The organism is Phenylobacterium sp. (genome assembly GCF_035569475.1).
Taxonomy (GTDB): Bacteria; Pseudomonadota; Alphaproteobacteria; order Caulobacterales; family Caulobacteraceae; genus Phenylobacterium.
On the sequence record NZ_DATMNA010000086.1, the window covers coordinates 1 to 55,226 of the forward strand.

Sequence of the window (55,226 nt, forward strand, 5' to 3'; positions counted from 1 at the left end):
ACTCGCCCCGCTCGAACGCCTCGCGGGCCTTGGCCAGCAACGCGTCCGCGCCACCCGCCAACTCGACGTAGCGCCGGCCCGCCTCCGCCGGCGGCAGCTTGTGCAGGTTCGCCGGATTGCCGTCGAACCAGCCCAGGTAGCGCTGGTAGACCGCCTTCGCATTGTGGCTGAGCGTCCCGTAGTAGCCCCGCGTGTGCCACTCGGCCGCCAGGCTGGGCGGCAGCGCCAGGTCCTCGGCGATCTCGCTAGGCGTCAGCCCGTGGTTGGCCATCCGCAGCACCTGGTCGTGGATATATTTGTAGAGGTCGCGCTGCTGGCGCAGGAACCGCGCCGCCTCGCCCGAACCCCAGCGCGGCCAGTGGTGGCTGGCGAACAGCACTTGCGTCTCGCCGGCGAACATCTCCACCGCCTCGTTGATGTAGTGGCTCCAGGCCCGTGCGTCGCGCACCTGGGCCCCGCGCGGCGTGTAGATGTTGTGCAGGTGGCAGGTGCAGTTCTCCGCCATGCACAGCGCCCCGAAGCCGGGGAAGAAGAAGTTCATCTCCGCCGGCGCCTCGGTGTCGGGCGTCACCTGGAAGACGATCTCCACCCCGTCGATGGTCAGCCGCTCGCCGGTCTCGCGGATGCTGACGGTCGGCGGGACCAGGCTCACCTGCCCCATCGACACCGCCTTGCCGAGCCCGGAATCCACGTGGCCCTTCGGGTCCTTCGGCAGGGTCGCGCCATACATGTAGGTCGCGCGGCGGCCCATGGCGTTGCCGGCCATGACGTTTTCGCTGACCGCGGCCTTGAGGAACCCCTCCGGCGCCACGATCTGCATCCCACCGGCGATATCGTCGTCGCTCAGCACGCCGCGAACGCCGCCGTAGTGGTCGACGTGGCTGTGGGTGTAGATCACCCCCGTCACCGGCTTGTCCCCGCGGTGTTCGCGCATCAGCTTCAGGGCCGCCGCCGCCGGCTGGGCCGAGGTCAGCGGATCGATGACCAGATAGCCGCGCTCGCCCTCGATGAAGGTGATGTTGGAGATGTCGAAGCCGCGCACCTGATAGACGCCGCGGCCCACCTCGAAGAGCCCGTGCAGGGCATTGAGCTTCGCCTGCCGCCAGAGGCTCGGATTGACCGTGTCTGGCCGCTCCCCGTCCAGGAAGGCGTAGGGCGCCATGGTCCAGGCGCCGGGGATCTCCGCGTTGGGGATCGTGCCGATGAAGCCGCGCTCGGCATTTGCGAAGTCCGCGCCGTCGTCCGCCGGCAGGCTCGCCGCCAGGGCTGCGTGCGCCGCGATCGTGGCCGCCGTCGCGTCCTTGCGCTGGTCCATCTCAAGTGGCCCTCCCCGGCCAGCCTTAGCATGCAAAGCCGGTTGCAAAAGCGCCTAGGCGAACCGTCCCGCCCTCCCTAAGGTCGGCGCAAATTTTCGCCCTCGCCGAGCCCGCGCCCCATGAAATTCATCCCCGTCCTCGCCGCCCTGCTCCTCGCGTCCGGCGCCCCGGCCTGGGCCGCGCCGAACCATTCCACGCCTGCGACAGCCGCCAAGGCCAAGGCCGTCCCGCCGCACGTCTCGCTGCCGACCGATGTCGTCCCGGACCGCTTCGAGATCACCATCACGCCGAACGCCGAGAAGCTGACCTTCACCGGTCAGGAGCGCATCGCGCTGACCGTGAAATCGGCCACCGACCGCATCGTGCTGAACGCCGCCGACATCGTCTTCCAGAAGGCTGCCCTGTCCGGCGAGACGGCGGCGCCCGGGATCACCCTCGACAAGGACCGGCAGACCGCGACCTTCGCCTTCGGCCACCCGCTGAAACCCGGCCGCTACACCCTCAGCCTCGATTACACCGGCGTGATCTATGAGCAGGCCTCGGGCCTCTTCGCCCTCGACTACGCCGGCGACGGCGGCAAGAAGCAGCGCGCCCTCTTCACCCAGTTCGAGAACTCCGACGCTCGCCGCTTCATCCCCTCCTGGGACGAGCCCGGCGTGAAGGCGGTCTATGCGCTGACCGTGGAGGCGCCGGCCGGGCAGATGCCGGTGTCGAACATGCCCGTGGCGGAAACCAGGACCAGCTCCGGAGGCCTCCAGGCGACCCGCTTCGCCGACACCCCGAAGATGAGCTCCTACCTGCTGTTCTTCGCGCTCGGCGACTTCGAGCGCATCCACAAGCAGGTAGGCAAGACCGACGTCGGCGTCGTCGTGCGCAAGGGCAAGGCCGACCAGGCCCAGTTCGCTCTCGACGCCGCCGCCGAGATCCTGCCCTGGTACAACGACTACTTCGGCACGCCCTACCCGCTGCCGAAGCTCGATTTCATCGCCGGCCCCGGCCAGAGCCAGTTCTTCGCCGCCATGGAGAACTGGGGCGCCATCTACTACTTCGACTACGCGCTCCTGATCGATCCGAAGCTCTCCACCGAGCAGGACAAGCAGAACGTCTACGTCGATATCGCCCACGAGATGGCCCACCAGTGGTTCGGCGACCTGGTGACCATGGCCTGGTGGGACGACCTGTGGCTCAACGAGGGCTTCGCCTCCTGGATGGAGAACAAGACCACCGACCACTTCCATCCGGAGTGGAAGATCTGGCTGCAGACCAAGGCCGGCGAACAGGCCGCCATGCGCACCGATTCGCGCACCGGCGCCCATCCGGTGATCACGCCGATCCACGACGTCTTCGCCGCCGCCAACGCCTTCGACGGCATCACCTACCAGAAGGGCCACGCCGTCATTCACATGCTGGAGGACTATGTCGGCCCCGACGTGTTCCGCGCGGGCGTCCGCAACTACATCGCCCGCCACGCCTACGGGAACACGGTCACCGACGACCTCTGGACCGAGATCGACAAGGTCTCGCCCAAGAAGATCACCGGCATCGCCCACGACTTCACCCTGCAGGCCGGCGTGCCGCTGATCTCTATCGAGGGCGGCAAGGACGGAGTGCAACTGACCCAGAGCCGCTTCGGAGCCGACGAGGCCTCCAAGGCGCCGCGCAGTTGGCGCACGCCGGTGACGGTCGGCGGCCTGGGCCAGCCCTGGCGCACGATGGTCAGCGCCGGCGCCTCGGCGATCAAGGCCGCCCCGGCCTCGGCCACGCCGCTGGTGAACCTGGGCCAGACCGGCTATTTCCGCAGCCGCTATTCGTCGGAGCTGGAGACCCGCGTCGTCGCGGCCTTCCCGAAGCTCGCGCCCGAGGACCAGCTCGGGCTGGTCTATGACAGCCGCGCGCTGGGCGAGACCGGCTATGCGCCCATGGGCGATTTCCTGGCCATCGCCAGACAGGCCGACAGCGCCAGGGACACCACCGTCCTGCGCGCCACGGCCCAGCAGCTCGCCGCCCTGGACGACACCTATGACGGCCAGCGGGGTCAGGCCGCCTACCGCGCCTTCGCCCGTGCACGCCTGGCGCCGATGCTGGCCCGCGTCGGATGGGACGCCAGGCCCGGCGAACCGGACAACGACGCCCTGTTGCGCCGCTCGGTGCTGGTGAACCTGTCGCAGATGGACGATCCCGCCGTCGTCGCCGAGGCCAACCGCCGCTTCACCGCCTGGCTGGCCAACCCCGACAGCCTGAAGGGCATCGGCCGCCAGACCGTCCTGCAGATCGTCGCCCGTCATGCGACCGCCGCCCAGTGGGACCAGTTGCACGACCTGGCGCAGAAGGCGACGTCGCCCACCGACAAGGGCCGCTTCTATGGCTACCTCGGCCAGGCCCACGACCCGGCGCTCGCTGACAAGGCCCTGGCGCTGTCCCTGACCAAGGAGCCGCCGGCCACCGACGCGCCGGGGATCATCTCCGCCGTCGCCGGCGCCTATCCGGAAAAGGCCTTCGATTTCGCCCTGTCCAACCGGGCCGCGGTCGAGGCCCTGCTGGAGCCCACCAGCCGCACGACCTTCTTCACAGGCCTGGCCTCCGGCGCCCGCACCGCCGCCACCCTGCCGAAGCTCACGGCCTTCGCTGAGACGACCCCTGCCTCGTCGCGCAATGAGATCGCCAAGGCCAAGGCGGTGATCCAGTACCGGCTGGACGTGGTCGCAAGGCGCCTGCCCGACGTGGACCGCTGGCTGGCGGCCCATCCGGGCTGATCAGGAGGCTGCTTCGGCCGTCGCCGGGTAGATCTTCGGTCGCAGCGGCTTGATCCGCAGCGACAGGCCGGGCGAAACGCCGCTCGGGACGCCGGGCCCGCGCGCTTCCAGTTCGAAGAGCCGGCCCTCGATCAGGCATTCGATCCGCGCATCCGGGCCGCGCTGGACGACCGACTTCACCTCTGCGGCCAGGCCCGCGCCGTCGAGCGGCGCGAACATCACCTCGTCGGGGCGGAAGAACATCTCGACGCGGCCCTGCGGCGCGTCGGCCGGCGCCTTGGTCTCCCAGTCGGCCACGGTCAGCCGCCCGCTCGCGACCACGCCCGGCAGGCGGCAGGCCGCGCCCAGGAAATCGTAGACGAAGGGATCGGCGGGCTTCTCATAGACCTCGTTGGGCGTTCCGAGCTGGATCAGCCGGCCGTCCTTCAGGATCGCCACCCGGTCGGCCAGGTCCAGCGCCTCCTCCTGGTCGTGGGTGACGAAGACGGTGGTAACGCCGGCCCTGTCGTGCAGGTCGCGCAGCCAGCGGCGAAGCTCGCGCCGCACCTGGGCGTCCAGGGCCCCGAAGGGCTCGTCGAGCAGCAGCATCTTGGGCTCGATCGCCAGCGCCCGGGCCAGCGCCACCCGCTGCCGCTGGCCGCCGGAAAGCTGCGCCGGAAAGCGCCCGCCCAGACCTTCGAGCTGCACCAGCGACAGGAGGTCGGCCACCCGCTCGGCGGTCTCCGACTTCGACGGCCGCTCGCGGCGCGGCCGCACCGTCAGGCCGAAGGCGATGTTCTGGGCCACGGTCATGTGGCGGAACAGCGCGTAGTGCTGGAAGACCATGCCCACCTGCCGGCGGCGCACGGGGATCGACAGGAAGTCCTCGCCGTCGAAGCGCACCTCGCCGGCGTCCGGCCGCTCCAGCCCGGCCAGCACCCGCAGCAGCGTCGTCTTGCCCGAGCCCGAGGGGCCCAGCAGGGCGAGGAACTCCTTGTCCTTGGCCTGCAGGGACACGTCGTTCAGGGCCGGGAAGCGGCCAAAGGACTTCGAAACGCCGCTGATCTCCAGCGACCGCGTGGATTTGGCGTGTCGTCGGGCGTCAGTGTCGGCGGTTGGCAGCGAGTTCTCCGGCATGTCGCCATTCGAGTCCGGTCTTGAGGACCAGGGTGATGAGCCCGAGGGAGGCCAGGAGCGAGGCCGCCGCGAAGGCGCCGACGAAGTCATAGTCATTGTAGAGCACCTCGACGTGAAGCGGGAGCGTGGTGGTGAGGCCGCGAATGTGGCCGGAGACGACGGAGACGGCGCCGAACTCGCCCATCGCCCGCGCATTGCACAACAGAACGCCATAGAGCAGCGCCCAGCGGATGTTCGGCAGGGTGATCCGCCAGAAGGTGGTGAAGCCCCCGGCGCCCAGGGTGAGCGCCGCGGCCTCCTCGTCGGAGCCCTGGTCCTGCATCAGCGGGATCAGCTCGCGGGCGACGAAGGGGAAGGTCACCAGGATCGTCGCCAGCACCAGGCCGGTGGTGGCGAAGATGATCTTGATGTCGTGGTCGATCAGCCAGGTCCCGAACCAGCCCTGGGCGCCGAACAGCAGCACCCAGACGAGGCCCGAGACCACCGGCGACATGGAGAACGGCAGGTCGATCAGGGTCAGCAGCGCGCCCTTTCCCCGGAACTCGAACTTGGCGATGCACCAGGCCGCGGCGATCCCGAAGGCCGCGTTCAGCGGCACGGCGATGGCCGCCACCAGCAGGGTCAGCTTCATGGCCGAGACCGCGTCTGGGTCGCGGATCGCGTCCAGGTACTTGCCGATCCCCTTGGCGAAGGCGTCGTGGAACACCACCAGCAGCGGCAGCAGCACGAGGGCCGCCATGACGATGGCGGAGGCCAGCACCAGCAGGACCGCCAGGCCCGGCAGGCGAACGCTGGAGATGGGGCGCGCGCCCACAACTGGGTTCGGGACGGTCATGCCTTGCCCCTGCGCGCCAGAAGGAGCTGCAGCCAGTTGATCGCGGCCAGCGAGCCGAACGAGATCACCACCATCGCCAGGCCCACGGCCGCCGCCCCGGCGTAGTCGTACTGCTCCAGCTTGATGACGATCAGCAGGGGCGCGATTTCCGTCTTGCCGGGCAGGTTACCCGCGATGAACACCACCGAGCCGTACTCCCCGACCGCCCGGGCGAAGGCCAGGCTGATCCCCGAGATCAGGGCCGGCGCCAGGGCCGGCAGGATCACCCGCACTGCCCGCTGCAGTGCGTTGGCGCCCAGCGTTGTCGCCGCCTCCTCCACCTCCCGGTCCAGCTCCTGCAGCACCGGCTGCAGGGAACGCACCACGAAGGGCAGGCCGATGAAGACCAGGGCGATGAAGATGCCCAGCGGCGAATAGGCGGTCTTGAGCCCCAGCTTCGCGGCCAGCGAGCCCAGCGGCCCGTTCGGCGCATAGATGGCGGTCAGCGCAATGCCGGCCACCGCGGTCGGAAGCGCGAACGGCAGGTCGACCAGGGCGTCCAGGATGCGCCGGCCAGGAAACTCGTAGCGCGTGAGCGTCCAGGCCAGCAGCATGCCCAGCGGCGCGTTCAGCAGGGCCGCCAGCGCCGAAAGCCCGAAGCTGAGGCGCAGGGCCGCCGCCACCCGCGGCGCGGTCAGCGCGCGCCAGACGCCGTCCAGCCCCAGCTCCCAGGGCCGGATCGCCAGCGCCACCAGCGGCAGGACGACGATCGCGCCCAGGTAGGCGAGCGTGATCCCCAGCGACAGGCCGAACCCGGGCAGGATGGAATGGACCACCCAGGGCCGTCGCGCGTGGATCGGCGCGGCAGGGATCGCGGGCGCCGTCACGTGGGCTTGTAGATCTGGTCGAACAGACCGCCGTCGGCGAAGTGGACGGCGCTCGCCTTCTTCCAGCCCCCGAAGGCCTGGTCGACGGTGACCATGGAGACCTGCTTGAAGCCGGCGGCGTATTTGGCGGCCGCCTTGGCCTCGCGCGGCCGGAAGTGATGCTTGCCGATGATGTCCTGGGCGAGCGGGCTGTAGAGGAAATTCAGGTAGCCGGTGGCGGCCGCGCGGGTGTTGTGGCGGTCGACGTTCTTGTCCAGCAAGGCCACCGGCGGTTCGGCCAGGATCGAGCTCGACGGATAGACGATGTCGAAGTTCGGCCCGAACTCGTCGATCGTCAGGAAGGCCTCGTTCTCCCAGGACAGCAGCACGTCGCCGATGTTGCGCTGGGCGAAGGTGGTCGTGGCGTCCCGCGCGCCGGCGCCCAGCACCGGCACGTTCTTGAACAGCCTGGCGATGTAGTCCTTGGCCGGCCCCGGCCCGCCCAGCTTCAGCCCGTAGGCATAGGCCGCCAGATAGGCCCAGCGCGCCCCGCCCGAGGTCTTCGGGTTCGGAGTGATCACGCCCACGCCCGGCTTCACCAGGTCGGCCCAGTCGCGCACGCCCTTCGGATTGCCCTTGCGCACCAGGAACACGATCGTCGACGTGTAGGGCGTCGAATTGTTCGGCAGGCGCGACTGCCAGTTAGGCGGCAGGAGTTTCGCCCGCTCGGCGATCTCATCGATGTCGCCCGCCAGCGCCAGGGTCACCACGTCGGCCTGCAGGCCGTCGATCACCGCGCGGGCCTGTTTGCCGGAGCCGCCATGGCTCTGCTTGATGTCCAGCGCCTGGCCGGTCTTGCTCTTCCAGTAGGAGGCGAAGGCGGCGTTGATGTCCTTGTAGAGCTCGCGCGTCGGATCGTAGCTGACGTTCAGCAGGGTGACGGTCTTGGCCTCCGCCAACGCCCGCCCCGTCAGAAGCGGCAGGGCCGCCGCGGCAGCCATCACGGATCTGCGGGAGAGGTGCGGCGTCGTCATGGTCTCAAGTCCTCAGACGTTGGGGGCTCAGGGACGCTTGTCGGAACGCTGGCGGCCGCGGTTTCACCTCGCCTACCAACCCACGAAGTGAACCCGCGTTTCATAGCGCTCCGCGCAAACCGCGGTTTGCGCACTTCACAATGCCGTGGCGCAGGCGCGCGCATGCTCCGTCCCTCGCTCCAGCCAGGGCAAGCTAGGCTGCTTATTCCTACTTAACGAGTGGGTTTAAGCTGGCGAGGACCGCAGAAAATCTGAAAGCCACCGGACGAGGCCGCTCCGGGAGGAGCGCGCCCTACTCCGCCGCCATCAGCACGCGCCCGCCGGTGAAGGCGGTCTTCTCCGCCAGCGCCGCCTTGGCCTCCTCGTATTCCGCCGCGAGACGGGCCACCAGCTCGGCGGCCGAGGGCGCTCCCTTGACCGAGCCTATGCCCTGGCCGCAGCCCCAGATGTCGCGCCAGGCCTTGGCCTTGGAGTTGCCGCCGGAGCCGAAATTCATCGCCGAGGCGTCGGAGACCGGCAGGTTGGCCGGATCCAGCCCCGCCGCCACGATCGACGGCGTCAGGTAGTTGCCGTGCACCCCGGTGAAGAGGTTCGTATAGGTGATGTCCTCGCCGGAGGACGCCACGATCATCGCCTTGTAGGCCGGGTCGGCGTTGGCCTCCTGCGTGGCGATGAAGGCGGAGCCCACATAGGCCAGGTCCGCGCCCATCGCCTGGGCGCCCAGGATCGAGCGGCCGTGGGCGATGGCGCCGGAGAGCGCGATCGGCCCGTCGAACCATTCGCGCAGGCCCTGGATCAGCGCGAAGGGCGACAACTGCCCCGCGTGGCCGCCCGCGCCGGCCGCCACCGGGATCAGGCCGTCGGCGCCCTTCTCGATAGCTTTTCTAGCGAAGCGGTCGTTGATCACGTCGTGCAGCACCGTGCCGCCGTAGGAGTGCACGGCCTGGTTCACCGGCTCCTGGGCGCCCAGCGAGGTGATGACGATCGGGACCTTCCACCTGGTGGTCGCCTCGACATCGTGCTGCAGGCGGTCGTTGGACTTGTGCACGATGTGGTTCACCGCGAACGGCGCGGCGGGCGTCTCCGGATGGTCGCGGTCCCACACCGCCAGCTCCTCGGTGATCCGGTGCAGCCACTCGTCCAGCATCGAGGCGGGACGCGCGTTGAGCGCCGGGAAGGCCCCCACGATGCCGGCCTTGCACTGGGCGATCACCAGGTCGGGGTTGGAGATGATGAACAGCGGGCTGCCGATCACCGGAAGCCGAAGGCGGTCGCGCAGCACAGGAGGCAGGGCCATGGAGGTCTCTCGTCAGCTCAGGTTTGATTTACAATGTACATCATTGGAAATGGGCGAGGCAACGGCTAGGCGCCCTTCGCCTGTACGGCGGCCTCCAGCCCAGGCAGGCGGGCGTAGAGGGCGCGGTTCAGGGCGTCGCGTCGCGCCCAGAGATCACGGTACCAGGCCTTCCGTACGGGAACCTGCTGGGCGAACATCCGCTCGGCCCGAACGTAGTCCCAGGCCGCGCGCGCCATGCCCTCGCGCCAGGCGGGATCGGCCAGCGCGCGGGCGAGGAGCCCGGGCCAATCGTCCAGCTCCCGCGCGATCAAGCCGTTGACGCCGTCCACGATGGTCGCCGCATAGACGGGCGGCGAGGCGATGGTCAGGGCGCCGACGCTGGCGGCGTCGAGGAACTTGGCGTCGCTCTTGGTCTCGATCAACGGCCGGTCCTCCAGCGGCGAAAGCGAAATGGCGCATCGCCGCATCAAGGCCAGATAGCCTTCGTACGGCAGGTAATCGTGGAACTCCTTGTGGCCCGTGGGCAAGGCCTCAAAGAAGGCCCGGTCGCCGACCACCGTGAATTCCGTGCGCGGGTGCGCGGCGATCGCGGGACCGAGCGAGCGCGCCACCTCCGCCACGAACGGGCCGCGCAGGGCCCCGCCGAAGAACACGCGCGGACGATCCCGGCCCCGCGGAAACGGCTGCAGATCGAACACCGCATTCGGGAACACGGCGACCTGCGGGTTGTAGGCCTGAAAGAAGGTCTTCAGCGCCGGGGTCGAAACCTGGATCGCATGCTGATAGGCGAACCGCCCCCAATCCGGCGGCGCCCCCGGATCGCCGGTCAACTCGGCGATCAGCCTCGGATGGTCGTCGAACTCCAGCACCACCACCCATCCCGAAGCGACGGCCTCGGCCATGGCCGCGCGCCAGGACTGCGGCTCCGCAAGCGCGGGGCGTTGCAGGATCAGGATCTTCGGCTCTTCCCGGTCCGCCGTGGGCAGGTTGAAGGGCGCCCTGGCAAGCTCCACCCGCAGGTCCGTCTCGCTGGCCAGGGCCTGGGCCGGCAACCGGGTGCGGATGTCCATCAGCTTCGGGGCGAAGACCACCATCTCCAGCCGAAGCGGAACCGCCGGCGCGCCGCCCGGCTTTTGCGCCCGCATCACGCCGCCGGGTCCGGGCGTCCAGGCCTCGAGGCCCACGGGCGGCGGCCCCGCCGTGTCGCCCGCGATCAGCCAGCCGCCCTCCGCCAGCACGGCCGCCTCGTCCCCAGCCGGCGCCCGGACGGCGACGACGTCGAAGAGCTCCCCGGCGACCTTCGCCGCCTCCGCCGCCTTCGCCGCACCGCGAACGCGCGCGTCCGGATGCCGTGCGGCCAGGGCCGCCGCAAAGGTCGCGCCACCCGGACCCAGGAAAAGCACCCGGGCCGCCGTCAGGGGGATCGCGGCCGCCAGCCGCCCCTCGGCCTGCCTCTCCTCGCTCAAGGTCTTGTTGAGGGCGGCGTGGACGACGTCGCGCAGGAAGCGGGCGGCGAAGACATGGATATTGTGCCCCGCATCCGGCGCCACATGCAGGGTCACGCCCGGCTGCGCCCTCAGCCAGGCGCGCTCGGGCTCGTCGACAAAGCTCGGGTAGCGTTCCGTGATCCGCCTGGGCTCCAAGGGCTGGTCGCCGACCACCACCTCGACCGGCGCGGGCAGATCGCGGAAAAGATCGAAATAGGTCAGGTCGCTCAGGCCGGCGTCGGTCACGCCGAAGATGTTCTCGATCAGGGCCCGATCCTGCGGGTGATCGCGCCGGCGCTCGCGCACCGCGTCGATCATCGGCCAGAGCTTGCGCATCACCAGGGGCGGCTCCAGCGCCAGGACCCGGCGCACCCGGGCGCTGCGCACGCCCAGGGCGACCAGAGCGCCGATCGAGACCCCCAGGAGCACGACGCTCCGGCCTGCGAAGCTTCGATCGACCGTCTCGCTGACCGCGCGCGCCCAGGCCGCAATCGAGGTCTGGGCCAGGTCCGGCGCGCCGTTGCCCGGCAGGCGCATGACGCAGGCGTCCCAGGCCGGACCGACCACGCCCTGCAGCGCGATCATGTCGTCGGGTCCGGCCCAGGCGCCGGTGATCGCCAGAATGACCGGCTTCGACGAGGCGAACGCACCCGGATGGCTCCAGATGGGGATCGGCCCCAGGGCCGTCTGCGTCGTCGTCGGCTCCATCGATGTATCGGTCATCCGTGCTGGCCGCCGTCAGAGGCTTTCCGACTAGCGCCTTGCCGGCCGGGCGCAAGGCCCCGCCGGTTCCGACGCCGCGGGGTCAGGCCGCCACCGAAGGGAAGATGGGAAAGCGCCCCATGACGACGACGACGTCGCAGCCGAAGTCCTGTGGGCGCATGGAGGCGTCCACGACCTCGCCGACCTGGCAGTAGGCGCGCCGCGCGTCGTCAGGGCTGACGGCGTCGGCGCGGATGAACCTCACGCCGTCGATCGGAGTCATAAGCTCCATGATGTGCTCGGGGATATTCTCGCCCACGACGATCTGGGTGGCCCCGAGCTGGCTGCACTCCAGGAACGCGGTCTCGATGGCCGCGAGCCGGGCCACGTCGTCGTGGTCCACGTCGATCAGCGGCCGGAATTGATAGGCGTGCAGCCGCCGCAGCAGTTCGTAGGTGTTCGCCCATCGCCTGGAGTGGGCCTGCAGCCTCGCCGCCACGGCCATGCGCTCGCAGACGAAAAGCAGGATGGCGTTGCCGACCTGGGATGCGTCCGGCAAGTCGCCGGGATTGAACTGCTGGGCATAGGAGGCCATCACCTCCAGCCCGCCCCGATAGATGTCCCAGGATTCCATCGCCTCGTGATTGCCGACGTGGCCGCCTTCGGAAATGGCCGTCGCGGCGATGTGCGGCTCCGGGCTGAACAGGACGTCGCCCGCGCCGAGCGCGTGGGCCAGCATGTCGAAGAAGCCGTAGGTGAACCGCGGCATGGGCCCGGCGATCGCCTGCAGCGCGGCCCGGCGGATCAGCCAGCACTCGGGAAAGACGTGGTTCTGGATCACGAAAGCCAGGCAGTTGCCGTACTGCCCGCTGGTGAAGCGCATCTCGCCCTCGAAATCGTAGAACTTGCCGACGATCGCGCCGCCCTTGGTCTCGTCCGTCAGAAGCCAGGGCGACTGGATCATCACCAGCGCCGGGTCGTCGATCATCCTGCGGACGTAGGCGATAAGCTGATCGGGGATCGCCATGTCGTCGTCGGCGATGCTGACGACCACCTCGCCACGCGCCTGGTGCAGGGTCGTCAGGATGTTCGGATAGGGGCCGAGGTTGCGCGGCCGGCGGCTGACCCGCATTCGCGAATGCTGCGCGGCGTACCGCGCCAGGATTTGCGGCGTCTCGTCGGTGGAGCAGTTGTCCGAGACCACCAGCTCGTAGTCGAGCCCCGACGCGTCCAGGAGGCCCAGGTGATGCGTCAGATAGCGGTCAAGGTAGCGGGCGCGGTTGTAGGTCGCCAGGCAAAGGCTCAGCACTGGCGCGTCCGGCATCTGCTCGGCCCCTCTGCTCAGCCACGGTGCGCGCCCATCGCGCTGAGCGATGAGGCTGCCGGAGAGTCCGGCAGGGGCGCCGAGTCGTCAACGCGATCGGCGACGCGAGATCACCTCGCGTAAACTTGACGGGGCGGCCCTCGCGGGACCATGACCCGGCCATGGCCGACGCCCCCGTCCTCGCTCCCAGCCTTTCCGCCGGCTTCCCGCCCGCCACGGACGCCGACTGGCGCGCCCTGGTCGACAAGACCCTGGGCGAAGCGCCCTTCAGCTCCCTCGAGAAGACCACGGTCGAGGGCCTGGCGATCGAGCCGCTATACGCGCCCGCGGCCGCGCCCGCGGCGCCGACCCGCGAGGTCCCCGCCGACCGCGCCTGGGAGGTGGCCACCCTCACCGCCCATCCGGACCCCGCCCGCGCCAACGCCGAGCTCCTCGCCGACCTGCGCGGCGGCGCGGCGGCGGCGGTCGTGCGAATCGACCCCACCGGCGAGACCGGGACCGCCATCGGCTCGGACGCCGCCCTGGCCCGCGCCCTGGACGGCGTGATCCTTGAACTGGCGCCGGTCGCGCTGGACGCGGGCTTCCTGGGCCCCCAGGCCGCCGACTGGCTGAGCGCCGCCGCCAAGGCCTCTCCCGCCGCGCTCCTGCGCCTCCACCTCGACCCCTTGAGCGCCTTCGCGGAAACCGGCGCCAGCCCGGGGCCGATCGAAGCCCACCTGATCGCCGCGGCCAACGTCGCCGCGCGCCTGGCCGAGACCTATCCGGCGGCTCAGCTCTTCCTGGCCTGCGGCCGTACGGTCCACGAGGCGGGCGGCGGCGAGGCGGGGGAAGTCGCCTTCGCGGCGGCGGCGGCCGTGGCCTACGCCAGAGCCCTGGTGCGCGCCGGCCTGCCCATGGCCGCCGCCTTCGGCCGCATCACCCTGGGCCTCAGCGCCGACGCGGACTACTTCGTGACCATCGCCAAGCTGCGCGCCGCCCGCGCGGTCTGGGCGCGGATCGCCCGGGCCTGCGGGGCCGATCCGGTCGCCCGCATCGAGGCGCGCACCTCGCGCCGGATGCTCACCGCCAAGGACGCCTGGAGCAACATGATCCGCCTCACCGCGGCCGGGTTCGGGGCGGCGGTGGGCGGCGCCGACACGGTCGTGCTCGGCCACTTCACCGACGCCCTGGGCCTGCCCACCGAGTTCGCCCGCCGCCAGAGCCGCAACACCCAGCTCGTCCTGATGGAAGAAGCCCACATCGGACGCGTCGCCGACCCCGCCGCCGGCTCAGGCTACGTCGAGGCCCTCACCGACGAGATCGCCCGCGCCGCCTGGGCCGATTTCCAGGCCATCGAGGCCGCCGGCGGCATCGTCGCCGCCCTGACCGCCGGCCAGGTCGCCCGCGCCGTCGACGCCGCCAAGGCCGCGCGGCCCGAGCCCAGGATCGTCGGCGTCACGGCCTTCCCGCCGGCCAAGGACACGCCCGTAGAGGTCGAGATCGCCGCGGCCAGGCCCGCCGGCGCGCCCTCGGCCCGCCTGCCCGGCCCGGACAGCGCCTGCCCGCCGCTCACGCCGATGCGTCTTTCGGAGGCGTTCGAATGAGCCGCTTCCCCGATTTCACATCGCTGCCCTTCGACGCCCTGCCGCCCCAGCCGCCGCAAACCGGCGAGCCCTGGCAGACGCCGGAAGGCATCGCGGTCCGTCCCGCCTATGGCCCACAGGACACCGCGGGCCTCGACACCTTGACCGGCTACCCGGGCCTCGCGCCGTTCCTGCGCGGCCCCTATCCGACCATGTACCTGACCAATCCGTGGACCATCCGCCAGTACGCAGGCTTCTCCACGGCCGAGGACTCCAACGCCTTCTACCGGCGCAACCTGGCGGCCGGTCAGATGGGCCTCTCCATCGCCTTCGACCTGGCCACCCACCGCGGCTACGATAGCGACCATCCCCGCGTGAAGGGCGACGTCGGCATGGCAGGCGTCGCCATCGACTCGATCCTCGACATGCGGACCCTGTTCGACGGCATCCCGCTCGACAAGATGAGCGTCTCGATGACCATGAACGGGGCGGTGCTGCCGATCCTGGCGCTCTATATCGTCGCCGGCGAGGAGCAGGGCGTGCCGCACAAGGCGCTCTCCGGCACCATCCAGAACGACATCCTCAAGGAGTTCCTGACCCGGAACACCTACATCTATCCTCCGATCCCCTCGATGCGGATCGTCTCGGACATCTTCGCCTACACCTCCAAGGAGATGCCGCGCTTCAACTCGATCTCGATCAGCGGCTACCACATGCAGGAAGCCGGCGCGACGCTCGACCTGGAGCTCGCCTACACCCTGGCCGACGGCATCGAATACGTCCGCGCCGGGGTCGCCGCCGGCCTGCCGGTGGATTCATTCGCGCCGCGCCTGTCGTTCTTCTGGAACGCCGGCATGAACGCCTTCATGGAGATCGCCAAGCAGCGCGCGGCGCGCCTGCTCTGGGCCAAGCTGATGAAGTCCGAGTTCGATCCCAAGGACGCCCGCAGCCTATCCTTGCGCGCCCACACCCAGACCTCCGGCTGGTCCCTGGCCGCCCACGACGTCTTCAACAACGTGGCGCGGACCACGGTCGAGGCCATGGCCGCGGTCGGCGGCCAGACCCAGAGCCTGCACACCAACTCCCTGGACGAAGCCCTGGCCCTGCCGACGGATTTCTCCGCCCGGATCAGCCGCAACACCCAGCTCTTCCTGCAGGCCGAAAGCGGCCAGACCCGGGTCATCGACCCCTGGGGCGGCAGCTACTACATCGAGCGCCTGACCGCCGACCTGGCGGCCCGCGCGCTCACCCACATCGCCGAGGTCGAGGCGCTGGGCGGCATGGCCAAGGCCATCGAGAACGGCCTGCCCAAGCGCCGCATCGAGGAGGCCTCGGCCCGCACCCAGGCGCGCATCGACGCCGGCCTCCAGAGCGTGGTCGGCGTCAACCGCTATCGCCCGGACGTCGCCGACGAGATCCCGGTGCTGAAGGTGGACAACACCGCGGTGCGCGAGCAGCAGCTCGCCAAGCTCAAGCGCCTGAAGGCCGAGCGCGACCCGGCGGCCGTCGCGAGCGCCCTTGCGGCCCTCACCAACGGCGCGGCCGGCGGCGGCAATCTCCTGGAGCTGTCGGTCGACGCCGCGCGCGCCCGCGCCACCCTGGGCGAGATTTCCGACGCCCTGGAGACGGTTTTCAACCGCCACAAGGCCCACGCCGATGCCGTGAAAGACGTCTACCTTCGGGAGAGCGGCGTCACGGCCTCCGCCCGCCGCGCCCAGGAGATGGCCACGGCCTTCGCCCAGGCCGACGGCAGGAAACCCCGCATCCTGGTCGCCAAGATGGGCCAGGACGGCCACGACCGCGGCCAGAAGGTGATCGCCTCGGGCTTCGCCGACCTCGGCTTCGACGTGGAGATCGGCGACCTCTTCCAGACGCCCTCTGAAACCGCCGCCCAGGCCGTGGCCGACGGCGTCCATGCCGTGGGCGCCAGCTCACTCGCCGCCGGCCACCTCACCCTGGTCCCGGAGCTGAAGAGCGAGCTCGCCAAGCTTGGCCGCGAGGACATCATGGTGGTCGTGGGCGGCGTCATTCCGCCCGAGGACTTCGCGGCCCTCCGCGACATGGGCGTCGCCGCCATCTTCACGCCGGGAACCACCGTCCCCGAGGCGGCGATTTCGGTGATCGAGCGCCTCAACGAACAGCTCGGCTACGCCCAGGAACAGGCCGCGGAATAGGCTACCGCTTGACCGCGATACCCATGACCTCGAACTTGGCGCCACCGAGCAGGTGATCGACGCCCAGGTAGGCGCGCGCCGGCATCGGGCCTTTGAAATAGGTGCGGTAGACTTCGTTGAAGGCCGCATAGTCCGCGAGGTCCGACGAGAAGATCTGCACCCAGACGAGGTCGTCCATGGTCAGGCCGCCCGACTCCACCTCCCGTTTGACGTTGTCGAGCACCCGCTTGGCCGCGGCCGCGCCGGTGTCCCCCGCCACCGGCCCGCGGTCGGTCGTGCCGGCGACGTAGAGGGTCTTGCCGGCCAGGACGGCGCCGCTGTACGGCGGGTTCGCCCCGCCCGCCCCGCCTGGGGTGGCGGGGAAATGCTGCCGCTCGGCCTCGGCGGCGTGGGCGGCCAGCGGCAGGAGCGCCACGGCCACGGCGAACGATAGGCGTCGGATCATCAGGTCTCCCCCCACGGTTGAGCTCCAGAGCCTAGCAGGCCGGCCAGGCCGGCTCCAGCGAGCGGGCGCGGCCTGGACAACGCCTGTAAACCTCGGTCGAAGCTGGTCTGTGGACTCGACCGCGGCCGCAGCCCGTGAACTATTCCGTGAGCAGTTGGGGCGGGCGCATGTCGGACGAAACGCTGGAACGCAGCACCCTGCGCAAGGTCGCCTGGCGCCTGCTGCCGCTGATCGGGCTGGGCTACCTGATCTCCTACATGGACCGGGTGAACATCAGCTTCGCCGCGCCGCAGATGAACGCGCAGCTCGGCTTCACCGCCTCGGTCTACGGCTTCGGCGGCGGCCTGTTCTTCATCAGCTACGCCCTCTTGGAGGTCCCCTCGAACCTCGCCCTGGCGAAGGTCGGCGCGCGCCGCTGGCTCGCCCGGATCATGGTCACCTGGGGCCTGGTGGCCATGAGCATGGCATTGGTCCGCACGCCGCTGCAGTTCTACGCCGTGCGCTTCCTGCTGGGCGCGGCGGAGGCGGGCTTCTTCCCCGGCGTGATCTACTATCTGGGCCTCTGGTTCCCCCACGCCTATCGCGGCCGGGCGATCTCGCGGTTCTATGTCGCCGCGCCCCTGGCCTCGGTGGTCATGGGCGCCGTCGCCGGAAGCCTGCTCGGCCTGGACGGCCATTTCGGCCTGCGCGGCTGGCAGTGGCTGCTGATCGCCGAGGGCGCGCCGGCGGTCATCCTCAGCATCGTCTTCCTGAAGCTCCTGCCCGACCGGCCCGCCGACGCCGCCTGGCTCTCGCCCGAGCAAAGGGCCTGGCTGGAGGCCCGCCTCGCCGCCGACGACGCCGCCGTCGCCGCCCCTGAGCACAGCCAACTCCGCGCGCTCCTGCGGCCCGAGGTCCTCGCGCTCGTCGCGATCAACTTCCTCTACCTGGGCCCCTACTATGCCTTCACCCTGTCGGCGCCGACCATCCTCAAGGGCTCGACGGGGCTCGACGCGGCCCATGTGGGCTATCTGGTGGCGGCGGGCGGCCTGACCGGGGCGGCCGGCATGGCGGCCATAGGCTGGAGCTCGGACCGCCTGCGCGAGCGGTACCTGCACCTTGCCGCGCCCCTGGTCGCTGTCGCCGCGGCCTTCGCGGTCTTGGCCTGGTCGCCGGCGCCGCCGGTGGTGATGGTCGCCTATCTTGCCATGATGGCCGGCTATTTCGCGGTGAGCGGCGCCTTCTGGCTGGCGCCGTCGGAGATCGTCCATCCGCGCGCCGCGGCGGTGACGGTGGCCGCAATCAACGGCCTGGGCCAGGTCGGCTCGTTCGTCTTCCCCTGGCTCTGGGGCTTGGCGAAGGATTCCACCGGCGGTTACCACGCCGGCATGAGCCTGCTGCCCGTCGCCTTCCTGGCGGGGGCGGCGATCATGCTGGGATTGCGCCAGGCGCGGCATACGCCGGCCCGCTAGAGCCAAACGAAAAACGCCGGGGCGCGAACCCCGGCGTTTCCCGATCTTTTGAACCCGAAAGCCCTTAGCGGCTGGTCGGGGTCTCGTTGAAGGCCTCGGCGTTGCGCGCGGCTTCCGACTTCGGCGCCGCCGAGGGCGGGGCCGCGGCCGAGCGGCGGCTGCCCATCATGGATTGCGCGGCGGCCAGTTCGTCGCCGTCCAGATAGCCGTCGTGGTTCTTGTCGAGTATGTCGAAGTACTTGAGCAACATCGCGCCGGTGCGACCCTTCAGCTCGGCCTTCTCGATCTTGCCGTCCAGATTCGAGTCCAGCATGCCGAGCAGCCGGGTCTTGCCCATCTCGTCGTCATAGCTGACCCGGTGCGACGAGGTTTCCCCCACCCAGCGGTAGCTGAGCGAGGTGAACAGCATCTCCTGGAACGACTGCTCGCCCCACGAGACGTTGATCTTCGGGTCCGGGTTCGACGGATTGCGCGCCGAGTTGTCATAGACGTAGTGCGCCACCAGCTTCGAGCCCGCCGGCACCTTGATCGGCTCCGCGAAGGTGTAGCTCCGCTGCCAGTTGAAGTCGTAGCGCGGCAGGGCCAGCAGCTCCTTCATCTTGCCGTCCGGATACTGGATCCAGAGGTCCGACGAATAGGCGCGATAGTGGGCGTGAGGGAAGGCCGAGTAGAGCAGCGCGTCGTGCGGGAACTGCACGTAGGCCACTTCCTTGTGGCGCGCCTCGCCCGCCGGGATTTCGATGTTGGTGTTGATCACCACCACGCTGTGCATGATCAGTTCCGGCGGTTTGTCATAGAAGTAGAGCGCGACCTGGCTCTTGTCCTCGACCTCCTTGCCGAACGGCGTGTAGTGCATCTGGAAGCCGTAGGCGCCGCCCGGCGGCAGATAGACGCCGGCGTTGGCGGGCTCCGTGGAGCTTTCCGCGCCCACCGCATAGCCCGCGCCCAGCGACGCGGCCCACTTGGTCTCGGACGAACGGCCATCAGCCGGCATCGATTCCATCCAGCCGGTCAGCAGGTGGTGCACGCCCTGGCGCGAGCCAGGCTTCACGGTTGAGGCGCGGACCCACTTGCCTTCGGTGAGCGTGCCGGCCACCGCCGGACGCTGGTAGTCGACCACGCCCGAGGCGGGGATCTTGAAGGCCGGCACCTCGATGATCAGGTCCGGCTTGCCCAGCGGCCACTCCTGGGCGACGTGCTTGACCGCGCCCAGCGGGTCGGCGCCCTCGCCGCGCGGCGCGCCTTCCTCGATCCAGTGGACGACGGTCTTCACCTCGTCCGCCGTCAGCCGCTTGTCGTCGGAGAATTTCCCGATGTGCGGATCGGCGTGATAGGGCGGCATCCGGTCGGTGCGGATCACCTCGCGGATCATCGGGGCGAAGCCCTTGACCATGGCGTAGTTGGTCATGGCGAAGGGGCCGATGCCGCCCTCCTCGTGGCAGGCCACGCACTTGGCCTCCAGGATCGGCGCCACGTCCTTGACGTAGGAGACCTTGGCCACGCCGCGTTCCGGGAAGGCGATCGGCGCGCCCTTGCTGGGCTCGGCCTGCGCCAGGCTCACCGGCTGGCCGGCGGTGAGCGCCTCGAGCGCCTTGGCGGACCCCGGCAGGGCGCCGTGATAGACCACCTTCCAGGTCTTGGGATCGACGACGATGACTTCCGCCGAGCGGGTCACGCCCAGGCTCTCGCCGACCAGTTGGTAGCTGTCCATCAGGATCGGAGTGTCGTAGCCGGCCTTCTCGGCCTCGGCCTGGATCGCCTCGCGGCTGTCCTTGAGGCTGGAGTTCAGCATCATGAACTCGACGCCCTTGGCGGCGTAGGCGGCCTTCAGCCCCTTCAGCGCCGGGGCCTGGGCCCGCATCACCGCGTCTCCGTTCGCCTGGCTCACGATCACCACCGCCTTGGCGTCGGCCAGCCGGAAGAGTTCGTGGGCCTCCATGTTGGCGTCCACCAGCATGAAGTTGTCGACCGAGGCCGCCATCGGCGCGGTCGCCGCCGCAGCCGATCCGTGCCCAAGGGCGCTGGCCGTCTGGTCGCTCGTGCAGCCCACCAGCGCCGCGGCGCTCGCGAACAGGGCCAGGACCCCAAGCTTCGGACTGTTCATCGAAATCGCTCCCCAGATCGTCGTCCGCCACGCCCGCAGGCGCGGCCGCCCTTACGCTGTATATCGGCCGACCACGTTACACGAATATTGCCGCGCCCGCATGCGACCCAGCGTCTGTGGGCTAGTCGCCGCCGCCCGCGCTCTTGGATGCAATCTGCTGACGCTCCATCGGTCCGCTCCTCTCCCACGGCGCTGCGCGCCCCGGAGAGGAGCGGACCGAGAATCTGGATCGTACGCATTCCCGCCGTTGCTGATCGCCGGTGAGTGCGTTTACCGTCGCCGCGAGTGAACCGCTGGGGGGCGGCATGGACATCCACAAACCCAAGCCCTGGCACGGCGTGCGCGAGTTCCTGAAGGAGTACGTGATCATCGTCGTCGGCGTGCTGACCGCGCTGGGCGCAGAGCAGGTCGCGGTGGCGCTTCGCGATCGCCACGCCGCCGCCGAAGCGCGCGGCGCTGTCTACACCGAGATCCGCCTCAACCTATCCTACATGCAAGGCCGTATGGCGACGCAGGCCTGCGTGGAGCGGCGGCTCGATGAAATTGGAACCTTGTTGGTCAAGGCTGGCGAAGGCCCCCTGACGCCGAGACCCGACTGGATCGGACAACCGTCGAGTTGGTTGATCGCGGCGCAGCGTTGGCAGGCCGCGACGGGGTCTGGAAGGGTCAGCCTCTTCGACGATGCGGAACAAGGGCGCTTGGCGGGGGTCTACAGCCCCCTGTCGCGGTTTGCTGACGCCCAGGAGAGTGAACAGGCGGCATGGGCCCAACTGCGCGGCCTCGAAACCTGGACCGGCCCGCTCGGCCCGGCCGGGCGCATACACTTCCTGTCCGCCCTGCAGCAGGCCCGCTACGAACTCTGGAACACGCGAGTGGCTATGGAAATCGCTTTCCGACGAGCTCGAGCGCTCGGGATCACCAAGGAAACGCCAAAGGCCACGGAGGCGGGATACGAATTGCCCCACGCGGTCTGCCTGCCCATCGACACGCCGCGCGATGAGGCCGTGTCGCAACTGGCCGTGGACAGCCCGCCATGGGGGCAACCCAGATAGCTTCAAGGTCCCTCTTCCGCGAAGCCGTGTTCAAAAGCGTCGGGTGTCCCGGCGCTCCGCCGAAACGTCAGGCTTCGGCCCCTGACCTAGGACTGCTTTCGGACCCATAGCGGAAGTTCCGCAGATCCGTGTTATGCAAGTCTCCAGCGCCAGGCGGGGGGCAGCATGGACATGATAGGGCGGGCGCCCAAGCGCGGGTCGCCGCCGAACGCCCAAGGGACATCCTGAGATCCCGCCCGATCACGTCCATCCTTCGCGCAGCCCATGCGCCTTGGAAGAACTCCAGAGTCAATCTGGGCCGATGTTGCGTATTCTACAGTATTCGAAAACTAAAAAAATTCATCATCGGGAGAAATACTATGAATCACGCTAGTCGTGCTATCGGACTTATTGCTGGCGTTGGCGGATTGCTCGTCGGCGCGGCAGGATCAAGCGCAGCCCTGGCACAGCAGCCTGCTGCGCCCCAGGCCATCGAGATCACGCTCCTGCACGTGAAGCCGGGCCAGGAACAGGCGTTCCAGGACTGGGTCAAGAACGAATCCAATCCCCTGCGGATCAAAGGCGGGGTCAAGGACCGCGAGACCTGGACGACGACTATGGGTCTCGGCGGAGAGGTGTATTTCGTGCGCCCGATCACGGGGGTCTCAAGCTACGACACGCCTCCCAGCGGTGTCAGTCAGGCCGAGACCGCGGCGGTGGTGGCGAAGCGGCAGTCGATGATCCTGGACTTGCGCACCTACCTCGTCACGCCGCGGCCGGAGCTCAGCGTCGCGCCGAAGCCGGGTTATCGGCCCAAGCTGGCGGTCCTCTCGACCCAGGGCGTCGCGCCGGGCCACGTCTCGGCCTATACGACCAACCTGAGGGCGCTCACGGCGGTCATCGCAAAAACCAACGCCAAGGGCGTTCTGGTGTCGCAGACCGGCCTGGGCGGCGACCCCAACGAGTTCAATGTCGTGGTGCTCTTCGACTCCTTCGCCGACCTGGACAGGTTCCCGGCCGAGTTCGGCAAGGCGGCGACCGCGGCGAAGCTGCCGCCCGAAGCCGCCGGCGTCGTGGCGCGCACGAACTATCGGGTCATTCGCTATCAGCCGGAACTGAGCATCGTCCCGGCGCGATAGGCCGCGGACCCCGGTCGGCCTGTCGATCGGGGAGTTCGGCCAACGGCTATCCGACGGAGCGGGAGCCGGCTCCCGCTCCGCCCTCGCCGAGTTCCGTTTGCGCGCGCGCCGGAGCACGGCTGGCTTCCGAGCCGCCAAAGCCCGCTTCCGAGACTGCCGCGCCTCAGCCGGCGGCCGATGGACACTGACCGCTAACTCCCCGGCAGTTCCTCGGCGATCACCTTGAAGCCCGCGAGGGTGTTGGGGCCGAAGCTGGTGACGATCGCCGCGTCGGTGGCGTCGCGGCCGCGGGCCATCAGGATGCGGCCGATGCGGGGCTTGTTGTGCCGCGCGTCCAGCACCCGCCAGCGGCCGCCGAGGTAGGCCTCGAACCAGGCGCTGAAATCCATCTCGCCCACCACCGGCACGCCGATGTCGCCCAGGTAGCCCGTGCAATAGCGGGCCGGGATGTTCATGCAGCGGCAAAGGGTGATGGCCAGATGGGCGTAGTCGCGGCAGACGCCCTGGCGCTCCTCATGCGCCTCGAACGCCGTCTTGGTGGGCCGTGCGTGCTCGTAGCCGAAGGTGATCCGCTCGTGGGCGTATTTCACGATCGCCTGGGCGCGGCCCCAGCCGGGCGGCACGTCCCCGAACAGCCGCCAGGCCAGGTCGCTCAGGTGCTCGGTCTCGCAGTAGCGGCTGGCCAGCAGGAACACGATCACGTCGTCCGGCAGGTCTTCGACGGCATGCTGGATCGCTTCCGGCGTCACCGGATCGGGCTCGCCGGAGTCGCGGATCACGAAGTCGGCCGACAGCACCGTGCGCCCCGCCGGCAGCACCACGCGACTGCACAGGTTGCCGAAGCTGTCGTGATACTGCGCGACCGGCAGCGACGGGTCGGTGCGCACCACATCGACCGTCTCCAGGTCCTGGTGGCGCGAGGCGTGCACGTTCAGCAGCAGCAGCATCGGCGTCGGCTGCGGACACTCGTAGGTGATCTCGTAGCCGGCTCGGATGCGCATGGGAGTCCTTGGGCTGGTTAGCGTCCCTGCGCAACACGCCTGAGCGGCGCCGGTTGCGTATCGGCGCCGGCTTCCACGGAAACCTCCACCTCCACGTCCATTCCCAGGTAATCGGCGGGCAGCCCTGCCCAGGTTCCGTGCAGGGGCACCGCCTGGCGCGGATCGCGGGCGATCGCCACGCGGACCAGGTCCTGGTTGCCGACGATGCCGTTCGTCGGGTCGAACTCCACCCAGCCGCAGGACGGCAGGAAGACGCGGACCCAGGCGTGGGTGTGGCCGCCGCCCGCTCGGCCGGCTTTTGCGGACGATGAATAGACGTAGCCTGACACGAACCGCGCCGCGAGGCCCAGGCTGCGCACCGCCTCGATCATCAGCATGGCGAAGTCGCGGCAGCTCCCCGCGCCCAGCGCCAAGGTCTCCAAAGGATCCTGCGGCCCCCCGGTAAGGCGCGTCCCATAGGCGAACTCGCCGTGGATCGCGTGGGTCATGTCGGAGAGCAGGGTGCGCAGGCTGGTGGGCCCGGCCCGGCGCACGAACCGCCGCGCCCAGGCCTCCAGCTCGCCGGCCGGGTCGGCGTGCTGCCGCTCGATGGAGCGCGTCAGGTCCGGCAGGTCTTCCGGGCTGTAGGCGAAGGGCAAGGTGGCCGCATAGCTTTCGCCGTCGAGGTCGAAGGCGGGCTGCGGGGTGTGCTCCAGCGTCACCCGGCTTTCCACCGACAGCCGTTCCGCGCGGCCGGTGAAGCGGGCGATCGACACGCAGTTGCCGAACACGTCGTGGACGTTGCGCAACACCGCCGGCTGCGGCCACACCGCGAGGTCTGCCGAGACCAGCCGCTGGTCATAGCTTTCCAGCGGCCGCAACATCATCCGGTGCTCGCCCAGCGCCACCGGGTTGCGGTAGCGATAGGCCGTCAGATGGCGAATGGAGACCAAGGGCATTGGTGAACGGTGCGGGCGATTCCGTTAACGGGTCCATGACGCTGCTTGCGCCCGATGAGCGCAGCGTGGCCATTGTGCTGAATCCGGGCGCCGCGTCGCCTTTTCTGCTTCTGGGCGACCACGCGGGCCGCGAAATACCTCTCGCGCTGGGCGATCTGGGGCTTCCGGCCGCCGAGTTCAACCGCCATATCGCCTGGGACATCGGGGTCGCGGGCCTCGGCGCGCGGCTGTCGCAGGCCCTGGATGCGGCCTTCCTGCGCCAGCGGTTCTCGCGCCTGGTGATCGACTGCAACCGCGACCCGGCGCGGCCCGACGCCATCCCCGAGGTCAGCGACGGCGCCGTGATTCCCGGCAATCGGGGCCTTTCCGCCGCCGCCCGCGAGGCCCGCGTCGCCGAGGTCGCCCGGCCCTACCACGCCGCGATCGCCGCGGAGCTCGACGCTCGCGCCGCGCACGGCCTGGGCACCACCCTGGTCTCGCTGCACTCCTTCACGCCGCGGATGAACGGCTTCGACCGGCCGTGGCGCTTCGGGGTCCTGCACGCCGGCGACAGCCCCTACTCCCGCGCGGTCCTGGCCCGGCTGCGCGGCGAGTTGGGCGAGGCCCTGGTGGGCGACAACCAGCCCTACCGCATGGACGAGGTCGACTTCACCATTCCGGTCCACGCCGGCGGCCGCGGCCTCGACTACCTTGAGCTGGAGGTCCGCCAGGACCTGCTCGCCGACCCCGCCGGCCAGGCCGAAATCGCCGAAGTCGTCGCACGCCTGCTCCCGGCCGCACTGGCGGACGCGGGCCAACCCTAAACTGAAAACCTAATCAGCTCGTTGTAATTACACGATTTCTTTCGTCATTCCCGGCCTTGTGCCGGGAACCTATGAGCTCCGTGGCGGTCCCGACGGGTTTGGGCGTCAGAACAATTGGATGATCTGCCCTACCCCGGCCGCCGCATCGCGCGCAGGATGTACGCAAGAGCGGCCCATGAGCCCCACGGAGGAGGAAGCCGGATGAGTGAAACCGCCAACGCCCCCGCGCCGCAGGCGGCGACGTCGCCCTCCGTGCGCTTCGGCTTCGTCAAGTTCGTGGTCCGCGACCTTGCCGCCATGCGCGGCTTCTACGAGCGCGCCTTCGGCCTGGTCGTCGCCCAGACCATCGACCTGCCGGAAATCGTGGAGCTGGTCCTACGCCGACCCGGCGAGGAGGCCGGCTTCAGCCTGATCCTCTACTGGAACAGGGACGGGCGCGAGACGGCGGTCGGCTCGGCCCACGGACCGCTCGGCCTCTACGTCCGCGACGTGGATGCGGCCTACGCCCATGCGGTCAGGCAAGGCGCCGCGCCGCATCGCGAACCGTGGGACGCGGACGGCATGCGGGTGGCCTTCGTCCTCGACCCGGAAGGCCGGGAACTCGAACTCATCTCGATGCGGCGCTGACGCCTGCCGAACTGCGCTCGGCGAGGAACAGCCCTCGGCGGCGGCGGGTTCTCCATCGATAAGGAGCTCCCCCGCCATGTTCACCCTGCCGAAGCTGCCGTACGACTATGCCGCGCTCGAGCCGACCCTGTCGGCCGACACCCTCCACACCCACCACGACAAGCACCACAAGACCTACGTCGAGAAGACCAACGAGCTCAGCCAGAAGGCCGGCCTCGACGGCCGCCCGCTGGAGGAAGTGGTGCGCGAAGCCTCGCGCAAGGGCGAGAAACCCCTGTTCAACAACGCCGCACAGGCCTGGAACCACGCCTTCTTCTGGCACTGCATGACGCCGAAATCGGCGGAGCCCTCCGGCGCCCTGAAGGCCGCCATCGAGCGGGCCTTCGGCAGCGTCGACGCCTTCAAGGACGCCTTCGTCGAGGAAGGCTTCAGCCACTTCGGGTCGGGCTGGGTATGGCTGGTCACGGGGTCCGAGGGCCTGAAGGTGGTCTCCACCCACGACGCCGACGACACCCTGGTCAAGGACGGCCTCTTCCCCCTGCTGGTCTGCGACCTTTGGGAGCACGCCTACTATCTGGACTACAAGAACGACCGGAAGAGCTTCCTCAAGGCCTGGCTCGACAAGGTCGCCAACTTCGCCTTCGCCGAAAAGCAGCTCGCCGCCGCGGACGGCCAGGCGGAGGGCTTCCGCTATCCGTCGCCCGGCGCCAACGACGACGGCGACCGCCGCGAACCGCCCGGCGAAGGCGAGCAGCGCCCGCGGGCCTAACGCTCAGCGCCTGACGGCCCGAGATAGTCGACGTAGGCCTGCGCGCCGTCGCCGGAGATCCGGGCCTCCACTTCGAAGACCTCGCGCAGCAGGCCGGCGGTGAGCACCCTCGCCGTCGGCCCGAAGGCGGCGAGCCGGCCGGCCTTCAGCGCCATGAGATGGGTGGAAAAGCGCAGGGCCAGCGTCAGGTCGTGCAGGGCCGTGACCACCAGCCGGCCCTGCCCCGCCAGCCCCTGCAAGCGCGTCACCGTGTCCAGGGCGTGCCGCGGATCGAGGCCCGCGATCGGCTCGTCGGCGATCACCACCTGAGGGTCGCCGATCAGGGCCCGGGCCAGCATGGCGCGCGACAGCTCCCCGCCCGACAGCGTCGTCGCCGGCTGCAGCCGGTGGCCGGCCAGGTCGCAGGCGGTCAACGCCTCAGTCAATAGAGGTTCGAGCCTGCCGGGCAGGCCTCCGAACGCTGGAAGTTGCGGCGTCAGCCCCAGCGCCACCAGCCGCTCCACGGCGATCGGCCACTCGGCGCGCGGGCTCTGCGGCAGGTAGGCGCGCCGCCGCGCGAGCTCCCGCCGGGCCAGCCGCGGCAGCAGGGTCCCGTCCAGGCTGACCGCGCCGTCGTCGGGCGCCAGCAGGCCGGCCAGCACCGACAGCAGGGTCGACTTGCCCGCCCCGTTCGCCCCTACCACCGCCACGAAGCTCCCGCCCTCCAGCGCGCACGAGACGTCGTCGACGATTGCGCGGCCGCCGCGCCTTACACTGAGGTTTGTCGCGCAAAGCCTTGTCATGGCGCGAGTTTCCGCAATCTCAGCAACAGCCAGAAGAAGAACGGCGCCCCGATCAGGCTGGTGATCACGCCCAGCCGCAGCTCGGTGTTCGTGTGGATCACCCGGGTGCCGATGTCGGCCAGCAGCAGCAGCGCCGCCCCGAGCAGGGCCGAGGGCAACAGGGTCCGGCTCGGCTGGTGCCCGACGAACGGCCGCACCAGGTGCGGGGCCACCAGGCCGATGAAGCCCACCGAGCCCACCACCGAGGTCGCCGCGCCCACCGAAAGCCCGACCCCCAGCAGGACCAGGACGCGGGTGCGGTCCACGGCCACGCCCAGGCTCTCCGCCTGCGCCTCGCCCAGGGTCAGGGCGTCGATGGCTCTGCCCATGCTCGACAGGATCGCCATCCCGGCCACGATGAAGGGCGCCGCCAGCAGCACGTGGTCCCAGCTCTTCTCGGAGAACGAGCCCAGCATCCAGATGCTCATCTCGTAGGCTGCATAGGGGCTGGGCGCGAAGTTCAGCGCCATGGCCAGGAAGGCGGCCATCAGGCTCGACACCGCCGCCCCGGCGAGGATCAGGGTGAGCGAGCTGGTCCGCCCGAAGGCGAAGGTGAGCGCGCCCGCGCCCATCGCCCCCGCCAGGCCCAGCACCGGCGTCGCCAGGGCGAAGACGTGCGCCAGGCCGAAGTAGATGGCGATCACCGCCCCCAGCGCCGCCCCGTTGGTCACCCCCAGCAGGCCGGGCTCCGCCAGGGGGTTGCGCAGCAGGCCCTGCAGCACCGCCCCCGAAAGACCCAGCGCCGCGCCCACGATGATCGCCAGGACGGTGCGCGGCAGGCGCAGCTCGGTGACCACCACGCCGGCGAGGCTGGCGTGCGGCGAGACGATCCCGGCCCAGAGTTCGGCCGGGCTTATGTTCACCCGGCCGAAGAACAGCGAGGCGACCGCCGCCGCCAGCAGGACCGCCGCGGCCAGACTCGGCAGGACGAAGCCCGGCAGGCTGCGCGCGGGCTTCATCGCGCGGCCTCCCGCGCCGGCAGGGCGGCCAGCGCCCGGCGCAGGTCGCGCGCGCTGTCCGCCGACTGCGGCACGCCGCAGGTGTGGGTGATGTCGTTGTAGGCGATCCGCCGTCCCGCATAGAGCCGCCGAACCGCCCGATGCTGGCCCTCGTCGCTGAGCAGCGAGGGCCGGCCCAGGGTCGCGCCGCCGTACAGCAGCGCGTCGGGGGCCGCGGCCAGCAGTTCCTCGACGCCGAAGGTGGATTCCGCGGCGCCCGGCTGGGCGGCGATGTTCACCGCGCCGGCGGCGGTGACGATGGCGTCGGTCAGGCTGCCCTTGCCCGGCACGGCCGAGCCGCCGCTCCAGGCCACGACCCGCAATCTGCGCGGCGGCGGATGGGCCGCCAGGTCCGCGAGCGTCGCATCCATGCGGGCGATCAGGGCCTCGGCCCGCGCGACCTCGCCCACCGCGGCGCCCACCTGGCGCACCACATCGCGGATGTCGGCGAAACTGTCGGCGTTCTTCACCTCCACCACGGGCGCATCCATCCGCCGCGCGATCCGCCGGATCATCGGATTGGAGAGGCCGCTGTCGAGGATCAGGTCCGGCTTCACATTGACGATGTCCTCGGCCGAGCCGTGGTTGAGCGGGATGCCCGCCGCCGCGCCCGGGAACAGCGCCTGGGCCGCCTCGGGCGCCAGGAAGGTCACCGAGGCGATCCGGGACCTGGGCGTCAGTTCCAGCAGCAACAGGTCCGTGCAGACGTTCAGCGACATGATCCGCTGCGGAACGCCGCGCTCCGCCGCCGACGCGGGCGGAAAGGCTGCGCCCATCAGGGCGACGGCCATCCCAGCCACGGCGGTGCGGAGCGCGGGTCGCATGTCCCTAGAACCTCAGCCGGACGCCGCCATAGGCCGCGCGGCCCGGCGCCGCGAAGCTGAACACCTCCTGGTAGCTCTGGTCGAACAGGTTCTCGACCCGGCCGAACAGCTCGACCGTGTCGTTGACCTTCCAGGTCCCGCCCAGGTTCACCAGGGTGAAGGCCTTCAGCGACACCAGCACCGGCGTGAACGACGGGTCGGTGAACGCTAGGTCGTTCTGCCTGCCGTTGTACCGCACCGTAAGCGTCGCGCTGAACGGCCTGCCGCCCGGCGCCCAGGTCAGGTTCGCGCTGGCGATGTCCCGGGCCCGGCGCACGGCCTGGCCGTCGAAGGTGACGAACTTGCCGGCCAGGATCACCGAGCGGGCCTGCGGCGCGTCCAGCCAGGTGTAGGCCGCGTCCAGCCGCCAGTCGGGGCTGAGCTGGGCGTCGGCGAACAGCTCCACCCCGCGCTGCTTGTCCGTCCCCGGCAGGTTCACCGGCATGGCGACGCCGGTGGCGAAGCTGGTGGTGATCTGGTTGCTCAGCCGGTTGTCGAAATAGGTGGCCCCGACGTGGGCGCGCCCGCCCAGCAAGGTCTGGTCGACGCCCGCCTCCCAGCCTTCCGATTTTTCCGGCTGCAGGTTCGGGTTGCCGATGAACCGCCCGGCGAAGAAGTCGAACAGTTCGCTGAAGCTCGGGTCCTTCACCCCCGAGCCCGCCGCCGCATGCACCCGCGTTCCCCCGTCGAACCGGTAGCTCGCCTGGGCGCGGTAGGTGGTGTCGTCGGCGAAGCGGCTGTTCCAGTCATGCCGCACCGAGGCTCCGAACGAGGCGCGATCGTCCACCGTCAGGTCGTAGGCGCCCACCAGGCCGGTGGTGTCGATCCGCTCCTTGCCGGTGAAGGCGCCGAAGGGCGAGACCGTGGTCTGGGAGGTGGTCTGCTCGGCGTCGAAGGCCAGGGTCACCCGCTGCTTCAGGTGCTCGTCGCCGAACCGGTAGGCGCTCTCGTAGGACTCCCGGAACCGCGTGCCGTGGTCGCCGGAGACCTTGACGATCGCCTGGCCCGCGGCCGGGGCGAAGGCGTTGGCGACGTCGAAATCGCTGCGCCGGGTGTCGGCGACCTGGGCGCTCGCCGCATTGGTCCAGCGCCCGTCCGGCGAGGCCAGCTCCGCGCGCAACAGCCCATAGACGGCCTCGTTCACATAGTGGACGCCGGGGCTGTCGAGGGTCAGGCCGAAGGTCCGGCTTGCGCTGTTCTGGTCGCTGTCGTCGGTGTCGGCGTCGGTGTAGCTGTAGCGGCCTACCGCGGTGATCCGCAGGTTGGGCGCGGCGGCCCAGACCAGCTTGGCCGAGGCCCCCGCGCTGTCGGAGCCGACATTGCGATGGCCGCCGACCGCCACCGGATAGCCGTCGGTGTGCAGGCCGCTGGCCGAGACAGCATAGTCGAGGTCGCCGTTGACGCCGGCCGCGCGCGCGCCGCCCGCATAGGTCCCCATCGACCCGCCCTCGGCGCGCAGCCGCACGCCCGGCGCCTCGGCGCCCGTGAGCGTGGTGTAGCTGATCACCCCGCCGATGGCGTCGGAGCCGTAGAGCGAGGACTGCTGGCCGCGCAGCACCTCGATCCGCGCGGCCTCGTCAGCGATGATCGTACCGAAGTCGAACTCGTCGAAGAACGGGTCCGAGGCCTTGATCCCGTCAATCAGCACCAGGGTCTGGTTGGCCTCCGACCCGCGCAGGCGGACCTGGGTCATGCCGCCCACGGCGCCTGTACGGCTGACGGCGACGCCGGGCGCGTCGCGCAGCACGTCGGAGACGACGCGGACCTGGCGGTCCTGCATCGCCTGGTCGTCGATCACCGTGACCGAGGCCGCCACCAGGTCGCTGGGCGTGGCGTCGCCGGAGCGGGAGGCCGTGACCACCAGCGGGTCGACGATCGCCGTGGGCGCTGGCGCGTCGGCGGCCAGGGCGTGAAGCGGCGCCGCCGCGGTGAGCGCCAGGAAACCGGCGCCGAGGAAGTATCTGGGCATGAAAGCCCTCCGTTGCCTTGCGTCTGAACGACAGGCGGAGAGCCTCCCCATGGGCTTGCGCCCGCAAGGCCGACGGACCGGCGGCGCGGACGCGGATGGCGCGCCTGGCCGGACCGGTCGAAACGGCTCCCCACCGCTTCTGCTCGTCGCTCAGACGGAAGACCGCGCCCCGGATTCACACTGATCCGAAAGCTCGAGCGACACGCACCGACCGGTTTCCTGGCTCACGGGTCATCGCGTCACACGCCGACCTTCCCGGGCCTTTCGGCCCAGTGGCTGGCGGGGAAATCCCCGCCCAGGACGTATGCGCTCACCGCTTACAGTTGCAGGGACAGCCGCAGATCGGGGGCTTTCAGACCCCCTACTACGTTCCCGATTAAGCCCCGAAGGGCATCGGCGCGCAGGGTACCCGCCCGCGGATAGGCGGCGGACGATCGCGGCCGAACTTGACCGTGACGGCGCGTCTTTCGCTCCGTTCCGGCGGTTTGTCCATGCTTGGCGGAACGACCGCCTCAGGCCACGACGGCGTTCAGGTAGTCGAAGCAGAGCCTCGCCGCCTCGATCCGCGGTCGCTCGAACGGCGGCTCCTGCTCGACGAAGAACCCGCGCACGCCCTCAGCGTAGGCCGCCGGCAGCAGGCGCTTCCAGGGGATGATCCCGGAGCCCACTTCGGTGGGGTCCTGGCGGAAGGCGAAGTTGGGCTTGGTCGAGGCCTTCACGTCCTTCACGTGCATCTGCTTGAAACGCCCCGCGTGCGCCTTCAGGAGCGCGAAGGGGTCGTGGCCGGCGGCCACCACCCAGCCCACGTCCATCTCGAACGACACCAGCGCCGGGTCCGTGCCCTTCAGCAGGATCTCCAGCCCCGTCGTCCCGCCGACCGGCGCGAACTCGACGTTGTGGTTGTGGTAGCCCAGGGTCAGGCCCGCGGCCTTCAGCGCCCTGCCCTTGGCGTTGAGCAGCTCGGCCGTGGCCTTCCAGTCGTCGGCGGCGATCTGCGCGGCCAGCCGGTCCATCACTGTCGCCCGGTCCTCGCCCGGCCGGGGCTTCATGTCGATATGGTCGGGGATCGCGAACATCGGCAGGACGATGTGCTCGATGCCGATGACCTTGGCGTCGGCGATCAGCCGGTCGACATCGGCCAGGCTGGGCTCCGGCCCTGACGGCCTGGCCTGCACGTGGCTGCTGGTGCAGCGCAGGCCCGCCTTGTCGAACGCCGCGCGCAGCTCCGCGGGCGTGCGACCGAGGTAGCCGGCCATCTCGACGGTGCGGTAGCCGATCTTCGCCACCTGCCCCAACATCCCGTCCACATCGGCCCGCAGATCGCCGCCCAGCGTATAGAGCTGCAGGCCGATCGGCAGGCCGTTGCCCTTGAAGAACGGCTCCCGGGGCGTGCGCGCCGAGGCGCCCGCCGCCAGGCTCGAAGCCGCCGCGGCGAGGCCTGCGCCCAAGGCGGTCCTGCGGGACACCGGGATCATTCTTCTCTCCTGCGGGACATCGCGAAAGCCGGGCCTTTTCCGAGGCTTCGGCATAGGTTGTTCAAGCGAACCGGGCTAGTCTCGGCGGCTTGGATCGGGGGCGTCGGCGGAGCGGGCATGGGCGGGGTCGTGGGCTTCGGCGAATGCATGGTGGAGGTCAGCCTTACAGGCTCCGACTCCGCTGTCATCGGCTATGCGGGCGATGTGTTCAACACCGCGGTCTATCTGCGCCGCCTGGGAACCCCGGTCAGCTTCGCCACGGCGCTGGGCGATGGCGACCCGTTCAGCACCGCCATCCTCGACCTGATGGCCGCGGAAGGCGTCGGCGCCGAGCTGGTCACCCGCGCGCCCGGCCGCCTGCCCGGCCTCTACGCCATCCAGCGTGACGCCCACGGCGAGCGGTCGTTCTTCTTCTGGCGCGAACAGGCGCCGGTGCGGCAGTTCTTCGACGTCGCCGACCTGGACGCGGTCATCGCGGCCATGCGTCAGGCCGACCTCGTCTATGTCACGGGCATCCCCCTGGCGGTGATCGGCGAGGCGGGCCGCGCCCGGTTGATGGCGATCCTGGCGGACCTGAAGGCGCGCGGCGTGAACATCGCCTTCGACACCAACTACCGCCCCAGCCTCTGGCCCTCGCGGGAGACGGCGCTGGCGGCCATGGAGGCCGTGATCCCCTACTGCAGGCTGGTCTCGGCGAGCGGCCAGGACGTGGAGGCCCTCACCCTTCGGCCGCTGGACGAGGTGGCGGCCGGCTGGGCGCGGCTCTGTCCCGAAGTCATCGCCCGCGCCGAGGACCGCACCGTGGCGGTCTACATCGACGGCGAGGCGCGCCGCCTGCCCGCCCCGCCGCCGGTCAAGGCGGTCGACACCACCGGCGCCGGCGACAGCTTCAACGCGGGCTACCTGTCCTGCTGGCTGAGGGGCGAGCCGCCCGAGCGCTGCGTCGCCGCCGGCCATGCCGTGGCCGCACGCGTCGTGCAGCACCTGGGCGCGATCATTCCCTCGGCGGAGATGGCGGCGTCAGGCTAGGGCCGGCCGATCCTAGGCGGTCGCGGCCTTGCCGGCCGGCGCGGAAAGCGCGCTCTCGATGGCGCTCAGCAGGGTGGCCATGGCGATCGGCTTGGCGACGAAGCCGTTCATGCCCGCCGCCATGTATTCGTCCACCTGGTGGCGCATCACATTGGCTGAAAGCCCCAGGATCGGCGTGGGCGTCCGGCCCTCGAAGCGCTCGAGGGCCCGGATCGCCTGGGCCGCGTCGACGCCGTTCATCACCGGCATCTGAACGTCCATCAGCACCAGGTCGAACTCGCCGTCGCGGAACGCCTCGACAGCCTCGGCCCCGTCGCCCGCCAGACGAAGGTCGACGCCGAGCGGCCTCAGCATGGCTTCCAGCAGTTGGCGGTTGGTCCGGTTGTCCTCGGCCGCCAGCACCCGCAGCCCACGGCGCTCCGGCAGGGACGCCAGGGCCGGCGGCGCGTCCTGGGTCGGCCGGGCCAGCCATGTCAGCGGCAGATCGACGGTGAAGGCCGAGCCCTGCCCCTCGACGCTGGCCACCGAGATCGTCCCGCCCATCAGGGCCACCAGCTCGCGGGAGATCGCCAGGCCGAGGCCGGTGCCGCCGAACCTGCGGGTGATCGAGGGGTCCACCTGGGAGAACCGCTGGAACAGCCGCGCCAGCTCCGGGCCCGGGATGCCCACGCCGGTGTCGGCGACCCGGAACGAAACGCCGAGGGCCGAGCGATGCGCCGCGAGGCTGACCTCGCCGGCCGCGGTGAACTTCACGGCGTTGGACGCGAGGTTGCCCAGGACCTGCCGGAGCTTGCCGCCGTCGCCATGCCAGGAGCCCTCCACGTCCGGGTCGATCTCCAGGCGGAAGGCCACGCCCTTGCGCGCCGCTGCGTCCGCGAAGGGACGCGTCGCGGCCGCCGCCACCGTAGCCAGGTCGAAGGGCTGGGGATCCAACTCCATGCTCCCCGCCTCGATCTTGGAGAGGTCCAGCACGTCGTTGAGCAGGCCCAGCAGGGTCTCGCCCGAATTGCGGATCACCTGCAGCTTCTCCCGCGCCGCGGCGGGCAGGCCGTCCAGCGCCAGCACCTGCGCCATGCCCAGGATGCCGTTCAGCGGCGTGCGGATCTCGTGGCTCATGTTCGCCAGGAACTGGGACTTGGCGACATTGGCGCTCTCGGCCCGGTCGCGCGCCTCTTCCAGGTCGTGCAGGGCGGCCTGGTGGGCGCGCTCGTAGGCGTCCAGCTCGCGCGTCACCCGCCACACCTGGCGGCCCAGGACGGTCGTGACGATCAGCAGCACCGCCAGGCCCAGGCTCAGCGCCGGGATCGCGGTCTTCACCGCCGCGAGGCCCGGGTGGTTCGGCTTCCAGGTGACCGCGCCGACGCTTCGCCCCCGGATGCCCACCAGCCGCACCGAGGCGCCGAGCGGCGCGGCCTCGACCACCTGCGGATCGATGACATGCATGCGGCGGAGCGAATAGAGCACCCGCGGATCCAGCGCCTGGGCGGCGATCACCATCACCGCCGGCCCAGGGTCTCGGGCGGCGCCGCCGATCGATGGGACGACGCTGGACACGCCGATCAGATAGCGGCGCCCCCCGGAAACCATCACGCCCCTGGCCGTCTCCGACAGGGTGGGATCGGTCGGCTCTACCTTCGGCCGATAGGCGCCGCGCGCCGCTTCGCTCGCCCGCAGCTCATGGATCAGCGGCAGGGCGTCGGCGACGAACTGCGCCTGGCCGGCCGGGTCGGCGCGGCGCTTGCCCACCCAGGCGTAGAAGGGCGCGTCGTGCGCATCGATCGCCACGGTGCGGTCGAAGCCGCGGTTGTTGGCGAAGAAGCCGCCGATCTCGGCGTCGGCCCAAGCCATGTCGCCGCCGGGCCGCAGGTTGCGGTAGGCCTGGTCCCAGACGGTCACCGTGGTCATGTCGGACACCAGCCGGGCGCTGATGCGGTCGATGGCGTTGGCGATCAGGAAGCGGTCCTCGCGGACCTTCAGCTCGTCCAGCAGGCGCGAACCGGACACCAGCAGGGCCGTCACGCCCACCAGCACCACGGCGACCAGGGTGAAGGTGAGGATCAGCAGCCGGCGCACGGCGGCCTGGCTCTTCGGAGCGGTCTTACGGTCGCCGGGGTCGATCATGCGCCGACTCAAGACCGAGGCGGACAACGCCTGGTTAACGCGCGCCCGTTCTCCGTCAGCCCGAGCCGAAACAAGGCTCGCGCGCGTCGGCGATCGATGTAGCTTGGCCGGCAAACCGATGGGTGACGGCGATGAGTGACGATCGAACTTCAGACGATGGCCTCGACCGCCGGTCGGTCCTCAGGTTCGCCGGCGGCGCGGTCGCGGGCGCCGCGGTCAGCGCCGCTTCCGCGGGGCCCGGCGCCGCCTCGCCACCCTCCGAGATCGTCATGTGGGACGCGACCAGCCTGGCCAGGGCGATCCAGGCCCGCAAGGTCTCCTGCGTGGAGGTGATGCGCGCCTACCTCGACCACATCGACAACGTGAATCCGCACGTCAACGCCATCGTCGCCTTGCAGGACCGAGGCGGCCTCCTGGACCAGGCCCAGGCGCACGACGACCAGTTGACCCGCCGCGAGCCCGTCGGCCCGCTGCACGGCTTCCCGCACGCCGTGAAGGACCTGCAGCCGGTCAAGGGCGTCCGCTTCACCCAAGGCTCGCCGATCTTCCGGGACGTCGTGGCGACTGCCGACAGCATCCCCGTGGAGCGGATGCGCAAGGCCGGGGCGATCTACGTCGGCAAGACCAACACGCCGGAATTCGGTCTCGGCTCGCACACCTTCAACCCTGTCTATGGCGTCACCCGCAACGCCTGGGACCAGACCCGGTCGGCTGGCGGCAGCAGCGGCGGCGCCGCCGTCGCGCTGGCGCTGCGGATGCTGCCCGTGGCCGACGGCAGCGACTATGGCGGCAGCCTCCGCAATCCCGCCGGCTGGAACCACGTGGTGGGCTTCCGAACCAGCGCCGGCCGGGTGCCGGTCCACGCCAAGGAGGACTGGCTGCCGTCCATGGGGGTGACAGGGCCGATGGCCAGGAACGTCGCCGACCTGGCCCTGCTGCTCTCCGTCCAGGCCGGCTACGATGCCCGCGCGCCCCTGTCGATGGAGAGCGGCGGCGAGCAGTTCCGGGGGTCCCTCGGCGGCGACATGCGCGGCAAGCGGATCGCCTGGGCCGGCGACTTCGGCGGCTTCACGCCCTGCGAGCCGGGCGTCCTCGAAACCTGCCGCGCGGCCCTGAAGACCTTCGAGGCCATGGGCTGCGTCGTGGAGGAGGCCTTCCCGGACTATCCATTGGAAAAGCTCTGGCAGTCGTTCATCCGCCTGCGCGGCTGGCAGCAGGGCGGCGCGATGCTCGCCTACTACAACGACCCCGCCGCGCGTCCGCTCCTGAAGCCCGAGGCGGTCTACGAGGTCGAGACCTGCCTGAAGCTGTCGGCCGCCGACGTCACCGCCGACAGCACCGTTCGCAGCGAGTGGAGCCAGGCCGTACGCAGGTTCTTCGAACGCTACGACTACCTGATCGCGCCGACCGCCCAGCTCTTCCCGTTCAAGGCCGAGGAGACCTGGCCGCACGAGATCGCCGGCCACCGCATGCGGACCTACCACGAGTGGATGAAGGGGGTCTGCCTGGTCACCATGGCCGGGTGCCCGGCCCTGGCGGTTCCGGCCGGCTTCGGGCCCGGCAACCTGCCCATCGGCCTCCAGATCGTCGCCCCCGTGCAGCGGGAAATGGCCTGCCTCAAGCTCGCCGCCGCCTACGAGGCCGCCGCCGGCCAGTGGACGAAGCGGCCCCCGCCACTGTTGAACGCCTAGCCGCCTCAGGCCGCGACCACCCCGAAAAGCTTGCCGATGCCGGCGGTGACCGCCATGGCCAGCGCGCCCCAGAAGGTCACCCTCACGGTGGCCCGCAGGATTTTCGCGCCGCCCGCCCTGGCGCCGACCGCGCCCAGCACCGCCAGGAAGACCAGCGAACCCACCGCCACCAGCGGGGTCAGCAGCGCCGTCGGCGAGACCACCACCATCAGCAGCGGGAACAGCGCCCCCACAGAGAAGGAGGCGGCCGAGGCCATCGCGGCCTGCACCGGCCGCGCGGCGGTGACTTCGGAGATTCCCAGCTCGTCGCGGGCGTGGGCGGCAAGGGCGTCCTTCGCCATAAGCTGGTCGGCGACGATGGCGGCGATGTCAGGAGAAACGCCGCGCGCCTCGTAGATCCCGGCCAGCTCGCGCCGCTCCGCGCCTACGTTCTGCGACAGTTCGCGCTTCTCCAGCGCCAGGTCTGCCTTCTCGGCGTCGGCCTGCGAGCTCACCGAGACATATTCCCCGGCCGCCATGGACATCGCCCCCGCGACCAATCCGGCCACGCCGGTGATCAGGATGCTCGACCGCCCGGCGGACGCCGCCGCCACGCCCAGGATCAGGCTGCCGGTGGACAGCAGCCCGTCGTTCGCGCCCAGGACCGCGGCCCTCAGCCAGCCGACCCGCCCGACGCTATGCCCTTCGTGATGTTTCATCCGATCTCCGATCGCCTTGCGCCGCGCCCGCCGCCGTCCTTGTAGGCCGTCCTATCAATCGCGGCCGACAGGGACCATATAGGTTGAAGCGCCGTCGCGCGGTCGCCGCCACCGAAGCGGTTGAGCCCACGCGACGTGGCGTCCGTCGCGAGACAATCCATGCCGATGCTCTTCGTGGCCGCCGCGCTCTGCGCCCTGGTGGCCGGCCTCTCCCCTTACGTCTACGCCCTCGCCAAGGTCCGCACAGGTCCCCGGTCGTGAGCGGCGCCCCCGAGCCGACCAAGACGCCCGAGTTTCCGCCGACGCCGTTCCTCTCACCGCGCAACATACCCCTCTGGTTCAGCCTGTTGCTGATCGCGGTGGTGGCCGGAATTGTCTGGTGGACCCACTGAGCGACGCGCCGGGCCCCACGACGGCTGACCTGGCGCGCGAGAACCTCTATCTGCGCCAGCGCGTGGCGCAGCTTACCGACGACGTCGCCAGCCTCGCCGCCGAGGGCGACCGGCTGCGCCAGATCCTCGAGCGGATGCACGGCCGCGTCGCCGCGCGGCGGCCGGACCCCTTGAGCGGCGGCCAGTAGCCCTCGCGCCTCAGCGCGCCCGCCGGCCCCGCGCCGGCCCCGTGAGCTTTCGCGCCGCCAGGGCCGACGGCCCAAAGCCTGACCGCGGTTGCCGCTTTCCCCGGACCCGCTGCGCCCAGATTCCACTTGCATCGCATTGGTGTTATATCTAAGTATAACACTATAACAGGCTGAGGCGGTCGAAGCGGCCGTGGCCCACGCACTGGGCGGCGGCTCCCAAAGGGCCCCTTCGGAAAGAGCAATGGAACCTGAGTGGAATGACAGTCAGCCGATCTACCGCCAGATCCGGGAACGGGTCGTGGCGATGATCCTCGACGGCCTCCTAAAGGAGGGCGATCCCCTGCCGTCGGTCCGCAACGTGGCGACCGAGACCCGGGTCAATCCGCTCACCGTGCTCAAGGCCTACCAGATGCTCGAGGCCGAGCGGCTGGTGGAGAAGCGCCGCGGCCTCGGCATGTTCATCAACGCCGGCGCCCGCGGCCTGCTGCTGGCGGCCGAACGCCAGAAGTTCCTGACCGAACAGTGGCCCGAGATCCACGCCACCATCGAACGGCTCGGCCTGATCGACGAGCTCCTGGGCGCATCCGCGCCGAAGCCGCGCAGGGGGAGCTGACGCCATGGCCAGCATAGACGCTCGCGGCCTGCGCAAGGCCTACGGCAAGACCCTCGCCCTCGCCGGCGTCGACCTCAAGGTCGAGGAAGGCCGCATCCTGGGCCTGATCGGCCCCAACGGCGCCGGCAAGAGCACCGCCCTGCAGGCGATCCTCGGCCTCATCCCCTACGAGGGCGAGCTCAGGGTCCTGGGGCGCGACCCCTGGGCCGAGCGCGACAAGCTGATGGCCGAGGTCTCGTTCATCGCCGACGTGGCCGTGCTGCCGCGCTGGATGAAGGTCTGCGACGCCGTGGACTATGTGGCCGGCGTCCATCCCCGCTTCGACCGCGCCAAGGCCGAGGCCTTCCTGGCCAAAACCACCATCAAGCGCGGCAGCAAGGTGCGGGAGCTTTCCAAGGGCATGGTCGCCCAGTTGCACCTGGCGCTGGTCATGGCCATCGACGCCAGGCTCCTGGTCCTGGACGAGCCCACGCTCGGCCTCGACATCCTCTATCGCAAGTCGTTCTACGACAGCCTGCTCAACGACTACTTCGACCACACCCGCACCATCGTGGTCTCCACCCACCAGGTGGAGGAGATCCAGCACATCCTCACCGACGTGGTGTTCCTCGACCGCGGGCGCATCGTCCTCGACGCCAGCATGGAGGACTTCGAGGCCCGCTATTGCGAGGTCCTTGTCGGGCCCGACCGCATCGAGGCGGGCCGCGCGCTGAAGCCGATCCAGGAACGGCAGATCTTCGGGCGCCACATCCTGCTGTTCGACGGCGCGGACCGCGCCGCCCTCGCCGCCCTCGGCGAAGTCCGCTCGCCCAGCCTCGCCGACCTCTTCGTCGCCATGATGGGCGACGCGCCCCCTTCCCGCGACAATACGGGAGCCGCCGCATGACCGACGCAGCCTCGCAACCCCTGTCCAGGCCCCGGCCGCTCTACTGGTCCGTGCGCCGCGAACTGTGGGAGCACCGCTCCATCTTCGTCACACCCCTCGTGGCCTCGGTGCTGGTCGTCTGCGGCGACCTGCTGAGCTCGATCGGGATGCCGGCCCGCCGGCTGCAGACGCTCCGGCTCGACCCGGCCCACCAGTCGATCGTCATGGGCGAGCCCTACGTCTTCGCCCACGCGGCGCTGACCCTGATCCTGATGATCCTGGCGGCCTTCTACTGCCTGGGCGCGCTGTTCAACGAGCGCCAGGACCGCAGCATCCTGTTCTGGAAGTCGCTGCCGGTCTCCGATCTCACCGCCGTGCTGTCCAAGGCGACGATCCCGATGGTCGTGTTGCCGGCCGTCGGCCTCGTGGCGACCGTCGCCGTCCAGGCGGTGATCCTGCTGCAGACGACCCTGATCCTGCTCGCCGCGGGCGTCAGCCCGGCGACGCCCTGGACCCTCGGCTACGTCGTCGGCGAAGGCGTCGCGCTGGTCTATAGCTGGATCACGCTCACTCTGTGGCTGGCGCCGGTCTACGGCTGGCTGCTGCTGGTCTCCACCTGGGCCCGGCGCGCGCCCTTCCTCTGGGCGGTGCTGCCGCCGCTCGGGCTCTGCCTGCTGGAGAAGCTCGCCCTCAACTCCACCCATGTGACCAGCCTGATCATCGACCGGCTGACCGGCAGCTATGAGCACGCCTTCGTCACCGCCGCGCCGGGCCAGCCCAAGCCTTCCGGCATGCCGCGGCTCGGCCTGGAGCAGATCGACCTGGGCAAGTTCCTGACTTCGCCCGGCCTCTGGATCGGCCTCCTGGCCTTCGCCGCCTGCCTCGCCGGCTGCGTCTGGCTGCGCCGCCGCCGCGAGCCGAACTGACCCCGCCCCGAACCGCAACCCGACCTGGGAGGCCACGACATGATCGTCCATCTCGACCCCAGCGTCCCCTGGGCCATCCGCGCCCTGGCCGCCGTAGCGGCGGGCCTGCACATCGGCGGCGCCAGCACCGGCCTGGGGTCCGGCACGGTGGCCCTGCTCGCGCGCAAGGGCGGGCGCGTGCACCAGGTGGCCGGCACGGTCTTCTTCGTGTCGATGCTGACCATGTCCGCAGTCGCCGCGATCACCGCCCCGCTGATCCCCGACCGCGTCTCGACCATGATGGGGTTGCTGGTCTTCTACCTGACGGCCACCGCCTGGCTGACGGTGCAGCGCGCGCCGGGACAGGTCGGGCGCTTCGAGGCAGGCGCTTGCGTCTTCGCCGTGGCGGTCGTGCTCGGCGACCTGGCTGTCGGCGTGGTCGGCGGGCGTATGCCCAAGGGCATGATCGACGGCGAACCCTCGCAGATCGGCTATGTGTTCGGCGCCATAGCCGCCATCGCCGTCCTGTCCGACATCCGGATGATCCGCCGGGGCGGCCTCGTCGGCCCCGCGCGCACCGCGCGGCACCTGTGGCGCATGTGCGCGGCCCTGGCCATCGCCTGGGGCTCCTTCGCCGGCCAGCCGAAGGCCCAGCCCGAAGCCCTGCGCGGCTCGCCCTGGCTTATCCTGCCGGCCCTGATGGTGCTCGCGGCGATGATCTTCTGGCTGGCCCGCCTGCGGTGGCGGAGCCTGCGCAGGTCCCCGAAAGCCCGGACGGCGATCCCCGCCGCCCCGATCAACGGAGTCCTCTCATGAGAATCTCTGTCCTGCTTTGCGCCGCCGTCGCCACGGCCTCCGCCCTCGACGCCCAGGCCACGCCGGCGGCCGCCGTCTACAGCGCCCCGCGCACCGCCTCGGGAGATCCTGACCTGCAGGGCCTGTGGACCAACACCGCCCTGACCTTCCTCCAGCGTCCGCCGATCTTCAAAGGCCTCATCGCAACCGACAAGGAGGCCGCGATGATGATCGCCGGCTTCAACAGCCTCGTGGGCGACTTGGTCAGCACCAAGCCCATCGACCCGAAGCTCGGTCCCCCGCCGGTGGTCAAGGAGGCGCCCCAGTCCGACTACCTGGAGATGGACCTGCACCTGGCGCGCATCGGCGGCCAGATGCGCTCGTCCTGGATCGTGGAGCCGGCCGACGGCCGCATCCCCTTCTCCGACGCCGGCAAGAAGGCCAACAAGGCCGCCAACGCCGAGACCCTGGACGACCCCGAAAGCCGGCCGGCCTCCGAGCGCTGCCTGACCGCGATCGGCTCGCCCGAAGGCCCGCCGATGATGAACACCGGCTTCAACGGCAACTACCAGATCGTCCAGTCGCCGGGCTTCGTGGCCATCCACATCGAGATGAACCACGACGTGCGGATCATCCGCATGGCCGACCGCGGTCACCTGCCGGACGCCATCCACCCCTGGCTGGGCGACTCGGTCGGCTGGTGGGAGGGCGAGACCCTGGTCGTCGAAACCACGAACCTCAGCCCCAAGGCGCCGGTCATGAGCCTGGGCGGCGGCTTCGTCTTTTCGCCCAAGGCCCGGCTCACGGAGCGCTTCACCCGCACCGCCAAGGACCAGATCCTCTACGAGTTCGCGATCGACGACCCGGTCAACTTCACCAAGGTCTGGCGCGCCGAGATGCCGATGCGCCCCGCCAAGGGCCCGATCTACGAATACGCCTGCCACGAGGGCAACTATTCCCTCGCCAACGCCCTCCTCGGCGCGCGCGCCGAGGAGCGGCTGAAGGCGGCTGCGCCCTGATCAGTCCGGGGACAGCATGCCGAGCAGCTTGATGCGGAAGACCAGCACGCTGTTGGGCGGGATCGGGCCTGCGCCCTCCGCGCCGTAGCCGAGCTCGGGCGGCACATAGAGGGTCCACTCGTCGCCGACATGCATCAGCGGCAAGGCCTCCATCCAGGCCGGCACGAGGTTTTCCAGCGGCATCAGGGCCGGCTTGCCCCGCGCGAACGAGGAATCGAAGACGGCCCCGGAGGTCAGCGCCCCTTCGTAGTGCACCTTGATGACATCGCCCGGCTTGGGCGAAGGCCCGGCCGGGCCGGACTGCACGACCTTGTACTGCAGGCCCGACGCCAGCGTCTTCACGCCCGGCGCATGCGCATTGTTCGCCATGAAAGCGGCCGCGCTGGGCTGGGCGCCCGCGGCGGGCGGCGGCGATGGCTGGGCCAAGGCGACGCCGGCGGAGCAGGCAAGAGCGGCGGCGGCGATCAGAAGATGTCTCATGAAGTGTCCCGGCAAGAGGTGGGCGCCACCCATACACGCTGCGAGCCGCGTCCCGCCACCCGGCCCGCAGCCGGTCGCGAGACGCGCCGTGCAGCCACCGGAAGCGCGAACACAGCTTCGAGCTGCATTGCTGACCCTATCAACCTTACCTACAGTCGAGTTGGCGACTCGCCGCCTCTCATTCCGTCTGCGCGCCGATGTCGAGGGCGGGTTTGTCTGCATGAAAGGGCCCAAGGCCAAGCCCTCCGCCGAGACCGCGGGATTCCTGTCCAGCGGCGGGGAGACGGCGCCGCTCAGCGGCCTGCGGCTGCTGGTCGTGGAGGACGAGGCGATCATCGCCTTCCTGATCGAGGATATGCTGGAAGGCCTCGGCGCGACCGTCGTGGGCGTCGTCGGAGACATCTCCGAGGCCCTGGCCTCGACCGGAGCCGAGGGCCTCCAGATCGACGCGGCGGTCCTCGACGTCAACCTCGGCGGGAAGAAGGTCGATCCGGTGGCCGACGCCCTGGCCGCCACGGGCGTGCCGTTCATCTTCGCCACGGGCTATGGCCGCGACGGCGTCGCCCCGCGGTTCGCCAACTTCCCGGTGCTCGCAAAGCCGTTCCTGGCGGAGGCGCTGGCGGTCGCCCTGCTCTCCGTCCTGGGAGGTCCCCCGCCGCGCATCGCCCCGGATTGACGAGACGGCGAAGCCTGCCCGCAAACCCTTCATGCCGCGGCGGACCTCACAGTTCGGCTGCCTTGCAAGGGTTGGTGCGGGCGGCCGGGATCGAACCGGCACTCCAGAAGGAAGCAGATTTTAAGTCTGCTGCGTCTACCAGTTTCGCCACGCCCGCAGTGTCGCCGCAGGAACGCCTGCGCGGCGCGGTGGCCGCCAAGCCCCTGGGGTGACCGCCGACTCTTACAGCGAACCGCCAGCGGCGCGTACAGGCATGGGCGACTTTTAAGTCGGCGGGCGATCGATGGGGCGCCCTTCAGGCCGCCGCCGCGACACGCAGCCGGCGGCGCGAGCGCAGCGCAGCGCCTGCCCCGCCGAAGCCCAGCAGCATCAGCGCCCAGGCCTGCGGCTCCGGCACGCCGGGCGCCAGGGTGAAGCTCAGCGGATCTCCGTCGATGCTGACCGAGAAGCTCATGATGGGGTCCACGCCAAGCGCGAAGTTGAAGGCCCCGGCCAGGACGTCGCCGGGCGGATCCGGCTGCGGATTGAAGCTCGCCCAGCTCCCCGGGTTCACGTCGCCGGGCCCGAAGTCGAGCAGGATGTCGACGCTGTGGCCGTCGATCACGCCGCGAAAACCGGTGTGGTGGCCGTCGCCGGGCGCGTCCGGCAAGGGGATCACCGAGCCGTCGCCCAGGCCTTCGAGCGCAAGCTGGAAGGTGAAGGCGCCGCCGACCGACGGACTGAACAACTGCGGGTCGGACGGGTTGAGCAGGGCGATCAGCGCCCCGTTGTCGCCGTCGCCCGGCGGATCCGGCTGTGGGTTGAAGCCCACCACGACGCCGGGATTGATCGGCCCGCCGTGGCTGTCCAGGGCAAAGCCCAGGTAGCCGTTCGGGAACATGTAGTTCGGCGGCGCCGTGGTGTTGGTCTGGGCGGCGCCGGCCGCACCGGCCGCCGCCAGGCTGGCCCCCGCCATGACAACCAGGGCCAGGCGTGCGTGTGCGCTTAGGCTGAACATCTCGAAGACTCCCCCAAGGAACGGCGTTGGGGCATGATGGTCGCCCTGGCGGCGGGGGCAATCGACCTCGCATTTCAGGGGTTTAGCTCGCATCCGGCGCGAAAATTTCGCCTCGGATGCAAGCCTGGTCCGAGACCCTGTTCAAGGTGCGCGGGAACGCCCCGGGGCGCTAGGCGGCCAGGGCTTCCGCCTCGCCGCCGAGCGCCGCCTCGAAGTCCTGCAGGATGTCCAGGAGCTCGCCGACGTTGGCTTCCAGCGGCTTGCCCTTGGGGAAGCGGAATCGCCAGAACGAGGCGATGTGGCTGACCACGCCCGTGCCCTCGCCCAGCGCCACCAGCATCTCCGGCGAGCGCAGCAGGAAGTCGCGGAAGGCCGTGGCGTTGCCGTCCTGGGTGAGTTCCTGGAATACCCCGTCGTAGACCCGCAGATAGTCGGCCACCGACTTCACCTGACGCTCGATGTTGCCGTGCAGGCGCACCTTCATGGTCCGCACCAGGGACTCGTGCTCGGCGTCCCGCGGGCCGACGGTTTTGACCTTCATCAGCTCGACCAGCACTTCGCGCAGCTTGGGCCAGAGGCTGTTCAGCACCCACTTGTAGTAGAGGAAGCCCTTCCAGGCGAAGATGCCCTCGCGATAGCTCTCGCCCTCCAGGCGCAGCGTCAGGCGCAGCGGTTCCAGCCGCTCGTCGTTGCGAGTGGAGAGCAGCGCTTCCACCAGGCGGCCGGTGTTGGCCTCGCTCGAGGCGCGTCCCTTGTAGGCCAGGGTGATCAGGCGGCCGATTTCGGCGCCCACGAACTGGGTCATGGTCGCCAGGTCGCCCGGCGAGATCTCGAAATGGGTCTCCGCCACCTCGAACCCACGTCGCTTGACGTGCTCCCGCAGCAGGAAGGGGTCGAGCGACGGAAGCTCGTCCAGCGCCTCGAGCACGCCGGCATCGCGGCCCAGGTCGAAGCTGTCACCCGCCAGGTCCTGCAGGCTTTCCATCCAGCCGCGGTCGCCCACGAACAGCGAACGGCCGCCCAGGCTGAGGTCCGAGCGCTCGAACGGCACGATCAGCTTGGTGGCGGTGCGGTGGCGGGTGGAGACCGTGGCGATCTCGTTGGTCCGCAGGCGATGCTTCAGGATCACCGCGGCGTTCAGCGCCGGCGCCATGAACAGCGGATGGGCGGTGTGTTCCGGATTGTCGGCGTGCTTCACGGCCAGGGCGGCAAGGTTCAGCACGCGGCTGGTCGACGCCGTTCGCTCCAGCGCCCGCATGCTGCGATAGGTCTCGGCCACGTCAGTTGATCCCGCCGAAGTCCAGAGAGGGGTAGATCGCCGTTCACCGGCATAGTGGCGCCGAAAGACGAAAAGGCCCTTAATCTGGAACTCAACGTTCGCCGAACTCGACTTCAGTCTCCGCTCAGGCCTTTCGCAGGCTCAGCGGCCCCCAGCCGGGCGGACGGGCGGCGCCGCGAGCGTCAGGTTGACCGCGACCGTGGTCTTTCCGGCCCCGCCCTTGCGGGACGTCGCCGCCAGTGTCTTCACCCGAGGCCCCCACGGCTACGCCATCACGGCAACGGGCGCCCGCCCCCGAACGCTCTCGCGAACGGAATTCACGCACAGGCTTATCCACAGGGCAAAGTGAGTTTTCCACAGGCCACGCACAGGGCCGCGACGCGCCTGTGCGAGCCGCCGGTGGCGACGCGATCAGTGGTTCGACAGGGTCTGGATCCGTTCGAGGTTCTGGCGCTCTTCCTGCTGACGCTGGGCGAGGTCGTCGCTGCTGTAGCAGGTCTTCTTCGGCATCATGCTGCCGGTGACGCTCTCGGTCTTGCAGATCAGCTTCGGCTTCTCGGTCTTCTTGGCCGCAGGAGCCGGGGCCTCGGCCGTCTTGGCCGTCGTCGACGCGGCGGCGGCGGGCGTGGTGTCGGCCATCAGGACGGTGGCGGCAAGCATCGCACTCAGGAACAAGGGGGACTCTCCCAAAAAGAACGTGTGATCCGAAGCCATAGCCGAACGCCGGTCCGCCGACAATTCAAGTTGCAACCGCGGCCGGTTCAACCTCGTGGACATTGGCCACACCCTCGGCCTTCAGCGCGGCGATAAGTTCGGCGACGGTGGCCGCCAGCTCGTCCGGATCGCGGCCCCGCAGAACCAGGTTCGAGCCATAACCCTCGGCATTGAAGAACGGATAGCTGCCCAGCGACATGGCCGGGTGCGCCCTGGCCACCGCCTCCAGCGGGGCGGCGATCACACCCTCGCCGGAGCCCTCGACACGCACCGTGCGCGAGACCGTCACCGCCCCGCCCCGAAGGCGCGGCCCCACGTCCTCAAGCATGCCCCGCATGATCTGCGGCACGCCGGCCAGGACGAAGACATTGCCGATGGTGAAACCGGGCGGTCCCTGGACCGGATTCTTCACCAGCTCACCGCCCACCGGCACGCGCGCCATGCGACGACGCGCCGCGTTCAACTCGCCGCCCCAGCGGGCGCTCATCATGGCGATGATGTCAGGGTGCTCGTAGAGTTCGACGCCGAACGCCGCGGCCACCGCGTCGGCGGTGATGTCGTCGTGCGTCGGCCCGATCCCGCCGGTGGTGATCACGTAGTCGTAGCGGCCGCGCAGCGCGTCCAGCGCCCCAATGATCTCCTCGTGCACGTCCGGCACCGTCCGCGCCTCGGCCAGGTCGACCCCGTGCACGCCCAGATACCTGGCGATGTCCCGCAGGTTGGTGTCCTGCGTGCGCCCCGACAGGATCTCGTCGCCGATGATCAGCACCGCGGCGGTGACGCGCTCGTTGGAAGTCTCGGCCATCGGCTCCGCTGGTCCCACTCGTGTTTGATCCTGCATTCCTTGTGAATGCTGGAAAGCCTTTAGCCCATGGTCAGATTGGAGCTATGGCCTGCGGCAAGGTCAAGGACCGGCCCCATGGACTTAAGGCTCAGACCGCCAATGCCCCGTCTCGTCACAGTCCTGGCTGTTATCCTGATCGGCTCCGCGGCTCACGCCGCGCCGGATCGGGATGTTCGGCCGAAAACCTCGCCCTTCGTCAAAGAGCTGAACCGGCAGTGCCCGGGGCGCGGGCTTCACAACCTGTCCGCCGGCGACCTCGAACTGATCATGGAAGGTTTCGTGGAAGGCCTGACGCCAACCCAGCGTCGCACGGTCGAGGACGCGGTCGGCTACCGCTGCGCGCGGATTGAGGCCGGCCTCACCTGCGCCAACAGCGCCTCTCTCGACGCCTACCGCAGGCTCGGCGTCCTGCCCAGCTTCGTCCGCGAGGCCTGTGCGACCAAATGGACCTGCAAGGCCTTCGCCGACTGCACCCAAACCCAGCCCTGATGCTCTTCCCTTCGCCTCTCGCCCGCGGGACCCTGGTCAGCCGCTACAAGCGCTTCTTTGCCGAAGTCGCGCTCGACGACGGGACCGAGATCACCGCCCACTGCCCGAACCCCGGCGCCATGCTGGGCCTCAACACCCCCGGCCTCAGGGCCTGGGTCTCCCGCTCGGACGACCCCAAGCGCAAGCTCGCCCACACCCTGGAGCTGGTGGAGGCCGACGGCGGCCTGGTGGGCGTCAACACCATGCACCCCAACCGCCTGGTGGCCGAGGCGCTCGCCGCCGACGCCATCCCCGAACTCACCGGCTACGCCACCCACCGGCGCGAGGTGCGCTATGGCGAGAACTCCCGCGTGGACTTCCTGCTCGAGGCGCCGGGCCGCCCGCCCTGCTGGCTGGAGGTCAACAATGTCCAGCCTTTTTACAACGCGCGTCTCAAGCCCGATCACAAGGTCTGGTTGGAGGTAAAAAACGTCCACCTAATGAGGACGACGGGGCTGGCCGAGTTTCCTGATTGCGTGGCAGCGCGGTCCCTAAAGCACCTTCGAGAACTTGAGGCCATGATTGCCGAAGGTGATCGAGCCGTAGTGCTCTTCGTCGTGCAGCGGGCCGACTGCGTTGCGTTTTCCGCCTGTCGAGAACTCGATCCCGCTTTTGCGGTTGGACTGGATCGTGCGGCGGATGCTGGGGTCGAGGTGCTGATCTACACTTGCGACGTGGCGATCAGCGGGATCAGCATAAGTCACCGTCTTCCTTGGTCGCGTTAGCAGCTATAGCGTTGGCCCAAGGGGGTTGGCATGACAGTCTCAGATAGAGCCGCAGAAATCGCCGAAGCGAAGGCACGACTCGCTGCCCTCGAAGGCTCATCAGCAAGCCCATCACCGTCCGGCCTGCCTGAGCGCAGAGTTGGCGTGCTCCTGTTCCTTGGAATCCTCTTTTTCCCATTCCTCTTCGCTTGGTTCTTGCTGCGGAAGGGACACAGCCGGACTTCGCGGGTGATAGGGTTTCAGTCGGATCGCGGCCCTTGGCCAACTGTTCCTGAATGGCCTTTTCTCCATCGCGCATCCGATTGCGGATGGCGGTCTTGACGGACTCGTATCCCCAATTTTCCTCAAACAACGGGTCAAGCGCGTCGAGTGCTTCCGCTACAGGTGATTTCTTGAAGAACACCGCTTCTGCCCCTCGCTCCGCGCGACGATAGACACGAAGGCCGGAACCTTAAACCGGTTTAAGGCGCGGGCCGGATCAGCGGCCCCAGATCAACGCCGCAAGCACGTTACCTCGGCCCACCACCTTGTAGGTAGCGTCTCGGGTCTCGTTCCGCGCCGGGTCGAAGTGACCGACAGTTTGGAACCGGGCGTTCAGTCCCCGCTGCCGACCGTGGCTGTCGGTCTCCACATAGCCGACCGTCCGAAACTGGCCGTCCCTGATTGGCACCCTGCTCATCAGGCCACCAGCTTCATCACCGTCGAGTGCGACAGTGGGTGACCGCGACCGGTCACATAGCCGAGCGCGGCGAGTTCGACGGCGATCCCGCGCAGGGAACGCTTCTTCCCGGTCTTCGGTGAACGGCGAGCAAGGCGCCGCGCCTCCTGCGCAAGTTCGGGACGTAGCTCGACGTGCGACTTGCGCCCTTCGCACTTACCGCGATCAGCCTTGGCCCTTTCGCGCGCGGCGCGGAGACGGAGCACCGTGTTCGCCTTTTCGTATTCGGCCATCAGTCCCGCCATTTGGCGATGGGCGTTCTTGGCGGGGTGGGAATGGTCGGTCAGGTCTTCCCCGGTAGCCGTGAGCAGCCGCAGCCCGCGCTTGGTGAGCAGCAGCACGCCCAACTCCTGAGCGAGCATGGAGCGTGCGAACCGCGACGGGTCTTCGACCATCACCGTCGTGATCCCGTCCGCCTCGCAATGCGCCAGCAGCGCGAGGAAGCCCTCGCGGGCTTCGATGGGGTCGGCGCCGGAGACAGCCGCATCCCAGAATGACGACACAACCTCGATCCCCTGCCGGGCGGCGAAGGCCATGATCGCGTCCGATTGCCGATGGGGGCTGTCGCCATCGACGTTCGTCGCGGAAGACGTGCGGAGGTAAGCAGTAGCAAGCATTTTCATGCCGCATTCTCTACCATTATAATCATTTATATTCAATGACTTATGTATTATTCTCGGTCGAGAATCCGAAGAAAAACGTCCACGATACGTCCGATTCCCGGCCTTGATCGAACGAGGAAGATCGACCCATCGCTGACATTCGGAAACTTTGTGCGACACTGCTCTTCTTCTCAGGGCCGCGTGGGGCAACATGCATTTCGCAGTGATCCGGCACATGATGTGGTCGCTGGTGGCTGTTGCGCTGGCTTCCGGCGCATCGGCGCACGCTGCCCAATGCTACGACGTGAGCAAGGGCGAGCCGAAGGTTCTTGAGGGGGACCTTCAATACGTTCTGTTTGCAGGTCCTCCCAACTTCGAGGACGTGCAAAAAGGGGATACGCCAGAACCGACATACGTGCTGAAGCTAGATCACCCGATCTGCATACGGGGGGACGAGTTCGCCGAGCCCGAAAAAATGTTCGAGACGGTTCAACTCGTCGGAGATGAGAAGACGTGGCCGCTGCTAAGGGCCAACGTAAAACAGCGGGTGAGTGTCACGTTGAAGGACCCGATGGGAGCGAACACCGGCCATCACCACGAACCTTTGGTAGCTTGGGTTGCGAACGTCACGCCAGCAACGAAGAAAATGAACTTCGTTGATGAATACGGCAGTGCGGCAACCACGATCCGCGCCTTCTATGAGACGCTTGGCAGCGGTCAGGGGGACGTGGCCTCGACGATGGTGGTTGCCGAGAAGCGGGCGAAGGGGCCGTTTTCTGCCGAAAGTCTCACCCGCTTTTACTCACACCTCAAAGAGCCGATCCGACTTGTGCGGATCGATCAGAGCGGCCCCGACACCTTCATCGCTCACTATAGGTATGCGACCGGAAAATCGGTCTGCAACGGTCAGGGCTTGGTGACGACCGTCAACAGAAGCGGCAGGAACTACATTCAAAGCATCAGGGCGCTGAAGGGCTGCTAGCTGCCCCGTTCAATCTCACCGCTCTTAATCCGGTCAACGAACGACCCCAGTGCGCCTTTTATCCGGTTGGCGCCGGTGAACGCGGACAGGCCGTGGTCCTGAAGCGAAGTGTCGAGCGTCAGGTCATTCGCTTCCGCGTAGGCGAACGCGGCAGATAGCTGTCGGCGGAGGCTATCGCCTTCCGCCTGCGCCCGGCTCGAAAACCTCGAATACGAATAGGCCATCACCATGGTCGGCACCTTCCAACAGGAAGGTTGTAAAAAGGCTGACAGGTGAAGAACTGCCACCTACGGCGCACCGGCGCCCTGGCGGAGTTTCCCGACTGCGTCGCCGCTCGCTCGCTGAAGCACCTGCGTGAGCTCACCGCCATGGTCGCGGCCGGCCGGCGCGCGGTCATGGTGTTCGTCATTCAGCGCACCGGCTGCGACGCTTTCGCCGCCTGCGCCGAACTGGATCCCGCCTACGCCAGGGGCCTGACGGAGGCCGCCGCGCGGGGCGTCGAGGTGCTGGCCTACGCCTGCGAGATCGCCGTCGACGGCGTCAGGATCTCGCGGCCCGTTCCGTGGGTTCACCGCCCTTAGGCCGCGCACCAGATCCGCGCGCCGCGCCCGTGTCGGCGCCGATCGGCCCGGGTGTTATGATCGCTTGAGCCAGCCAGCGAAGGGAGTGTCATGAAGACCGCGCCCGGACGTCGCCTCGCCCTCATGAGCCTGGGACTGGGCATGGCCGCCGGCGCGGCGGGCCTTGCGGCGCCGCATGACGGCGTGGCGGCGGCGGCCGAGCCCTCCCTCCTGCCGCCCGGGGCGAAATCGCTGGCCGAGCTCACCGACCGCCTGCGCCAGGCGCCGCGCCGCCGGGACTTCAAGACCGTGCCGATGATCCTCAACGCTCCCGATCAATGGGATCATGCCGCGCTCTCGGAGGTCATCGCCTATCGCGGCGCGGCGAAGCAGGTCTGGGACAACACCGCCATCGTGGGCTCATGGCTGAACGTCATGCGCAACGCGCTCAACACCCAGGTCTGGTCGTTCGGGCGGCCGGACTTCCTCGTCGTCTCGGCGACGCACGGCACGGCCGAGATGGCCCTGCTCGGGCCGGCCATGTGGGAGAAGTACCAGCTTGCGAAGCTGACCGGCGGAAAGGTCCAGAGCAACACGCTGATCGCCGAGCCGAAGGCCGCCGCCGCGGACCCGAAGGACTACGAGAACGCCGAGGGCGTGTTCTCGCCGCACGACAATTCCATCCCCGCGCTGCAGCGACGCGGCGCGGTCTTCCTCGCCTGTCACAACGCCCTGTGGGAGCTGGCCGCGACGCTGATCGCCGGCGGGACGAACCCCGACGGGCTGTCGCACGGCGCGCTGGCGGCCGACCTGACCAACCACCTGATCCCCGGGGTGGTGTTGACGCCCGGGGCGGTCGGAACCCTGCCGGAGCTGCAGCGGGCCGGCTTCGCCTATGCGAGCTCAAGCTGAGGCCCCGGCCCAAGCTCCGCCATTGAGGCTTGCGCCCTGAACGCGCATCCTCCCGCTCGGCGAACAACGGGTGGGGACACGACAGGTGCTGCACATCTTCAACATCGTGATGCGGATCGTCTCGAGCCTGCTCGGCCTTCTGATGATGTTCATGGGCAGCGTCTGGATTCTGCAGGGCCTGAACCTCTACTTCCGCGTCGGCTTCATGGTCGGCGACAAGCGTTGGGTCGCCTGGGGCGCGTTGCTCGCCCTGGTGGGCCTTTGTCAGCTCATCTGGAGCAACACCCGCCAGCAAGCCTGACAATGGTTTCAATCTGGCAATCTTTGTTTCACACTTGTTAAAATTGCCGCTAGGTTTTTCCGACAGCGCGCCGGTGGGCGCCCCTGGGAAAACCGAACCATGCGAATTCAAGCACGGGTTGCGAGTTTTGCGGCAGGGCTCGCGGCGACGGCCCTGGCGACGTCGGCGTCCGCCGCCGCCTTTTCCTTCAGCACCGGGACTCCGGACGGCAGGATCGCCACCCTGTCCCGACCGGCGCCCGGCATAGAGACGGAAACCGCCGACGACTTCATTCTGGGCGGCGCGACGCAGCTCACCTCGGCGACCTTCACCGGGCTGCTGCCGACGAACGGCGCGACCGTCACCGGGGTCACGGTCGAAATCTACCGAACCTTCCCGAACGATTCGACCTTGCCGCCGTCCGGCAGGGTCCCGACCCGCGTGAACTCGCCCTCCGACGTCGTTTTCGATTCGCGCGATTCCGCCGGCGGCTCGCTCAGCTTCTCCACGACGACGCTCGCCAACGCCTTCACGGCGAGCAACAGCGTCGTGAACGGCGTCCATCCGTCACCGAACCAGACGACCGGGGGCGAGGGCGCGGTGACGGGCCAAGAAGTGCTGTTCAACATCAATTTCATCAACCCGTTCGTCCTGCCCGGCGATCACTATTTCTTCGTGCCGCTGGTCTCGCTGTCGTCGGGCCAGTTCCTCTGGCTTTCGGCGCCGCGCCCCATCGTTCCGCCCGGCACGCCGTTCGCGCCCGACCTGCAGGCCTGGATCCGCAACGACAACCTCGCGCCGGACTGGTTGAGAGTCGGAACCGACGTCGTCGGCTCGGGCGCCTTCAACATGGCGTTCAGCCTGAACGGCGCGGACGGCGTCGCGCCCGAGCCGGCGACCTGGGGGCTGATGATCGGCGGGTTCGGCATGGCGGGCGCGGCCTTGCGCAGGCGTCGGTCGCGCGTCGCGGCGTAAACGCGCGTCGATACCGACAGCGGGCGGAGGGTTGGCCCTGGGCGCAGGCGCGGGTTGAAACTTCGTGCTATCGTTGCGACTTAGACCCCACCCTGACCCGACGACCCGGCGCGCGCCGGGGGATGAGCTGAATGTCCAACACCGACCTCTCCGCCGTCGCCGGCCTCGACGCCGACTACCGCACCGGCCAGATCAAGATCCACTCGGCGGCAGACTTCGAGGGCATGCGCGTCGCCGGCAAGCTGGCGGCCGAGTGCCTCGACATGCTGACCCCGCACGTGGTCCCGGGCGTGGTCACCGACCACCTCGACACCCTGGCGCGCGAATTCATCCTCGACCACGGCGCGCTTCCCGCCTGCCTGGGCTACCGCGGCTACACCAAGACCGTCTGCATCAGCGCCAATCACGTGGTCTGCCACGGCATTCCCGGCGAGCGGGTGCTGCGGGAAGGCGACATCGCGAACATCGACGTGACCGTCATCGTCGACGGCTGGCACGGCGACACCAGCCGCATGTATGGCGTCGGCCCCGTGGCTCCGCGCGCCAAGCGCCTGATCGACGTCACCTACGAGGCCATCGAGCGCGGCCTGGCCGCGGTGAAGCCCGGCGCCCGCACCGGCGACATCGGCTTCGCCATCCAGTCCTACGTGGAATCCATGCGCTGCTCGGTGGTCCGCGACTTCTGCGGCCATGGCCTGGGCAAGGTGTTCCACGACGCGCCCAACATCCTGCACTTCGGCCAGCCAGGGACCGGCGAGT

General features: G+C 69.4%; 52 protein-coding genes, 1 tRNA gene, 1 pseudogene and 1 riboswitch. Of the genes and pseudogenes, 26 read left to right on the forward strand and 28 right to left on the reverse strand.

The annotated features are described in order from the left end of the window. A partial coding sequence (locus tag VNW53_RS12745) for an alkyl/aryl-sulfatase (protein WP_325556050.1) occupies positions 1-1,315 on the reverse strand: 1,315 nt, incomplete at its 3' end. A 120-nt stretch (positions 1,316-1,435) separates the two neighbouring features. Here VNW53_RS12745 and VNW53_RS12750 point away from each other — a divergent pair. Continuing rightward, positions 1,436-4,069 carry a M1 family metallopeptidase gene (locus VNW53_RS12750; protein ID WP_325556051.1) on the forward strand — a complete coding sequence of 878 codons (2,634 nt, stop codon included), beginning with the start codon at positions 1,436-1,438 and terminating at the stop codon, positions 4,067-4,069. On the opposite strand, the gene VNW53_RS12755 is transcribed toward VNW53_RS12750, so the two are convergent. From VNW53_RS12755 to VNW53_RS12785, 7 genes are all read right to left on the reverse strand, one after another. Then, positions 4,070-5,185 carry a sulfate/molybdate ABC transporter ATP-binding protein gene (locus tag VNW53_RS12755; protein ID WP_325556052.1) on the reverse strand — a complete coding sequence of 372 codons (1,116 nt, stop codon included), beginning with the start codon at positions 5,183-5,185 and terminating at the stop codon, positions 4,070-4,072. Beyond that, positions 5,151-6,020 carry a sulfate ABC transporter permease subunit CysW gene (gene cysW / locus VNW53_RS12760; protein WP_325556053.1) on the reverse strand — a complete coding sequence of 290 codons (870 nt, stop codon included), beginning with the start codon at positions 6,018-6,020 and terminating at the stop codon, positions 5,151-5,153. Before cysW ends, VNW53_RS12755 begins: the two co-directional genes overlap by 35 nt. Beyond that, the gene (gene cysT, locus VNW53_RS12765; RefSeq protein ID WP_414693281.1) at positions 6,017-6,886 is read right to left on the reverse strand and encodes a sulfate ABC transporter permease subunit CysT; all 870 of its coding nucleotides are present in this window, start codon (positions 6,884-6,886) and stop codon (positions 6,017-6,019) included. Before cysT ends, cysW begins: the two co-directional genes overlap by 4 nt. After that, on the reverse strand, positions 6,883-7,899 hold the full coding sequence (locus VNW53_RS12770; protein ID WP_325556054.1) for a sulfate ABC transporter substrate-binding protein: 1,017 nt from the start codon (positions 7,897-7,899) through the stop codon (positions 6,883-6,885). The genes cysT and VNW53_RS12770 overlap by 4 nt, the downstream gene beginning before the upstream one ends. 292 nt (positions 7,900-8,191) lie before the next feature. Further along, a complete protein-coding gene (locus VNW53_RS12775; protein WP_325556055.1) occupies positions 8,192-9,196 on the reverse strand; it encodes a nitronate monooxygenase family protein in 1,005 nt (334 codons plus the stop codon). Positions 9,197-9,261: 65 nt separating this feature from the next. Further along, positions 9,262-11,406, reverse strand: coding sequence for an alpha/beta fold hydrolase (locus VNW53_RS12780; RefSeq protein ID WP_325556056.1), 2,145 nt, complete (start codon positions 11,404-11,406; stop codon positions 9,262-9,264). 82 nt (positions 11,407-11,488) lie between these two features. After that, positions 11,489-12,709, reverse strand: coding sequence for a glycosyltransferase family 2 protein (locus VNW53_RS12785; protein ID WP_325556057.1), 1,221 nt, complete (start codon positions 12,707-12,709; stop codon positions 11,489-11,491). Between the two features lie 161 nt (positions 12,710-12,870). Here VNW53_RS12785 and VNW53_RS12790 point away from each other — a divergent pair, with 161 nt between their 5' ends. Further along, a complete protein-coding gene (locus VNW53_RS12790; protein ID WP_325556058.1) occupies positions 12,871-14,292 on the forward strand; it encodes a methylmalonyl-CoA mutase family protein in 1,422 nt (473 codons plus the stop codon). After that, on the forward strand, positions 14,289-16,445 hold the full coding sequence (gene scpA, locus VNW53_RS12795) for a methylmalonyl-CoA mutase (RefSeq protein ID WP_325556059.1): 2,157 nt from the start codon (positions 14,289-14,291) through the stop codon (positions 16,443-16,445). Before VNW53_RS12790 ends, scpA begins: the two co-directional genes overlap by 4 nt. Position 16,446: 1 nt before the next feature. Here scpA and VNW53_RS12800 read toward each other — a convergent pair whose 3' ends face one another. Then, the gene (locus VNW53_RS12800; RefSeq protein ID WP_325556060.1) at positions 16,447-16,890 is read right to left on the reverse strand and encodes a RidA family protein; all 444 of its coding nucleotides are present in this window, start codon (positions 16,888-16,890) and stop codon (positions 16,447-16,449) included. A 167-nt stretch (positions 16,891-17,057) separates the two neighbouring features. Here VNW53_RS12800 and VNW53_RS12805 point away from each other — a divergent pair, with 167 nt between their 5' ends. After that, positions 17,058-18,341, forward strand: coding sequence for an MFS transporter (locus VNW53_RS12805; protein WP_325556061.1), 1,284 nt, complete (start codon positions 17,058-17,060; stop codon positions 18,339-18,341). A 64-nt stretch (positions 18,342-18,405) separates the two neighbouring features. Here VNW53_RS12805 and VNW53_RS12810 read toward each other — a convergent pair whose 3' ends face one another. Next, positions 18,406-20,445 (reverse strand): redoxin family protein, encoded by a 2,040-nt coding sequence (locus VNW53_RS12810; protein ID WP_325556062.1) that lies wholly within the window; start codon positions 20,443-20,445, stop codon positions 18,406-18,408. Between the two features lie 305 nt (positions 20,446-20,750). On the opposite strand from VNW53_RS12810, the gene VNW53_RS12815 reads away from it, so the two are divergent. Next, entirely contained in the window at positions 20,751-21,497 is a 747-nt protein-coding gene (locus VNW53_RS12815) for a hypothetical protein (RefSeq protein WP_325556063.1), read from the forward strand. Positions 21,498-21,904: 407 nt separating this feature from the next. After that, complete coding sequence (locus VNW53_RS12820; protein ID WP_325556064.1) at positions 21,905-22,615, forward strand: hypothetical protein; 711 nt, start codon at positions 21,905-21,907, stop codon at positions 22,613-22,615. A 191-nt stretch (positions 22,616-22,806) separates the two neighbouring features. On the opposite strand, the gene VNW53_RS12825 is transcribed toward VNW53_RS12820, so the two are convergent. Continuing rightward, positions 22,807-23,616, reverse strand: coding sequence for a transglutaminase family protein (locus tag VNW53_RS12825; RefSeq protein WP_325556065.1), 810 nt, complete (start codon positions 23,614-23,616; stop codon positions 22,807-22,809). A 17-nt stretch (positions 23,617-23,633) separates the two neighbouring features. Next, complete coding sequence (locus VNW53_RS12830) at positions 23,634-24,554, reverse strand: transglutaminase family protein (RefSeq protein ID WP_325556066.1); 921 nt, start codon at positions 24,552-24,554, stop codon at positions 23,634-23,636. A gap of 65 nt (positions 24,555-24,619) precedes the next feature. Here VNW53_RS12830 and VNW53_RS12835 point away from each other — a divergent pair, with 65 nt between their 5' ends. From VNW53_RS12835 to VNW53_RS12845, 3 genes are all read left to right on the forward strand, one after another. After that, positions 24,620-25,357, forward strand: a complete 738-nt coding sequence (locus tag VNW53_RS12835; protein WP_325556067.1) for an N-formylglutamate amidohydrolase — start codon at positions 24,620-24,622, stop codon at positions 25,355-25,357. Between the two features lie 201 nt (positions 25,358-25,558). Beyond that, positions 25,559-25,984 carry a VOC family protein gene (locus tag VNW53_RS12840; RefSeq protein WP_325556068.1) on the forward strand — a complete coding sequence of 142 codons (426 nt, stop codon included), beginning with the start codon at positions 25,559-25,561 and terminating at the stop codon, positions 25,982-25,984. A 76-nt stretch (positions 25,985-26,060) separates the two neighbouring features. Then, complete coding sequence (locus VNW53_RS12845; protein WP_325556069.1) at positions 26,061-26,753, forward strand: superoxide dismutase; 693 nt, start codon at positions 26,061-26,063, stop codon at positions 26,751-26,753. Here the strand turns inward: VNW53_RS12845 and VNW53_RS12850 are convergent. From VNW53_RS12850 to VNW53_RS12870, 5 genes are all read right to left on the reverse strand, one after another. Then, entirely contained in the window at positions 26,750-27,535 is a 786-nt protein-coding gene (locus VNW53_RS12850) for an ABC transporter ATP-binding protein (RefSeq protein WP_325556070.1), read from the reverse strand. The genes VNW53_RS12845 and VNW53_RS12850 overlap by 4 nt on opposite strands. Continuing rightward, positions 27,532-28,533, reverse strand: coding sequence for an iron ABC transporter permease (locus VNW53_RS12855; RefSeq protein WP_325556071.1), 1,002 nt, complete (start codon positions 28,531-28,533; stop codon positions 27,532-27,534). The genes VNW53_RS12850 and VNW53_RS12855 overlap by 4 nt, the downstream gene beginning before the upstream one ends. Continuing rightward, positions 28,530-29,396, reverse strand: coding sequence for an ABC transporter substrate-binding protein (locus VNW53_RS12860; protein WP_325556072.1), 867 nt, complete (start codon positions 29,394-29,396; stop codon positions 28,530-28,532). Before VNW53_RS12860 ends, VNW53_RS12855 begins: the two co-directional genes overlap by 4 nt. A gap of 4 nt (positions 29,397-29,400) precedes the next feature. Beyond that, positions 29,401-31,404 (reverse strand): TonB-dependent receptor, encoded by a 2,004-nt coding sequence (locus tag VNW53_RS12865; RefSeq protein WP_325556073.1) that lies wholly within the window; start codon positions 31,402-31,404, stop codon positions 29,401-29,403. A 192-nt stretch (positions 31,405-31,596) separates the two neighbouring features. Further along, positions 31,597-31,817: riboswitch (cobalamin riboswitch) on the reverse strand. 99 nt (positions 31,818-31,916) lie between these two features. After that, positions 31,917-32,879 (reverse strand): sugar phosphate isomerase/epimerase, encoded by a 963-nt coding sequence (locus VNW53_RS12870; RefSeq protein ID WP_325556074.1) that lies wholly within the window; start codon positions 32,877-32,879, stop codon positions 31,917-31,919. A 117-nt stretch (positions 32,880-32,996) separates the two neighbouring features. On the opposite strand from VNW53_RS12870, the gene VNW53_RS12875 reads away from it, so the two are divergent. Then, positions 32,997-33,908 carry a sugar kinase gene (locus tag VNW53_RS12875; protein WP_325556075.1) on the forward strand — a complete coding sequence of 304 codons (912 nt, stop codon included), beginning with the start codon at positions 32,997-32,999 and terminating at the stop codon, positions 33,906-33,908. 12 nt (positions 33,909-33,920) lie between these two features. Here the strand turns inward: VNW53_RS12875 and VNW53_RS12880 are convergent, their stop codons facing one another. Beyond that, complete coding sequence (locus VNW53_RS12880; protein ID WP_325556076.1) at positions 33,921-36,029, reverse strand: ATP-binding protein; 2,109 nt, start codon at positions 36,027-36,029, stop codon at positions 33,921-33,923. Between the two features lie 131 nt (positions 36,030-36,160). Between VNW53_RS12880 and VNW53_RS12885 the strand changes: the two genes are divergently transcribed. Beyond that, on the forward strand, positions 36,161-37,720 hold the full coding sequence (locus VNW53_RS12885) for an amidase (RefSeq protein WP_325556077.1): 1,560 nt from the start codon (positions 36,161-36,163) through the stop codon (positions 37,718-37,720). 5 nt (positions 37,721-37,725) lie between these two features. Here VNW53_RS12885 and VNW53_RS12890 read toward each other — a convergent pair whose 3' ends face one another. Then, entirely contained in the window at positions 37,726-38,418 is a 693-nt protein-coding gene (locus VNW53_RS12890) for a VIT family protein (RefSeq protein WP_325556078.1), read from the reverse strand. 379 nt (positions 38,419-38,797) lie between these two features. Here VNW53_RS12890 and VNW53_RS12895 point away from each other — a divergent pair, with 379 nt between their 5' ends. The 6 genes from VNW53_RS12895 to VNW53_RS12920 all read left to right on the forward strand — a co-directional run bounded on the left by VNW53_RS12895 (position 38,798) and on the right by VNW53_RS12920 (position 43,195). Next, positions 38,798-38,998 carry a hypothetical protein gene (locus tag VNW53_RS12895; protein ID WP_325556079.1) on the forward strand — a complete coding sequence of 67 codons (201 nt, stop codon included), beginning with the start codon at positions 38,798-38,800 and terminating at the stop codon, positions 38,996-38,998. Positions 38,999-39,239: 241 nt separating this feature from the next. Next, on the forward strand, positions 39,240-39,611 hold the full coding sequence (locus VNW53_RS12900) for a GntR family transcriptional regulator (RefSeq protein ID WP_325556080.1): 372 nt from the start codon (positions 39,240-39,242) through the stop codon (positions 39,609-39,611). A gap of 4 nt (positions 39,612-39,615) precedes the next feature. Continuing rightward, positions 39,616-40,497 carry an ABC transporter ATP-binding protein gene (locus VNW53_RS12905; protein WP_325556081.1) on the forward strand — a complete coding sequence of 294 codons (882 nt, stop codon included), beginning with the start codon at positions 39,616-39,618 and terminating at the stop codon, positions 40,495-40,497. Then, the gene (locus VNW53_RS12910; RefSeq protein ID WP_325556082.1) at positions 40,494-41,402 is read left to right on the forward strand and encodes a hypothetical protein; all 909 of its coding nucleotides are present in this window, start codon (positions 40,494-40,496) and stop codon (positions 41,400-41,402) included. Before VNW53_RS12905 ends, VNW53_RS12910 begins: the two co-directional genes overlap by 4 nt. Positions 41,403-41,441: 39 nt before the next feature. Continuing rightward, complete coding sequence (locus VNW53_RS12915) at positions 41,442-42,197, forward strand: hypothetical protein (protein WP_325556083.1); 756 nt, start codon at positions 41,442-41,444, stop codon at positions 42,195-42,197. Further along, on the forward strand, positions 42,194-43,195 hold the full coding sequence (locus tag VNW53_RS12920) for a hypothetical protein (RefSeq protein WP_325556084.1): 1,002 nt from the start codon (positions 42,194-42,196) through the stop codon (positions 43,193-43,195). The genes VNW53_RS12915 and VNW53_RS12920 overlap by 4 nt, the downstream gene beginning before the upstream one ends. On the opposite strand, the gene VNW53_RS12925 is transcribed toward VNW53_RS12920, so the two are convergent. Continuing rightward, a complete protein-coding gene (locus VNW53_RS12925; RefSeq protein ID WP_325556085.1) occupies positions 43,196-43,675 on the reverse strand; it encodes an FKBP-type peptidyl-prolyl cis-trans isomerase in 480 nt (159 codons plus the stop codon). 220 nt (positions 43,676-43,895) lie between these two features. On the opposite strand from VNW53_RS12925, the gene VNW53_RS12930 reads away from it, so the two are divergent. Then, positions 43,896-44,351 carry a response regulator gene (locus VNW53_RS12930; protein ID WP_325556086.1) on the forward strand — a complete coding sequence of 152 codons (456 nt, stop codon included), beginning with the start codon at positions 43,896-43,898 and terminating at the stop codon, positions 44,349-44,351. A 72-nt stretch (positions 44,352-44,423) separates the two neighbouring features. Here VNW53_RS12930 and VNW53_RS12935 read toward each other — a convergent pair. The 5 genes from VNW53_RS12935 to VNW53_RS12955 form a co-directional block, all read right to left on the reverse strand. After that, positions 44,424-44,508 (reverse strand) — tRNA-Leu (locus VNW53_RS12935). Positions 44,509-44,646: 138 nt separating this feature from the next. Next, on the reverse strand, positions 44,647-45,348 hold the full coding sequence (locus tag VNW53_RS12940) for a PEPxxWA-CTERM sorting domain-containing protein (protein WP_325556087.1): 702 nt from the start codon (positions 45,346-45,348) through the stop codon (positions 44,647-44,649). Between the two features lie 169 nt (positions 45,349-45,517). Next, entirely contained in the window at positions 45,518-46,627 is a 1,110-nt protein-coding gene (locus tag VNW53_RS12945; RefSeq protein ID WP_325556088.1) for a hypothetical protein, read from the reverse strand. A gap of 411 nt (positions 46,628-47,038) precedes the next feature. After that, on the reverse strand, positions 47,039-47,302 hold the full coding sequence (locus tag VNW53_RS12950) for a hypothetical protein (protein ID WP_325556089.1): 264 nt from the start codon (positions 47,300-47,302) through the stop codon (positions 47,039-47,041). A 64-nt stretch (positions 47,303-47,366) separates the two neighbouring features. Continuing rightward, a complete protein-coding gene (locus VNW53_RS12955; RefSeq protein WP_325556090.1) occupies positions 47,367-48,146 on the reverse strand; it encodes a competence/damage-inducible protein A in 780 nt (259 codons plus the stop codon). Between the two features lie 138 nt (positions 48,147-48,284). Here VNW53_RS12955 and VNW53_RS12960 point away from each other — a divergent pair, with 138 nt between their 5' ends. Both VNW53_RS12960 and sfsA read left to right on the forward strand, forming a co-directional pair. Further along, positions 48,285-48,674, forward strand: coding sequence for a hypothetical protein (locus VNW53_RS12960; protein ID WP_325556091.1), 390 nt, complete (start codon positions 48,285-48,287; stop codon positions 48,672-48,674). Further along, positions 48,674-49,438 carry a DNA/RNA nuclease SfsA gene (sfsA, locus tag VNW53_RS12965; protein ID WP_325556092.1) on the forward strand — a complete coding sequence of 255 codons (765 nt, stop codon included), beginning with the start codon at positions 48,674-48,676 and terminating at the stop codon, positions 49,436-49,438. The genes VNW53_RS12960 and sfsA overlap by 1 nt, the downstream gene beginning before the upstream one ends. A 478-nt stretch (positions 49,439-49,916) precedes the next feature. Here the strand turns inward: sfsA and VNW53_RS12970 are convergent, their stop codons facing one another. Together VNW53_RS12970 and VNW53_RS12975 are read right to left on the reverse strand one after the other, a co-directional pair. After that, positions 49,917-50,117 carry a hypothetical protein gene (locus VNW53_RS12970; protein WP_325556093.1) on the reverse strand — a complete coding sequence of 67 codons (201 nt, stop codon included), beginning with the start codon at positions 50,115-50,117 and terminating at the stop codon, positions 49,917-49,919. Then, on the reverse strand, positions 50,117-50,779 hold the full coding sequence (locus VNW53_RS12975; RefSeq protein ID WP_325556094.1) for a recombinase family protein: 663 nt from the start codon (positions 50,777-50,779) through the stop codon (positions 50,117-50,119). The genes VNW53_RS12970 and VNW53_RS12975 overlap by 1 nt, the downstream gene beginning before the upstream one ends. A 190-nt stretch (positions 50,780-50,969) precedes the next feature. On the opposite strand from VNW53_RS12975, the gene VNW53_RS12980 reads away from it, so the two are divergent. Further along, positions 50,970-51,740: a hypothetical protein gene (locus VNW53_RS12980; RefSeq protein WP_325556095.1), complete on the forward strand. Its 771-nt coding sequence runs from the start codon at positions 50,970-50,972 to the stop codon at positions 51,738-51,740. Here the strand turns inward: VNW53_RS12980 and VNW53_RS12985 are convergent. Beyond that, complete coding sequence (locus VNW53_RS12985; protein ID WP_325556096.1) at positions 51,737-51,970, reverse strand: recombinase family protein; 234 nt, start codon at positions 51,968-51,970, stop codon at positions 51,737-51,739. The genes VNW53_RS12980 and VNW53_RS12985 overlap by 4 nt on opposite strands. A gap of 39 nt (positions 51,971-52,009) precedes the next feature. On the opposite strand from VNW53_RS12985, the pseudogene VNW53_RS12990 reads away from it, so the two are divergent. The 5 genes and pseudogenes from VNW53_RS12990 to map all read left to right on the forward strand — a co-directional run. After that, positions 52,010-52,321, forward strand: a pseudogene (locus tag VNW53_RS12990) (DNA/RNA nuclease SfsA); the annotation flags it as partial. A gap of 90 nt (positions 52,322-52,411) precedes the next feature. Beyond that, positions 52,412-53,212, forward strand: coding sequence for a hypothetical protein (locus VNW53_RS12995; protein WP_325556098.1), 801 nt, complete (start codon positions 52,412-52,414; stop codon positions 53,210-53,212). Between the two features lie 70 nt (positions 53,213-53,282). After that, on the forward strand, positions 53,283-53,513 hold the full coding sequence (locus tag VNW53_RS13000) for a hypothetical protein (RefSeq protein ID WP_325556099.1): 231 nt from the start codon (positions 53,283-53,285) through the stop codon (positions 53,511-53,513). A gap of 99 nt (positions 53,514-53,612) precedes the next feature. Beyond that, positions 53,613-54,467 (forward strand): PEPxxWA-CTERM sorting domain-containing protein, encoded by an 855-nt coding sequence (locus VNW53_RS13005; protein ID WP_325556100.1) that lies wholly within the window; start codon positions 53,613-53,615, stop codon positions 54,465-54,467. 131 nt (positions 54,468-54,598) lie between these two features. Continuing rightward, a partial coding sequence (map, locus tag VNW53_RS13010) for a type I methionyl aminopeptidase (protein WP_325556101.1) occupies positions 54,599-55,226 on the forward strand: 628 nt, incomplete at its 3' end.

Excerpts from the sequence above, each read along its gene's own strand:
- VNW53_RS12850 (WP_325556070.1), bottom strand. The coding sequence starts at position 27,535 with ATGACAAGGCTTTGCGCGACAAACCTCAGTGTAAGGCGCGGCGGCCGC.
- VNW53_RS12860 (WP_325556072.1), bottom strand. The coding sequence starts at position 29,396 with ATGCGACCCGCGCTCCGCACCGCCGTGGCTGGGATGGCCGTCGCCCTG.
- VNW53_RS12985 (WP_325556096.1), bottom strand. The coding sequence starts at position 51,970 with ATGGTGATGGCCTATTCGTATTCGAGGTTTTCGAGCCGGGCGCAGGCG.
- sfsA (WP_325556092.1), top strand. The coding sequence starts at position 48,674 with ATGCTCTTCCCTTCGCCTCTCGCCCGCGGGACCCTGGTCAGCCGCTAC.
- VNW53_RS12890 (WP_325556078.1), bottom strand. The coding sequence starts at position 38,418 with ATGAAACATCACGAAGGGCATAGCGTCGGGCGGGTCGGCTGGCTGAGG.
- VNW53_RS12810 (WP_325556062.1), bottom strand. The coding sequence starts at position 20,445 with ATGAACAGTCCGAAGCTTGGGGTCCTGGCCCTGTTCGCGAGCGCCGCG.
- VNW53_RS12880 (WP_325556076.1), bottom strand. The coding sequence starts at position 36,029 with ATGATCGACCCCGGCGACCGTAAGACCGCTCCGAAGAGCCAGGCCGCC.
- VNW53_RS12975 (WP_325556094.1), bottom strand. The coding sequence starts at position 50,779 with ATGAAAATGCTTGCTACTGCTTACCTCCGCACGTCTTCCGCGACGAAC.
- VNW53_RS12875 (WP_325556075.1), top strand. The coding sequence starts at position 32,997 with ATGGGCGGGGTCGTGGGCTTCGGCGAATGCATGGTGGAGGTCAGCCTT.
- VNW53_RS12930 (WP_325556086.1), top strand. The coding sequence starts at position 43,896 with ATGAAAGGGCCCAAGGCCAAGCCCTCCGCCGAGACCGCGGGATTCCTG.
- VNW53_RS12960 (WP_325556091.1), top strand. The coding sequence starts at position 48,285 with ATGCCCCGTCTCGTCACAGTCCTGGCTGTTATCCTGATCGGCTCCGCG.
- VNW53_RS12770 (WP_325556054.1), bottom strand. The coding sequence starts at position 7,899 with ATGACGACGCCGCACCTCTCCCGCAGATCCGTGATGGCTGCCGCGGCG.
- VNW53_RS12755 (WP_325556052.1), bottom strand. The coding sequence starts at position 5,185 with ATGCCGGAGAACTCGCTGCCAACCGCCGACACTGACGCCCGACGACAC.
- VNW53_RS12845 (WP_325556069.1), top strand. The coding sequence starts at position 26,061 with ATGTTCACCCTGCCGAAGCTGCCGTACGACTATGCCGCGCTCGAGCCG.
- scpA (WP_325556059.1), top strand. The coding sequence starts at position 14,289 with ATGAGCCGCTTCCCCGATTTCACATCGCTGCCCTTCGACGCCCTGCCG.
- VNW53_RS12790 (WP_325556058.1), top strand. The coding sequence starts at position 12,871 with ATGGCCGACGCCCCCGTCCTCGCTCCCAGCCTTTCCGCCGGCTTCCCG.
- VNW53_RS12905 (WP_325556081.1), top strand. The coding sequence starts at position 39,616 with ATGGCCAGCATAGACGCTCGCGGCCTGCGCAAGGCCTACGGCAAGACC.
- VNW53_RS12775 (WP_325556055.1), bottom strand. The coding sequence starts at position 9,196 with ATGGCCCTGCCTCCTGTGCTGCGCGACCGCCTTCGGCTTCCGGTGATC.
- VNW53_RS12920 (WP_325556084.1), top strand. The coding sequence starts at position 42,194 with ATGAGAATCTCTGTCCTGCTTTGCGCCGCCGTCGCCACGGCCTCCGCC.
- VNW53_RS12815 (WP_325556063.1), top strand. The coding sequence starts at position 20,751 with ATGGACATCCACAAACCCAAGCCCTGGCACGGCGTGCGCGAGTTCCTG.
- VNW53_RS12830 (WP_325556066.1), bottom strand. The coding sequence starts at position 24,554 with ATGCCCTTGGTCTCCATTCGCCATCTGACGGCCTATCGCTACCGCAAC.
- VNW53_RS12900 (WP_325556080.1), top strand. The coding sequence starts at position 39,240 with ATGGAACCTGAGTGGAATGACAGTCAGCCGATCTACCGCCAGATCCGG.
- VNW53_RS12970 (WP_325556093.1), bottom strand. The coding sequence starts at position 50,117 with ATGAGCAGGGTGCCAATCAGGGACGGCCAGTTTCGGACGGTCGGCTAT.
- VNW53_RS12940 (WP_325556087.1), bottom strand. The coding sequence starts at position 45,348 with ATGTTCAGCCTAAGCGCACACGCACGCCTGGCCCTGGTTGTCATGGCG.
- VNW53_RS12750 (WP_325556051.1), top strand. The coding sequence starts at position 1,436 with ATGAAATTCATCCCCGTCCTCGCCGCCCTGCTCCTCGCGTCCGGCGCC.
- VNW53_RS12780 (WP_325556056.1), bottom strand. The coding sequence starts at position 11,406 with ATGACCGATACATCGATGGAGCCGACGACGACGCAGACGGCCCTGGGG.
- VNW53_RS12800 (WP_325556060.1), bottom strand. The coding sequence starts at position 16,890 with ATGATCCGACGCCTATCGTTCGCCGTGGCCGTGGCGCTCCTGCCGCTG.
- VNW53_RS12825 (WP_325556065.1), bottom strand. The coding sequence starts at position 23,616 with ATGCGCATCCGAGCCGGCTACGAGATCACCTACGAGTGTCCGCAGCCG.
- VNW53_RS12925 (WP_325556085.1), bottom strand. The coding sequence starts at position 43,675 with ATGAGACATCTTCTGATCGCCGCCGCCGCTCTTGCCTGCTCCGCCGGC.
- cysW (WP_325556053.1), bottom strand. The coding sequence starts at position 6,020 with ATGACCGTCCCGAACCCAGTTGTGGGCGCGCGCCCCATCTCCAGCGTT.
- VNW53_RS12785 (WP_325556057.1), bottom strand. The coding sequence starts at position 12,709 with ATGCCGGACGCGCCAGTGCTGAGCCTTTGCCTGGCGACCTACAACCGC.
- VNW53_RS12910 (WP_325556082.1), top strand. The coding sequence starts at position 40,494 with ATGACCGACGCAGCCTCGCAACCCCTGTCCAGGCCCCGGCCGCTCTAC.
- VNW53_RS12885 (WP_325556077.1), top strand. The coding sequence starts at position 36,161 with ATGAGTGACGATCGAACTTCAGACGATGGCCTCGACCGCCGGTCGGTC.
- VNW53_RS12955 (WP_325556090.1), bottom strand. The coding sequence starts at position 48,146 with ATGGCCGAGACTTCCAACGAGCGCGTCACCGCCGCGGTGCTGATCATC.
- VNW53_RS12995 (WP_325556098.1), top strand. The coding sequence starts at position 52,412 with ATGAAGACCGCGCCCGGACGTCGCCTCGCCCTCATGAGCCTGGGACTG.
- VNW53_RS13005 (WP_325556100.1), top strand. The coding sequence starts at position 53,613 with ATGCGAATTCAAGCACGGGTTGCGAGTTTTGCGGCAGGGCTCGCGGCG.
- VNW53_RS12855 (WP_325556071.1), bottom strand. The coding sequence starts at position 28,533 with ATGAAGCCCGCGCGCAGCCTGCCGGGCTTCGTCCTGCCGAGTCTGGCC.
- VNW53_RS12840 (WP_325556068.1), top strand. The coding sequence starts at position 25,559 with ATGAGTGAAACCGCCAACGCCCCCGCGCCGCAGGCGGCGACGTCGCCC.
- VNW53_RS12865 (WP_325556073.1), bottom strand. The coding sequence starts at position 31,404 with ATGCCCAGATACTTCCTCGGCGCCGGTTTCCTGGCGCTCACCGCGGCG.
- VNW53_RS12980 (WP_325556095.1), top strand. The coding sequence starts at position 50,970 with ATGCATTTCGCAGTGATCCGGCACATGATGTGGTCGCTGGTGGCTGTT.
- VNW53_RS12870 (WP_325556074.1), bottom strand. The coding sequence starts at position 32,879 with ATGATCCCGGTGTCCCGCAGGACCGCCTTGGGCGCAGGCCTCGCCGCG.
- VNW53_RS12805 (WP_325556061.1), top strand. The coding sequence starts at position 17,058 with ATGTCGGACGAAACGCTGGAACGCAGCACCCTGCGCAAGGTCGCCTGG.
- VNW53_RS12915 (WP_325556083.1), top strand. The coding sequence starts at position 41,442 with ATGATCGTCCATCTCGACCCCAGCGTCCCCTGGGCCATCCGCGCCCTG.